Origin of the sequence: Mesorhizobium sanjuanii (assembly GCF_002529485.1) — a bacterium.
GTDB lineage: Bacteria > Pseudomonadota > Alphaproteobacteria > Rhizobiales > Rhizobiaceae > Mesorhizobium > Mesorhizobium sanjuanii.
On sequence record NZ_NWQG01000104.1, the window covers coordinates 1 to 57,671 of the forward strand.

54 protein-coding genes and 3 pseudogenes (1 of these 57 running past the window's edge) are annotated in these 57,671 nt (G+C 58.3%); 40 read left to right on the forward strand and 17 right to left on the reverse strand.

From position 1 onward, the window contains the following. The 6 genes and pseudogenes from CN311_RS16745 to CN311_RS16765 form a co-directional block, all read left to right on the forward strand. A partial coding sequence (locus CN311_RS16745) for a sensor histidine kinase (RefSeq protein WP_133117204.1) occupies positions 1-1,489 on the forward strand: 1,489 nt, incomplete at its 5' end. Continuing rightward, positions 1,486-2,853 carry a sigma-54-dependent transcriptional regulator gene (locus tag CN311_RS16750; protein ID WP_097574877.1) on the forward strand — a complete coding sequence of 456 codons (1,368 nt, stop codon included), beginning with the start codon at positions 1,486-1,488 and terminating at the stop codon, positions 2,851-2,853. The genes CN311_RS16745 and CN311_RS16750, both read left to right, overlap by 4 nt. Positions 2,854-2,919: 66 nt before the next feature. Then, positions 2,920-3,510 (forward strand): annotated as a pseudogene (locus tag CN311_RS16755) (IS3 family transposase). 370 nt (positions 3,511-3,880) lie between these two features. Then, a complete protein-coding gene (locus tag CN311_RS33765; RefSeq protein WP_342586674.1) occupies positions 3,881-4,003 on the forward strand; it encodes a hypothetical protein in 123 nt (40 codons plus the stop codon). Between the two features lie 71 nt (positions 4,004-4,074). Continuing rightward, positions 4,075-4,257: a hypothetical protein gene (locus tag CN311_RS33440; protein ID WP_280954041.1), complete on the forward strand. Its 183-nt coding sequence runs from the start codon at positions 4,075-4,077 to the stop codon at positions 4,255-4,257. A gap of 86 nt (positions 4,258-4,343) precedes the next feature. Then, on the forward strand, positions 4,344-5,510 hold the full coding sequence (locus tag CN311_RS16765; RefSeq protein WP_097574917.1) for an NAD(P)/FAD-dependent oxidoreductase: 1,167 nt from the start codon (positions 4,344-4,346) through the stop codon (positions 5,508-5,510). Positions 5,511-5,657: 147 nt separating this feature from the next. Here the strand turns inward: CN311_RS16765 and CN311_RS33445 are convergent. Next, positions 5,658-5,950 (reverse strand): annotated as a pseudogene (locus tag CN311_RS33445) (IS481 family transposase); the annotation flags it as partial. Positions 5,951-6,448: 498 nt separating this feature from the next. Here CN311_RS33445 and CN311_RS16785 point away from each other — a divergent pair. The 4 genes from CN311_RS16785 (at position 6,449) to CN311_RS32990 (ending at position 10,647) form a co-directional block, all read left to right on the forward strand. Beyond that, positions 6,449-7,438, forward strand: a complete 990-nt coding sequence (locus CN311_RS16785; protein WP_097574880.1) for a nodulation protein NodZ — start codon at positions 6,449-6,451, stop codon at positions 7,436-7,438. Between the two features lie 142 nt (positions 7,439-7,580). Continuing rightward, positions 7,581-8,681, forward strand: a complete 1,101-nt coding sequence (gmd, locus tag CN311_RS16790; protein WP_097574881.1) for a GDP-mannose 4,6-dehydratase — start codon at positions 7,581-7,583, stop codon at positions 8,679-8,681. A gap of 72 nt (positions 8,682-8,753) precedes the next feature. After that, entirely contained in the window at positions 8,754-9,722 is a 969-nt protein-coding gene (locus tag CN311_RS16795; RefSeq protein WP_097574882.1) for a GDP-L-fucose synthase family protein, read from the forward strand. A gap of 769 nt (positions 9,723-10,491) precedes the next feature. Further along, entirely contained in the window at positions 10,492-10,647 is a 156-nt protein-coding gene (locus tag CN311_RS32990) for a hypothetical protein (protein WP_208866517.1), read from the forward strand. A gap of 105 nt (positions 10,648-10,752) precedes the next feature. On the opposite strand, the gene CN311_RS16800 is transcribed toward CN311_RS32990, so the two are convergent. The 13 genes from CN311_RS16800 to CN311_RS32610 all read right to left on the reverse strand — a co-directional run bounded on the left by CN311_RS16800 (position 10,753) and on the right by CN311_RS32610 (position 22,265). Continuing rightward, positions 10,753-11,664, reverse strand: a complete 912-nt coding sequence (locus tag CN311_RS16800; RefSeq protein WP_097574883.1) for an SIR2 family NAD-dependent protein deacylase — start codon at positions 11,662-11,664, stop codon at positions 10,753-10,755. A 41-nt stretch (positions 11,665-11,705) separates the two neighbouring features. Further along, the gene (gene nifT / locus CN311_RS16805) at positions 11,706-11,918 is read right to left on the reverse strand and encodes a putative nitrogen fixation protein NifT (RefSeq protein WP_097574884.1); all 213 of its coding nucleotides are present in this window, start codon (positions 11,916-11,918) and stop codon (positions 11,706-11,708) included. After that, positions 11,915-12,241: a nitrogen fixation protein NifZ gene (locus tag CN311_RS16810; RefSeq protein WP_097574885.1), complete on the reverse strand. Its 327-nt coding sequence runs from the start codon at positions 12,239-12,241 to the stop codon at positions 11,915-11,917. The genes nifT and CN311_RS16810 overlap by 4 nt, the downstream gene beginning before the upstream one ends. A gap of 90 nt (positions 12,242-12,331) precedes the next feature. Next, positions 12,332-12,526 carry a 4Fe-4S dicluster domain-containing protein gene (locus tag CN311_RS16815; RefSeq protein WP_027056561.1) on the reverse strand — a complete coding sequence of 65 codons (195 nt, stop codon included), beginning with the start codon at positions 12,524-12,526 and terminating at the stop codon, positions 12,332-12,334. A gap of 32 nt (positions 12,527-12,558) precedes the next feature. Then, complete coding sequence (gene nifB / locus CN311_RS16820) at positions 12,559-14,040, reverse strand: nitrogenase cofactor biosynthesis protein NifB (RefSeq protein ID WP_097574886.1); 1,482 nt, start codon at positions 14,038-14,040, stop codon at positions 12,559-12,561. 250 nt (positions 14,041-14,290) lie between these two features. Next, a complete protein-coding gene (nifA, locus tag CN311_RS16825) occupies positions 14,291-16,051 on the reverse strand; it encodes a nif-specific transcriptional activator NifA (protein ID WP_097574887.1) in 1,761 nt (586 codons plus the stop codon). 158 nt (positions 16,052-16,209) lie between these two features. Then, on the reverse strand, positions 16,210-16,509 hold the full coding sequence (locus CN311_RS16830; RefSeq protein WP_006333856.1) for a ferredoxin family protein: 300 nt from the start codon (positions 16,507-16,509) through the stop codon (positions 16,210-16,212). 12 nt (positions 16,510-16,521) lie between these two features. Beyond that, a complete protein-coding gene (locus tag CN311_RS16835; RefSeq protein ID WP_097574888.1) occupies positions 16,522-17,829 on the reverse strand; it encodes an NAD(P)/FAD-dependent oxidoreductase in 1,308 nt (435 codons plus the stop codon). Positions 17,830-17,840: 11 nt separating this feature from the next. After that, entirely contained in the window at positions 17,841-18,947 is a 1,107-nt protein-coding gene (locus CN311_RS16840) for an electron transfer flavoprotein subunit alpha/FixB family protein (protein WP_097574918.1), read from the reverse strand. Between the two features lie 20 nt (positions 18,948-18,967). Continuing rightward, positions 18,968-19,819, reverse strand: a complete 852-nt coding sequence (locus tag CN311_RS16845; RefSeq protein WP_097574889.1) for an electron transfer flavoprotein subunit beta/FixA family protein — start codon at positions 19,817-19,819, stop codon at positions 18,968-18,970. Positions 19,820-20,005: 186 nt separating this feature from the next. Next, positions 20,006-20,389 (reverse strand): nitrogenase stabilizing/protective protein NifW, encoded by a 384-nt coding sequence (gene nifW, locus CN311_RS16850; RefSeq protein WP_027056555.1) that lies wholly within the window; start codon positions 20,387-20,389, stop codon positions 20,006-20,008. After that, complete coding sequence (gene nifS / locus CN311_RS16855) at positions 20,370-21,626, reverse strand: cysteine desulfurase NifS (RefSeq protein ID WP_097574890.1); 1,257 nt, start codon at positions 21,624-21,626, stop codon at positions 20,370-20,372. Before nifS ends, nifW begins: the two co-directional genes overlap by 20 nt. Before the next feature lie 486 nt (positions 21,627-22,112). Further along, positions 22,113-22,265: a hypothetical protein gene (locus CN311_RS32610; RefSeq protein WP_165779729.1), complete on the reverse strand. Its 153-nt coding sequence runs from the start codon at positions 22,263-22,265 to the stop codon at positions 22,113-22,115. 34 nt (positions 22,266-22,299) lie between these two features. Here CN311_RS32610 and CN311_RS16860 point away from each other — a divergent pair, with 34 nt between their 5' ends. Then, positions 22,300-24,195, forward strand: a complete 1,896-nt coding sequence (locus CN311_RS16860) for an ABC transporter ATP-binding protein (RefSeq protein WP_245440851.1) — start codon at positions 22,300-22,302, stop codon at positions 24,193-24,195. 499 nt (positions 24,196-24,694) lie between these two features. Here the strand turns inward: CN311_RS16860 and CN311_RS33660 are convergent, their stop codons facing one another. Then, a complete protein-coding gene (locus CN311_RS33660; RefSeq protein ID WP_280954039.1) occupies positions 24,695-24,823 on the reverse strand; it encodes a hypothetical protein in 129 nt (42 codons plus the stop codon). Between CN311_RS33660 and CN311_RS16865 the strand changes: the two genes are divergently transcribed. The 3 genes from CN311_RS16865 to CN311_RS16875 are packed head-to-tail and all read left to right on the forward strand — an operon-like array spanning position 24,822 to position 25,983. After that, positions 24,822-25,025, forward strand: a complete 204-nt coding sequence (locus CN311_RS16865; RefSeq protein WP_097574920.1) for a CCE_0567 family metalloprotein — start codon at positions 24,822-24,824, stop codon at positions 25,023-25,025. The genes CN311_RS33660 and CN311_RS16865 overlap by 2 nt on opposite strands. Beyond that, positions 25,022-25,339: a ferredoxin III, nif-specific gene (gene fdxB / locus CN311_RS16870; RefSeq protein ID WP_006333844.1), complete on the forward strand. Its 318-nt coding sequence runs from the start codon at positions 25,022-25,024 to the stop codon at positions 25,337-25,339. The genes CN311_RS16865 and fdxB overlap by 4 nt, the downstream gene beginning before the upstream one ends. Further along, complete coding sequence (locus tag CN311_RS16875; protein WP_097574891.1) at positions 25,336-25,983, forward strand: nitrogen fixation protein NifQ; 648 nt, start codon at positions 25,336-25,338, stop codon at positions 25,981-25,983. The genes fdxB and CN311_RS16875 overlap by 4 nt, the downstream gene beginning before the upstream one ends. On the opposite strand, the gene rpoN is transcribed toward CN311_RS16875, so the two are convergent. Both rpoN and CN311_RS16885 read right to left on the reverse strand, forming a co-directional pair. Beyond that, positions 25,980-27,434, reverse strand: a complete 1,455-nt coding sequence (rpoN, locus tag CN311_RS16880) for an RNA polymerase factor sigma-54 (protein ID WP_097574892.1) — start codon at positions 27,432-27,434, stop codon at positions 25,980-25,982. The genes CN311_RS16875 and rpoN overlap by 4 nt on opposite strands. Positions 27,435-27,508: 74 nt before the next feature. Next, complete coding sequence (locus CN311_RS16885) at positions 27,509-28,057, reverse strand: peroxiredoxin (protein ID WP_097574921.1); 549 nt, start codon at positions 28,055-28,057, stop codon at positions 27,509-27,511. Positions 28,058-29,528: 1,471 nt separating this feature from the next. Between CN311_RS16885 and CN311_RS16895 the strand changes: the two genes are divergently transcribed. The 26 genes and pseudogenes from CN311_RS16895 to CN311_RS17020 all read left to right on the forward strand — a co-directional run. Next, on the forward strand, positions 29,529-30,746 hold the full coding sequence (locus CN311_RS16895) for a cytochrome P450 (protein ID WP_097574893.1): 1,218 nt from the start codon (positions 29,529-29,531) through the stop codon (positions 30,744-30,746). 38 nt (positions 30,747-30,784) lie between these two features. Next, positions 30,785-31,030, forward strand: coding sequence for a ferredoxin (locus tag CN311_RS16900; RefSeq protein ID WP_027056547.1), 246 nt, complete (start codon positions 30,785-30,787; stop codon positions 31,028-31,030). Between the two features lie 211 nt (positions 31,031-31,241). Continuing rightward, positions 31,242-31,781 (forward strand): nuclear transport factor 2 family protein, encoded by a 540-nt coding sequence (locus CN311_RS16905; RefSeq protein ID WP_006333835.1) that lies wholly within the window; start codon positions 31,242-31,244, stop codon positions 31,779-31,781. Between the two features lie 183 nt (positions 31,782-31,964). Beyond that, positions 31,965-33,524 carry an SDR family oxidoreductase gene (locus CN311_RS16910; protein WP_097574894.1) on the forward strand — a complete coding sequence of 520 codons (1,560 nt, stop codon included), beginning with the start codon at positions 31,965-31,967 and terminating at the stop codon, positions 33,522-33,524. A 331-nt stretch (positions 33,525-33,855) separates the two neighbouring features. Beyond that, positions 33,856-34,911 carry an LLM class flavin-dependent oxidoreductase gene (locus tag CN311_RS16915; RefSeq protein ID WP_097574895.1) on the forward strand — a complete coding sequence of 352 codons (1,056 nt, stop codon included), beginning with the start codon at positions 33,856-33,858 and terminating at the stop codon, positions 34,909-34,911. 502 nt (positions 34,912-35,413) lie between these two features. After that, on the forward strand, positions 35,414-36,322 hold the full coding sequence (aepX, locus tag CN311_RS16920) for a phosphoenolpyruvate mutase (protein WP_027056544.1): 909 nt from the start codon (positions 35,414-35,416) through the stop codon (positions 36,320-36,322). Between the two features lie 45 nt (positions 36,323-36,367). Continuing rightward, complete coding sequence (locus CN311_RS16925; RefSeq protein WP_097574896.1) at positions 36,368-37,558, forward strand: aminotransferase class I/II-fold pyridoxal phosphate-dependent enzyme; 1,191 nt, start codon at positions 36,368-36,370, stop codon at positions 37,556-37,558. A gap of 30 nt (positions 37,559-37,588) precedes the next feature. Continuing rightward, a complete protein-coding gene (locus CN311_RS16930) occupies positions 37,589-38,407 on the forward strand; it encodes a phosphocholine cytidylyltransferase family protein (RefSeq protein ID WP_097574897.1) in 819 nt (272 codons plus the stop codon). Next, the gene (locus CN311_RS16935; RefSeq protein ID WP_097574898.1) at positions 38,404-39,006 is read left to right on the forward strand and encodes a CDP-alcohol phosphatidyltransferase family protein; all 603 of its coding nucleotides are present in this window, start codon (positions 38,404-38,406) and stop codon (positions 39,004-39,006) included. The genes CN311_RS16930 and CN311_RS16935 overlap by 4 nt, the downstream gene beginning before the upstream one ends. Before the next feature lie 12 nt (positions 39,007-39,018). Beyond that, the gene (locus CN311_RS16940) at positions 39,019-39,933 is read left to right on the forward strand and encodes a class I SAM-dependent methyltransferase (protein WP_097574899.1); all 915 of its coding nucleotides are present in this window, start codon (positions 39,019-39,021) and stop codon (positions 39,931-39,933) included. A 32-nt stretch (positions 39,934-39,965) separates the two neighbouring features. Next, complete coding sequence (asnB, locus tag CN311_RS16945) at positions 39,966-41,858, forward strand: asparagine synthase (glutamine-hydrolyzing) (RefSeq protein ID WP_097574900.1); 1,893 nt, start codon at positions 39,966-39,968, stop codon at positions 41,856-41,858. A gap of 129 nt (positions 41,859-41,987) precedes the next feature. Then, on the forward strand, positions 41,988-43,697 hold the full coding sequence (locus CN311_RS16950) for a pyridoxal phosphate-dependent aminotransferase (RefSeq protein WP_097574901.1): 1,710 nt from the start codon (positions 41,988-41,990) through the stop codon (positions 43,695-43,697). A 692-nt stretch (positions 43,698-44,389) separates the two neighbouring features. After that, positions 44,390-44,588 (forward strand): annotated as a pseudogene (nifH, locus tag CN311_RS16955) (nitrogenase reductase); the annotation flags it as partial. Positions 44,589-44,932: 344 nt separating this feature from the next. Continuing rightward, the gene (locus CN311_RS16960; RefSeq protein ID WP_097574902.1) at positions 44,933-45,709 is read left to right on the forward strand and encodes a class I SAM-dependent methyltransferase; all 777 of its coding nucleotides are present in this window, start codon (positions 44,933-44,935) and stop codon (positions 45,707-45,709) included. A gap of 250 nt (positions 45,710-45,959) precedes the next feature. After that, positions 45,960-46,661, forward strand: coding sequence for a phosphonate metabolism transcriptional regulator PhnF (gene phnF, locus CN311_RS16965; RefSeq protein WP_097574903.1), 702 nt, complete (start codon positions 45,960-45,962; stop codon positions 46,659-46,661). Between the two features lie 716 nt (positions 46,662-47,377). Next, positions 47,378-48,289, forward strand: coding sequence for an ABC transporter permease (locus tag CN311_RS16970; RefSeq protein WP_097574904.1), 912 nt, complete (start codon positions 47,378-47,380; stop codon positions 48,287-48,289). Positions 48,290-48,291: 2 nt separating this feature from the next. After that, positions 48,292-49,194, forward strand: coding sequence for an ABC transporter permease (locus CN311_RS16975; protein WP_097574905.1), 903 nt, complete (start codon positions 48,292-48,294; stop codon positions 49,192-49,194). A 70-nt stretch (positions 49,195-49,264) separates the two neighbouring features. After that, on the forward strand, positions 49,265-50,779 hold the full coding sequence (locus CN311_RS16980; protein WP_245440852.1) for an ABC transporter substrate-binding protein: 1,515 nt from the start codon (positions 49,265-49,267) through the stop codon (positions 50,777-50,779). 35 nt (positions 50,780-50,814) lie between these two features. Further along, positions 50,815-51,831, forward strand: coding sequence for an ABC transporter ATP-binding protein (locus CN311_RS16985; protein ID WP_097574906.1), 1,017 nt, complete (start codon positions 50,815-50,817; stop codon positions 51,829-51,831). Beyond that, entirely contained in the window at positions 51,828-52,856 is a 1,029-nt protein-coding gene (locus CN311_RS16990) for an ABC transporter ATP-binding protein (RefSeq protein ID WP_097574907.1), read from the forward strand. Before CN311_RS16985 ends, CN311_RS16990 begins: the two co-directional genes overlap by 4 nt. A 26-nt stretch (positions 52,857-52,882) precedes the next feature. After that, complete coding sequence (locus CN311_RS16995) at positions 52,883-54,112, forward strand: alkaline phosphatase family protein (protein ID WP_245440853.1); 1,230 nt, start codon at positions 52,883-52,885, stop codon at positions 54,110-54,112. A 68-nt stretch (positions 54,113-54,180) separates the two neighbouring features. Beyond that, on the forward strand, positions 54,181-54,882 hold the full coding sequence (phnF, locus tag CN311_RS17000) for a phosphonate metabolism transcriptional regulator PhnF (RefSeq protein WP_097574908.1): 702 nt from the start codon (positions 54,181-54,183) through the stop codon (positions 54,880-54,882). Positions 54,883-55,152: 270 nt separating this feature from the next. Next, positions 55,153-55,575, forward strand: coding sequence for a phosphonate C-P lyase system protein PhnG (gene phnG / locus CN311_RS17005; protein ID WP_097574909.1), 423 nt, complete (start codon positions 55,153-55,155; stop codon positions 55,573-55,575). Beyond that, entirely contained in the window at positions 55,572-56,177 is a 606-nt protein-coding gene (phnH, locus tag CN311_RS17010; RefSeq protein ID WP_097574910.1) for a phosphonate C-P lyase system protein PhnH, read from the forward strand. Before phnG ends, phnH begins: the two co-directional genes overlap by 4 nt. Then, complete coding sequence (locus CN311_RS17015) at positions 56,178-57,284, forward strand: carbon-phosphorus lyase complex subunit (RefSeq protein WP_097574911.1); 1,107 nt, start codon at positions 56,178-56,180, stop codon at positions 57,282-57,284. Continuing rightward, on the forward strand, positions 57,281-57,671 hold the beginning of the coding sequence (locus CN311_RS17020; RefSeq protein WP_097574912.1) for an alpha-D-ribose 1-methylphosphonate 5-phosphate C-P-lyase PhnJ. It continues 560 nt past the right edge of the window; 391 of the gene's 951 nt are visible here — the first part of the coding sequence; the start codon lies at positions 57,281-57,283; its stop codon lies beyond the right edge, outside the window. Before CN311_RS17015 ends, CN311_RS17020 begins: the two co-directional genes overlap by 4 nt.

Genomic DNA, 57,671 nt, shown 5'->3' on the forward strand with positions numbered 1-57,671 from the left:
CATAAATCCTGAGGGCGTAGCGGTCGCTGCGAGCAACGCCGGCGAGCCGACCAGTTTCGTCGGCAGCGATTACCGCTTTCGCCACTACTTCACCGAGGCGATGGCGGATGGCGCGGCTATGCAATATGCGCTCGGCACGGTTAGCGCACGGCCGGGGCTCTATCTGTCGAGCCGGGTCGATGGGCCGGAGGGGCCGCTCGGTGTGGTTGTGGTGAAGATGGAGCTCGATCGCGTCGAGTCGCGCTGGCTGGAGAGCGGCTTCGTGGTCTTCACGACCGATGAGCGAGGCGTGGTTCTTGCCACGAGCGTGCCCCAATGGCGTTTTGGCGCTCTCTCACCGCTTTCCGCAAAGGAGAAGCAAACCGCTCGCGATCGTCTGCAGCTACCGGGCGCGACTTTCGAGCCGGTGCCGCTTTCCCGCCGCGGCGACAACCTGGTCACCGCAACTCCTGAGAGTCGATCAGCCGGTTTCGTTGCGGTTTCGCAGGATCTCGGCAAAGCAGTTCCGGGCTGGCGCATGTCGTTGCTCATCCCCGCCGACACCGAGATCTCCTCGGCGGTCATGACAGCCCGCGTGACAACGCTGCTGGCCCTCGTTCTCGTTGGATTCGTCGCTTTCATCATTGTTCGACGGCGGCGGGCGGCCCGGCAGCGGCAAGAAGTGCTTGTGTTGCTGAATGCGGAACTGGAGCATCGCGTCGAACTGCGCACTGCGGAGCTCCAGCGCTCGAACGAAGCGCTCGCCGGTGAGATCGCCGAGCGAGAGAACGCTGAGGCAAGAGTGCGCCGCCTGCGCGACGAACTCGCCCAGGCGAACCGCTTGTCAATCCTGGGACAGATAACGGCCGGGGTCGCCCACGAGATCAACCAGCCGGTCGCCGCAATCCGCACCTATGCTGAAAATGCCGCGCGTCTTCTAGGGATCGGCCGGTCGCAAGACACCGCCGAGAATCTGACCTCGATCGTCGCCATGACCGGCAGGATCGGCACGATCACTGAAACGCTAAGGTCCTTTTCCCGCCGCGCCAGCGGATCGATGGGACCGATACTGGCGGACGACGCGATCGACGGCGCTCTGTCGCTTCTTTCAGGCCGAATTCGCGATTCCGGGGTGACGATTGAACGGAAGCGGATCGATCCGTCTCCAATTGTCATGGCAAGCCGCATGCGACTGGAGCAGATACTCGTCAACCTTCTCCAGAACGCGCTTGACGCTCTGAAGGATCAACCGGAGCCCCGCGTCGAGATAGCGCTCGCCGAAAACGGGGAAATGGTCGCTATTTCCCTTCGGGACAACGGCCCCGGCCTTGCCCCCGACATTCGCAGGAGCCTCTTCATGCCGTTCGTTACCAACAAGGAAAAGGGTCTCGGTCTTGGCCTGGTCATTTCGCAAGAGATCGCACGTGAGCTCGGCGGCTCGTTGCGGCATGATGATGCCGGCCACGGGAGAGGGACTTCCTTCACGGTCGAGCTGAGGCGAGCGGCATGAGTGCTGAATCAGGACCGGTCATTTTTATCGACGATGACGAGGATGTGCTTCGCGCAGCCACGCAGATGCTGAAGCTTGCCTCGTTCTCACCGAGCGTGTTCGGTTCGGCCGAGGCCGCGCTCGCCAGAATCGACGGGAACTTCGATGGCCCTGTCGTGAGTGACATCCGTATGCCCGGGCTGAACGGACTTCAGCTCTTCGAGCGAGTGAAGGCGATCGACCCGGAAATTCCGGTTGTCCTGATCACCGGGCATGCCGACGTCGAGCTGGCCGTTGGCGCCATCAAGGATGGCGCCTACGATTTCATCTCGAAGCCATATGCGAACGACCGGCTTCTCGTGACGCTGCATCGCGCTTCGGAAAAACGGCGCCTGGTCCTGGAAAACAGACGTCTTAGGGATGCGGTTGTCCGATCTGCGGGCGATATCCCGCTGATCGGGGAGGCACCGACCATGATTCGATTGCGCGAAACTCTCCGCCAGATCGCCGATACCGATGTGGATGTCCTTGTGGAAGGCGAGACGGGCACGGGCAAGGAGGTGGTCGCGGATCTGCTTCACCGCTGGAGCAGACGACGCACGAAGCCCTTCGTTGCCCTGAATTGTGGAGCGCTGCCCGAAAGCGTCATCGATAGCGAACTTTTCGGGCACGAGGCAGGCGCCTTTACTGGCGCGCAGAGGCGCAGGACCGGTCGCATCGAGCATTCGAACGGAGGGACGCTCTTCCTCGACGAAATCGAGTCGATGCCGCCAGCACTCCAGGTGAAGCTCCTGAGGGTGCTTGAGACCCGGCAGATCACGCCGCTCGGCACGAACGAAACCCGCAGCATCGACCTTCGTGTCGTGTCGGCTACGAAGGCCGATCTCGGCGATCCGGCCGCCCGCGGAGATTTCCGGGAAGACCTTTATTTCCGGCTGAATGTGGTGACGCTCCGCATCCCGCCGCTTCGCGAAAGGCGCGAAGACATCCCGATGCTCTTTGGGCATTTCCTGGAACGCGCCTCCAAACGCTTCAGCAGGCCAGTTCCGGACATAAGCGCTGGCGTGCGCGATCGCCTCGTGAGCCACAATTGGCCCGGCAATGTCCGTGAACTCGTGCATTTCGCCGATCGCGTTGCATTGGGACTTGAAGGGCTAGGCACGCCCATTGCATCAGGTCGAAAGGAACAAGCGGTATCAAGCCTCCCCTTGTCCGAGAAGGTCAGCCTTTATGAGGCGACTGTCATCCGCGATGCCTTGCAGGAATGCGGCGGCGACGTGAGGCGCACGATCGAAGTCCTGGGAGTTCCCCGCAAGACCTTCTACGACAAGCTGAAACGACATGGGATAGATGCGGCCGATTATCGAAAAACCGCCATTGGCTGAAGCCTTCTTGCTCGCATGTCGCGGAAAAGAAATTTCGCCATTCTCGTCCGACTCAAAGGATGCACTATGGGCCAGGTTCTGCATGGAGCGCCACAACGACAGAGGCGATCCGTCGAGCGATACAACATAGTGAAGCGAGCCTGAGGTCGCTTTCGAAGCGCTATGGCATCAACCCCAAGACGGTCGCGAAGTGGAGAAGCGGAATTCGACCGCCGATCTGTCCGCCGGCCCCAGGGAGTCGACAGTTCTGTCTGCCGAGGAAGAGGACCGTTGTTGTGGCCTTCCGCCGCAACAAGGCTGCTGCCGCTCGACGATTGCCTCTACGCGTTGCAGCCGACGTCCCGCATCTGACGCGCTCCCACCGCTGCCTGCAGGCAAGCATCGGCCGATTGCCAGATGTCGACGGCGACAGGCCGGCGAGAAGAGTCGAGAGAATGAACCGGACCATCAAGACGCAACCGTCAAGCGCTTCCACTACAACGATCGCGACCAACTGCGTCGGCATCTTGCCGACTTCGTCGCGGCCTACAATTTCGGCCGCAAGCTGAAGACCCTCAAGGGCCTCACGCCCTGCGAGTTCATCTGGAAGGCATGGGCTTCCCAGCCCGAGCGTTCACTTTCAATCCGCTCCAGCAAATGCCGGGACTAAACATTTAGCAAATGGCGGATGAGGTGCACGATGCAAGTTAGCACGTCGCCTGGGGAAAGGTGCGCCGATCGCCTCCCTCTTGGCCAACCAGTTCCAGCTTTCCGTCTTACCAGGCCCCCGCCAATCTCGTTGCGTTGTTGTTTAGCGTTGCAACAGATCCTTCAAAGAAATTCATGGAATCGTTGCGAGCGCAAATCGCTGTCAATGGTACGCTCATCACAACTTTCGAGATCAGTGGCGGCAGAAATCTGGTGTCGTTTTATGTTCCGCCGCCAAACAGCATTTGCGAAGAGCGCGAAATGACAAAGCCAGCAGGACGAGGGTACCAGCCATGCGCACATCGACTACACCCAAGTCGCCCGCGATACGATACTCGATATTGGCTACGACGATGCCATCGGCTTTGATGGTCGAAATTGCGCCGTCGTTCTGGCTCTCACCGGGCAGTCGCCCGACATCAGCCAGGGCGTTGATGAAGGACGATGGCAGGATCTCGAGTAAGGGCGGGATCAGGGCCTCATGTTTGTTTGGATTCGCATGTTTTCGATCTCCGACCGAAAGGCATCATCAAGATGCTTGATCTCTTACACCCGATATACCGCAAGACGGCGACATACGGATACTTCGGCCGTGAAGAGCCTGAGTTCACCTGGGAGAGGACGGACAGAGCCGACGACTTGCTGCGTGAGGCAGGACCGCAGCTGCGTGAGCGCCGCTGGATCAAGCGCATGCGGCAACCCTTTTCAACTCGCTAGGCCCGCGCCCGCCGCAGCACGCGCTTCGACATCATGCTGACGGCTGTGTGATCGACACGGGCGGTTACCGGAAAGGCGACAAAAAAGTGCGTTACGACATCGTTATCATCGGAGGAGCCATCGTCGGCTCCTCGACCGCCTACTATCTGCGCGAGGAAGGGTTTTCCGGCTCGATCGCGCTGATCGAGCGCGATCCGCAGTTCGCGCACGCGGCAACGACGTTGTCCTGCGCCTCCATTCGCCAGCAATTCTCGATCCCGCAGAACATCCGCCTGTCGCAGTTCACCATGAAACTGTTCCGGCGGCTGAAGGAAGAATTCGGCGCGGACGCCGACATCGGTTTTCGCGAGGGCGGCTTTCTCATTCTCGCTAGCGAGAACGGGCTGCCGATCCTGAATGCCAATCACGAAGCGCAGGTCGCCGAGGGGGCCGACATCGTGCTCGAGGACGCGGATCAGCTGACGCGCCGCTTCCCTTGGCTGTCGACCGAAGGTATATCCGCCGGCTCCTATGGCCGCAGCGGCGAAGGCTGGTTCGACGCGCATGCGATGCTGACGCTGTTCCGCAAGGCGCTGCGCGGCAAGAACGTGGACTTTATGACCGCCACGGTCATCGGCATCGAGCGGCAGGGCCACCGTGTCACCAGTGTCAGCCTCGACAATGGCGAGACGATCGAAGCCGGCACCGTCCTCAATGCCGCCGGGCCGAATGCCGGCAAGGTCGCCGCTCTCGCCGGGCTGGCGCTGCCGGTCGAGCCGCGCAAGCGCAATGTCTTCGTCTTCGAGGCGCGCGAAAAATATGCCGACATGCCGCTGCTGGTCGATCCCTCCGGCATCTATGTCAGGCCGGAAGGCTCGGTCTATCTCACCGGCGGCGCCGAGCCGGAAGAGGGCGACGGCCCGGCCGATCCCCAGGATTTCGAGGTCGACTGGCCGCTGTTCGAAGAGGTGATTTGGCCGGTGCTGGCGACCCGCATTCCGGCCTTCGAGGCCATCAAGGCGACCCGCGCCTGGGCCGGACACTACGATTACAACACGCTCGACCAGAACGCGGTGATCGGGCCGCACCCCAAGGTGAAAAATTTCCTCTTCGCCAACGGATTTTCAGGCCACGGTCTGCAGCAGGCCCCGGCGGTCGGCAAGGCGCTGGCCGAGCTTCTCGTGCATGGCGGCTACCGCACGGTCGATTGCTCCGCGTTTGGGTACATCCGTGTCGCCGAAGGGCGGGCGTTTAGGGAATTGAATGTGATCTAGCAACAACGGCGCCGCGACGGTCTCCTTTGGTGCCGGCGGGACAGAGGGGCGCGAAGGTTCGCGACAGGCGGTGCCGCGGTACAAAGGCCTTGATGTTTAGCTGGCCCTGTTCGGTTGGGACCTCCGCAATATAAATGCGGAAGAAGCCGATGCTTGCGCTGCAGACAGGATCGTCGGCTGCAAGGCGTAGAGGCAATCGTCCAGCGGCAGCAGCGTGTTGCGGCGGAAGGCCACAACAGCGGTCCCCCTTCTACGGCAGACAGAACCTTCGATCTCGGCTCCGTGGGGCCGGTGGGCAGATCGGCGGTCGAACTCCGCTCCTCCACTTCGCGACCGTCTTGGGGTTGATGGCATAGCGCTTCGAAAGCGACCTCAGGCTCGCTTATCGCTCGACGGATCGCCCCTTTCTTTGTGGCGCTCCCATGCAGAACCTGGCCCAGTCGAAGCTCAATCTTCTTGCCCGCACACAGAGGAGATCGTTGGGATCGTGGCCGCGGCCCGCGCTCATGGCCGGCTCACTTAGGTCGATGCTGCGTGCTGTCACCGTGAGGTTCCGCTGGGTTAGCGGTGCGTCGAGCACAGCGAGAGGGTTCACAGCCAACGCCCTGGAACCCATGTCACTAGCCATCCATGGCGTGGATGCGTTTCATCGAAACAGACGATTTTACCGATGTTGCGGCACGATGCATAGAAAGAATTCAAGAATGTAGCAGCCTTAAGGAAAGTGGTTGATGTTTGCGTTGGCTCCGAAGAGCATTTTCTGGTCTGCGCCGAAGACCAGCCCAGGCGCGTGTCCATCGCGGCCAGGCACTTCGGCGATAGACGCAAGCTACATCGCATTGGCGCTGCGCGACAAGCTTCCCCGAATTGCGCAGGCGCTTGCCTCGAAGGCAGCAGCAAAGCTGAGGCTTGTGGTGTTCTGGAGAGAGGCAATTTAGATGCTTGTTGATCGCTCAAGGAACGATCGGTTCGTTGTTTCTCGACGGCGCACGGGTCTCGGTGATTGCCTGTGGTCTCTCGCGTCGGCTTGGGACTACGCACATCGGACGGGACGAGCTTTAGCAATAGATTGGCGCGGCTCTTGTTACCTTGACAACCCGTTTGCGAATGCCTTTCCAGCTTTCTTCAAGCCAATTGAGGATATCGGTGGTGTACGGGTCATTTGCGATGACCAGATCAACCACGTCTCATTCCCTGGTCCCTTCTTCCCGTCGTGGTGGAACAAGCCATCCATCGACTGCGTGTACCGCCCGGATGAACAGATTTTCCAAGAACGTGACGAGCTTAACGATCTTTTCCAGGCCCAAGATGATTGTGAAGCCAACACGGTGGTGTGTGATGCTTGCTTGATGTGGCGCTGCGATGAAAAGGCCGAGCGAACCATATTTAGGAGCATCACACCGAGGGTCGAAATTGAGGATCGCATTGAAGCTCTCTACCAGGAACATTTTGACGGGCACAGCATAATTGGAGTCCATGTCCGCCACGGCAATGGCGAAGATATTATGGATCACGCACCTTTTTGGGCTGATCCGAAGGTTGCCTTAGAGCAGGTATGCACTGCCATTCGTATGGCCAAGGCGCAACCGCATTCAAGACCTGTAAAGGTGTTCTTGTGTACAGACAGCGCCAAGGTTGTTGATCGCCTGTCGGGCGTATTTCCCGAACTTTTCACCGTCCCAAAACGCTTCCAGGCGGATCAGGCCGGCCCCTTACACAGTGCAGCACTGGGCACCGACGGGGGGTTTTCCGCGCTCGTTGAGATGTATCTCCTCGGTCGATGCGACACTGTTATTCGCTTTCCTCCGACTAGCGCCTTCACCCGCTATGCCCGCCTCTTCGTGCCACGAATTGTCGAATTCGATTTGAATGACCCGCGTCGTTTGATCTTGATCGACAACTCTCTCGAACGTTCCCCGGCTCCATGAAAGGCTGGCATCCCGCTCGAACTCTCCCTTGCCTTCGCGGAGAGGCCCCCGTTCGCCCTGCCCAATGCGCCCCTTTCTCGCCACGCAATCCCGCCGCAGGCGAGCGTTTTCATGGGCGCGTCAAAATCAAAAGGATTCAAGCTTGTCAAAGAGAAAAGTCGCTTTAATCACCGGAGTCACGGGGCAAGACGGTTCCTACCTCGCAGAATTGCTTTTAGAAAAGGGCTATTCTGTGCATGGGATAAAGAGACGATCGTCTCTTTTTAATACGGGCCGTATAGACCATCTCTATCATGACCCTCATGAAGGTGGCGTTGATCTTACACTTCACCACGGGGACTTGACAGACTCGTCCAGCCTTACGCGCGTCATCCAACTGGTTCAGCCAGACGAAATTTACAATTTGGCAGCTCAGAGCCACGTTGCAGTCTCCTTTGAAGAACCAGAATACACCGCAAACTCCGATGCCTTGGGTGCGCTGCGTATTCTCGAGGCAATTCGGATCCTGGGGCTCGTCAAGCATACGCGCTACTACCAAGCCTCGACGTCTGAGCTCTACGGGCTGGTGCGGGAAACGCCACAGACCGAGACGACACCGTTCTACCCCCGATCACCCTACGCTGTTGCCAAATTGTATGCTCACTGGATCACCGTAAATTATCGAGAATCTTACAATTTGTATGCATGTAACGGCATTTTATTTAATCATGAGTCACCTGCGCGCGGAGAAACATTTGTAACTCGCAAAATCACGCGCGCCTTGACTCGGATTAAGCTTGGAATGCAGCGCACTCTATTCCTGGGCAACCTTAATGCGCGTCGCGATTGGGGGCACGCTCGAGACTACGTCCAGATGCAGTGGTTGATGCTGCAGCAGGAGCAACCTGAAGACTTTGTGATCGCTAGCGGTGAGCAACATTCGGTGCGCGAATTCGTCACCGTCGCGGCCGCTGAACTCGGCATCGATGTTCGTTGGATGGGGGAAGGGGTCGACGAAGAGGGGTACGATGCAAAGACGGGAGCTCTGATCGTAAAAGTAGATCCCCGTTATTTTCGTCCTGCAGAAGTCGAGACACTTCTCGGCGATGCCCGCAAGGCGAAAGAAAAACTTGGGTGGGAGCCCAAAATCTCCTTCATCGAATTGGTTAGGGAGATGGTTCGGGAAGATTTGCGCATGACAGAGCGTGACGCAGTGCTGATGAAGCAGGGTTATTATTCACACAGTCCACGAGAGTTATGCTGACAACCGCGGCGCCATGCTGGCTTATTGTCAGTGCTATGGTGGCCTTCTTAAGGAGCGCCCGGAGCGTTATCAATGGAAAACAAAAAGATGAAGAAAGTCTATGTAGCAGGCCATCGCGGCCTTGTCGGATCCGCCACAATGAGAGCCCTTGAGGCATTAGGATCCTATGAGATAATAACACGTACTCACGACGAACTGGATCTATTTGACCGGAGCGAGACGCGCAAGTTCTTCATGTCGCGGCGGCCTGACTACGTCGTTATGTGCGCCGCAAAGGTTGGTGGTATACTGGCGAACGCTAGCTCCCCTGTCGATTTCCTTCATAACAACTTAGCGATTCAACTCAGTGTTTTTGATGCCGCTTACGCGTCCGGCGTCGAACGGATGATTTTTCTTGGCTCCTCGTGTATCTATCCACGCGACTGTCCGCAGCCGATACGGGAGGAATACCTTCTAACCGGTCCGCTTGAAGCGACGAATCGTCCCTACGCTTTGGCAAAAATCGCTGGAGTCGAATCATGCTGGTCTTTCAACCGGCAGTACCAGACACGCTATCTCGCGTTGATGCCGACCAACTTATATGGTCCCGGCGATAATTATCACCCCGAAAATTCCCACGTTCTGCCTGCCCTGATACGCCGTTTTCATCAAGCTAAAATAAACGGCGACACCTCGGTGGAGATTTGGGGATCCGGAAAGCCTCGACGAGAGTTTATGTATTCGTCGGATGTAGGCGATGCCATTGCGTTCCTGCTTGGCCTGCCAGATTCGGATTTTGACGCCTTGACAGCCCCCGACACTGCGCCCCTGATTAATGTTGGCGTTGGTGAGGATGTCACAATTCGCGAGGTAGCGGAACTCGTCAAGGCGGCAGTCTGCTGGGAGGGCAATTTGGTATTCGACACGACGAAGCCAGACGGTACTCCGCGCAAGTTACTGGACGTAACGCGCTTGCGTAACCTTGGCTGGAAAGCCAAAACGTCTCTTGGTGCCGGGTTGCAAGCGACGTATGAGGATTTTCTTCGCCTTCATGCGGCTTGATGTGGATGGGCGCATCCTGGTTGGACTGCATGTCCGACGGGGTGCAAGCTTGTTCAGTCAGGCCAAACAGAAGAGAGGGACGCGTACATACCGAGGCGGCCGCAATATTGGCCTGTGCTAACGTTGCAGACCGGACCTCTCTGCGACCGACGACGCAGAGGATCACCCAGAAGCTTGCCCAAGCCAATGGGAAGGGGGAAGGCCGCATAACCGGCCGCACCTGGAACGGCTGTGCGTGAGCGCCGTCCTCAAGTCGCCAGTTGGAACTGCTCGACCTCGCGGGAGCCGCTGCTTACGAAGCCGGCATCGACACGAAAGCCAACCAGGCCCGCATCATGCCTCGAGGCAGGCCTTATCCAAGGCGGTGCATGCGGAAATGGCGGACGTCGACGTATGCTTTTCAACTAGCGCTTAGCCGTTGTCCCGCTGCGTGGTGGAGCTGGCGGCATTGGTCGCCGTGCTCTCCGGCATGGGCCGGGCTGATCGGATTGGTTCAGTCTGCACTCACTCGCCTCAAGGTCATGGCGCCACAAGCGCGGATTCGCGGCGCCGTGGTGCGGGCGTTTACAACTCATGCAGCAGCGGGTCTCGTTGATGGCGAAGAGGCCTGCCCTGAACCAATCGCTCGCGTCTGCAGCGCGCCAAGCTGTCGCGCAACGCGATCATCCTGACGCTCTGGGATGGCCGTGGCAGGTGACCGCCTATGCGGTGAGCACGCTTGGCCTTAGCTCGATTGGCATCGACCCCAACCGGCCCTGGTCATCGCGCCGTGCCACAGCTTTTACCGCCAAATGAAGCCGATCAGCTGCGACCGTTCGCCGCGACAACCCTGGCGCCAGACTATGCTCTGCTCGGCTGGTTCGAGCCCGTCGCCGCTGTGTTCATCCGCAGCATCGAATGCCATATCCGCTGCAGCCTCGAATGAAATAACCGTCGTAGCTTTTCAGAGCGCCTCTCGGAGTTGTTGAAAAGCCCGGAAGTCAATTGCCCGTTTTACCTTTTCGGCAATGTTGAGGCGTCTGAGAATGGCTCAAACGATACCCCGTTTGGCTTCATGCAATGTCTCGCCCAGTCCGACGAGACGGGCTGCGGCCTGACCCGTCGGCATGTCAATGACCGTGATTGCGCTTGCCGCAAGGAAACGACGCTCGTTCTTGGTCAGCGTCGCTGTATCGATTGCCGCAAAATGTGGGCCATTGGAGCGCTTCATGATCTGCCGGGCATAGGTGCGCAGCATCTGATCGTTGAAGCGGCAGCCGATGAAGAAAAGACCACGGCTAGCTCGCCGTTCCTTCACCAGGTCAGGGATCGGCGTCTGGATGTCGATTTCGCTCAGCACTTCAACGTAGTCGGAATCTGCGACGAGGAAGTTTGCGGCCGGCCTGGCACCGCCGTGAGGGGCGTAGAGAACCGTCTTCGCCGCTGGTGCGGATTCGAGTAATATCCCGGACAAATCGTAGGCTTTCGTCCAAATGTCACCGATCTCGTGCGCCCGTGTTACGCCCTGTATTTCGACGACGTCGGTTCGGCGGGTCTGTATTAGAGCCGCGCGCATGGCACCGTCGTACCAGCTGTCGACGATCACGGAGAGCGGCAGCGTTGCAAGCCAGGCATGCAAGATGGTCGGCACCACCGGGGGCGCGAATATTTCGGCCATCCAAAGTTGAAGCGTCCGGCGGTGCCGGCGCTGTTCGATATACTGCGCTACCGACCACATGTTGGTGCGAATCTTCGAAGGGGCTGGCGCGCGCTTGTTGAGCGCTGCGGCAACGGCTTCGGGGGTATGCGGTACGGGCGGTCCCGCGGAGCGGATCTCAAGCAGACCCGGGCCGAGATAGGGAATGACCTGATCGGCCGCGAGCCCTTTCTTCAAAAGGTCAAGCTGCCTTTCGGCAAAACTGTCCCGAATGACGACGAGATGGCCCGAGGTCATTGTGTTCATGCTCGTATCCCTTTGCCGCTCTCTTTGTGTAAACCCGAAGGTCAGTCCTCGTCGGAAATCTTCCTTGCTTCGACGGTAATCGGCAAAGGCGTATCCCGCGGAAGGTCGGGCAGGACTAACCGCCAGCCGTTCTTCAGCGTCACGGCCCCACCCCATAAGTGTTCGTTGTCGACCTTGATGATCGGCTCTTCGAGATCCTTTTTGGGAATATAGGCCGACAAGCCAGCACCGGTCCTGCGGATCATTACCCTCATCGGGCCGTTCCTTCGTCAAACCCAGCACCGATTTCGGCACTGCAACGAATCCCAGCCGTCTCAAGGCTCATGAGTTCACGCGCACGCATGCCGACGACGGTGCCGCGATCGATCCATTCGACCGCATAGATGTAGAACTGCTGGAGAAAGGTGCCGATGTCGCGCACATAGCCCTCGTCGCCTTTGCGCACCAGATTTTCACCGATCTCCTTGCCCGGATAGGTGCCGTCATTTTTTATGTGGCGTGTGGCGCGGACCCGCTCACCCGGCATGAATCGCGGCGGTGTACGGATTTCGATGTCCTGTTCGCGTCCGAGGCTCATGGCCGTTCCTTTCTCTCGGCTGCAGCTTTCCAACAGGAGGTCAATGGTCCTGCGGAGGCGCCTCGACCGTGTCGGTAGCCGAAATGGAGGTCAGGCGGGGACGCAAGTCTTCGACACCGGACATACCGAGGCGCATTGCTGCGTTTCGAAGGTCCCCTCGCATTCGGTGCACTTTATCGGATCGATCACGTAGGTCTCGCCCTTGAACTTGATCGCGCCCGAAGGGCATTCGAACTCACAGGCACCGCACTGGGTGCATTGGGAAGCGATGATCTTAAAGGCCATTTTCAACTCCGGTTCGGTTAGAATGAGGCGGCTCAGGCCGTCGCAGCCAGTGGCTCACTCCCAAACTCGGCGGCGTAAAGCGCGCCGATCGCGGTCTCGATGTAGTCATACCCGTAAGCATCCGTTGCTCGGATCCCACCTTCCTTGAGACGATCCTCGGGGCAATTTCCAATTCTCGCGCACAGCACGATGTCTACGCCTTCGAGCGTAGAGATGACGCCGTCGAGGCTCTTGTCCTCGGCCCGGCCCCCGAGGCAATACTGCTCGACCTTGCGATGACCGACGAAGCTGATCCCTTTCGGCGAGGCCTCATAAACCTGGAATTCCTTCGCATGGCCGAAATGTTCGTTGATGCGGCCGCCACCCTTGGTCGCCACCGCGACCAGAAGCGATTTGCCGGAGCCCGCGGTCTTGACCATCCCGAGCGCCTCGCTCTTGGCCGCCATGCGGTCGCCCCGCTCGCGCGCGACCACTGCCCGATATGTCTCGCGCTTGCTGGCGTCGTACGTGACCTTGTCGGGAAGCCGGTCGAGCGTGAATTCCTGGCCACGATCCTCGCCGAGCAGGCCGACAGCATCGGCCCGGCACTGCCGGCAGTGGCGCATCAACTTGGCGCCGCCTTCGAGACGATCCTGAAGGGCCTTCAGCTCCATTGCCTTGGGGCCGCGCTGCCCGCTCAGGCCGTAATGCGTACCGTGTGCCGGGTCGGAAATCAGCGGCATGACATTGTGCAGGAACGCGCCGCGCTCCTTGACCCATTTATTCACCTCGATCAGGTGCTCATCGTTTACGCCGGGAATCATCACCGAATTGATCTTGGTGAGGATGCCGCGCGCCGTCAGCATCTCCAGCCCCGACATCTGTCGTTCGTGCAGGATCGTGGCTGCCTCAACGCCGGTATAACGGCGGTTGTCATAGAAGATCCACGGATAGATCTTGGCACCGATCCGCGGGTCGACCATGTTGATGGTGATCGTCACGTGATCGACATTCATTTCGGCAAGCTCGGCGACGCGGTCTGGCAGCGCGAGCCCGTTGGTTGAGATGCACAGCTTGATGTCGGCGATTTCCTTGGCGACCCGTTCGAATGTCGCCTTTGTGTTCTTCCAGTCGTAACAGGCATCGCCCGGTCCGGCGATGCCAAGCACGGAAAGCTGCGGCACTTCGTTGGCAACCCCGATCACCTTGCGCAGCGCCTGGTCGGGCGTCAGCCTTTCCGAAACCACCCCAGGCCGGCTTTCGTTGGCGCAGTCATATTTGCGATTGCAGTAGTTGCATTGAATATTGCAGGCTGGGGCGACCGCCACATGCATGCGCGCGAAATAGTGGTGCGCTTCCTCTGAAAAGCAGGGATGATCCTTGATCTTCTCCCAGACAGCCGAGTCCATCTCGTGCGGCTTTGCGAAGGAGCCGCAGGATGAAGATGCGCAGGCACCGGATTTCGCTCTCGCCGGCAACTGATCGAAGACTGTCGTGCCGGAAAGGCTCTGTAGCGAAATCATCGGTGCGGACATCGAACGGCTCCGTGCGTGGTGTGAACATCGCACTTCAGAGCGCAAGAGATATGCCAACTCGAAAATCGGTCTTTATCCGTCATGTTGGCTTTTACGTAGGCCTTTTGTGTCCAATTGTGTCCGTTTCCTGCGACACGGTTTTGTCAGGTCGCCGACAACGGTCAAAAGCAACGCGAAAGGTACCGTCTTGTCTCAGTTACGCCCGGTGCGGGCAGCAACCGCGCCCCCAAATGTGGTGTCATCAATGGCGTTAGAACTTCTTCACTTCGATATGATGCCGGCGCAAAGCATAGCCGACCTGCCGCGGCGTGAGACCGAGGAAACGAGCCGCCTTGGCCTGGACCCAGCCGGCTTTCTCCATCGCATCGATCAGTCGGTCGCGTTCCGTCAGACGCTGGTTCATTGCTGGGCAAGCTGGATGGTTGGGATCGCAGGTCTCGCCGGGCGATGCCTCATTCTGGGAGGGGCCGACTCGCATGGCAGGCAGCGGCGATCCAACCGGCATCATATTGCCACGTGCGAACTCGTCGACGGCATAGGCTCCGTGCGAACGGCCGTCTCCTTTCCACAGAAGCGAAGACAGGCACTGGCTGTTCTGGCAGGCGAAATCCGACGCAGTTATTGTCATTGAACGCGCAAGTGTGGCCGTCCGTCGCACACAATTCTCCAACTCACGCACGTTGCCAGGGAAATAGCATTGCGAGATCAGGTCAAGCGCCGACGGCGTGAAGGCAAGATCGCGATGGTTCTCCTTGTTGAATCTATCGAGGAGAGCTTTGGCAAGGCGTGGAATATCGCCCGGCCGCTCTCTGAGGGGAGGCAAGACTATTGGCACCACATTGATGCGGTAATAAAGGTCGGCCCTGAACTCTCCATTCCGGACAGCCGTCTCGAGGTCCTTGTTGGTGGCGCATATGAGCCGCACGTCAACCTTTAGGGTCCTTGTGCCGCCCACTCGCTCCAGTTCTCCTTCCTGCAAGACGCGCAACAGCTTGGCTTGAAAGGCAGGCGAAATCTCGCCGATTTCATCAAGCAGCAGGGTTCCGCCATTCGCCAATTCGAACCGGCCGGCGCGCTGCAGGATAGCTCCGGTGAAGGCGCCCTTCTCGTGGCCAAAGAGCTCCGATTCCAAGACGCTTTCGGGCAGTGCGGCGCAGTTCAATTTGACGAAGGATTTCTCCCTCCGATGTGAAAGCCTATGGATGGCCTGTGCAAAGAACTCCTTGCCGGTACCGCTTTCGCCTCGCAGAAGCACGGTGGAATTGGTCCTGGCCACGACCGAGACGATCTCCAGCACTTGCTTGAGTGCGGGACTTTCTCCGATGATTCCGTCGACCTTGACATGCGGATGTCGGGCCGGATGGGTCCTGTCCTCGTCGAGCGATTGCTCTGGTCTCGATTGCTTCTCGATAAGTCGCTGACCAGCTGTGCTCAAAGTGCGATGCAGGCGAATGGTCCGGCCGACCAGATTGGCGACCATGGCCAGGAAACGTAAGTCCTCCTCGTAACGGAACTCGGTGGTACCGTTCCTGACCCGGTCGATCGACAGCGTCCCGAAGATCTTTTCCTCAGCCTTTAGCGGGACACCGATAAACGCAGTTGCGATCGTGCCGCTGGTCGATTGAGGATCAGCCTGAAACAGCTCCGACGTGCTTGTGTCTTGTATGACGATCGGCACTCCAGTAGCGACGATTTTGTCTATTACGGCCTGGGGTATGACACTGCCGATGGCTGACTGAGGCACAGCGCCGCCGGTAGTTGCGCTAATCTGCGGCTCTCCTTCAGCGTCCAGGACGACGATTGCGCCATGACGCATTTGCACAAACGAGGAGAGGATATTCGCGACATTGGCAAGCGTAATCTCCAGCCGGGTCGGGGCAGTCAGAATCTTCGATATCTCGTAGATTCCCCTGAGCAAGCTGTCCGCATTGCGCGCCGCTTCGACCGCAGGTTCAGGCGGGGTGTTCCGAGATACAATTTCACCGACCTGATCTGGAAGCATGTGAGCCATGCAAACACCTCAAGGGTTGTCCAAGGTGCTCCTCCCAACCCCTTTTTTGTATTTCGAGTTCCAGAAACATAGTATTTTCAGCTTTTCGGGCAATTTTGAACGATATTGGCGGTCTTGACCGCAATTGCGAGCCTCTCGTTTCTCGCTCTTTGCGGCAGTTATCCAAACTTGAAGAGAACGCCAAAGCCGCCGCGCGGGTAGTTCCATACGATCTCACCGCTGGCCTCGCACAGCACGCGACAGGTGCCGCATTCCATGCAGCCGTCGGAAGTCGTCTCCACCTGTCCCTTGTCGTTCAACTCATAGCACTTGGCCGGGCAGATGTGTGTCAGCGCGAGCAGGTTCGCGCTCGGCCTCTCGTGCGGTCGCACTTTGATATGCGGGCGGCCCGGATCGACCAGATAGCGATTCTGATAAAGCTTCTCCTCGACACGTAACTTCGTCACGGCCATCGTCATCCTGTTTCTCCTTCAGCGCCACGCGAGTGCCAGGCGGACCACATCGCTGATCAGCCCCCAGCGCGAACGCGCCTTGATGAAGGCAGCAGTGGTCGCCTTTTCCTTCTCGATTTTCGGGGTGCCGTCGACCCGCATGAAGTTCTGCGCGGCCTGCGACATCAACTGCGGGTAAGTCATGAAGAAATTGCGGGAATTGGTGTGTATCAGGGCCGGCATGTCCTTATATTTCATCAGGTCTTTGACTACGAAGGACTTGTCCAGCATGGTCTTGTAGAGGGCGAGGTTCCTCCTGATCATCGGCTGGTTGCGGCCCTTGATCTCAATGATTGCCTCGCCCGCGATGCGACCGGAAGTCATGGCGAGGTTCGAACCCTCGCGGTGAATAGCGTTGTTCAGTTGTGCGGCATCACCGACCGCCACCCAACCGTCGCCGAAGAGCTGCGGAATTGCCTTGTAGCCACCTTCGGGAATGAGATGCGCGGAATACTCCTTGACTTCCGAGCCCGCGATCAGCGGCCGGATCGAAGGATGGTTTTTGAAGGCGTCGAGGAGGACGTAAGGGCTCTCCATTGTCTGGGCGAAATCGGAGACGAGGCAGCCGATGCCGAGAGAGATCGACTCCTTGTTGGTGTAGAGGAAGGCCAGTCCGGCCATGCTGCGGGAAATCGTGCCCGCCGCTTCGATCACGCAGCCTTCGTCGCCCTGGAGGCCGAACCGCTGCTCAATGACCTCATCGGGTAGGAAATGCATTTCCTTGACAGCGAGCGCCACGCTTTCTGGCTTCGGCATCTTGCGCAGGCCGGCCCGTGTACCGAGCAGTCCGTTGACACCTTCTGCGAGCACGACGACGTCCGCGTAGATCGGCCCGCCAGCCCGGTCGGTGCGCACGCCGATCACCTTGCCGCTGGCACTGCGGACAAGTTCGGTCACCGTCGTCTCGCACAGCACCGTCGCGCCGGTCTGGCGCACCATGCGCGAAAACCACTTGTCGAATTGGGCGCGGATGATCGTGTAGCGATTGGGCTTCGCCTCGTTGAAATCGTCCGATCGATACTGCATCCCGGTGTGGGAGGTGTCGTCCATCACCCAGAATCGCTGCTCGACCAGATGCCGCTCGAGAGGCGCATCATTCCGAAAATCTGGAATGATTTGCTCCAACATGTCGGCGTACATGATGGCGCCCTGGACATTCTTGGAGCCCGGATACTCGCCGCGCTCCAACTGCAGCACCGACAGGCCCTGGCTTGCCATGGTGTAGGCGGCCGCGTTTCCGGACATACCGGCCCCGACGACGATGGCGTCGAATTCTTGCTCGATCATGGCCGTCTCCCTTAGCTCGCAAGCTTGTCGTGGCTGTGCGGCGACAGCCGCCGGGTGAAAGCTTCCGTCAATGCCGGCAGGAAACGGATTGCATCGGTGACGATGCCGAGGTGGGCAAAGTCGAAGATCGGGGCGTTCGGGTCGGTGTTGATGGCTACGATCAAATCAGCCCCCTCCACGCCAACCCGATGCTGAATGGCGCCGGAAATCCCGGCCGCTATGTAAAGCTTTGGCCGGATGGTCTTGCCCGTTTGGCCAACCTGCCGATCGGCCGGCATCCAGCCCTTCTGGACCAGCGGGCGCGAACAGCCATATTCGGCGCCGATTGCCCGCGCTAGATTCTTCACAAGCTGCAAATTCTCCGCTGAGCCGAGACCGAGGCCTCCGGCAACCACGATGTCGGCGTAGGCGAGATTTGCCTTTGCCGATTGGCGATCGAGGTTGAAGCCAAGGACTTTGGTGATGATCTCTTCCTCGGTCATTGACAGCTTGTGCCGGACGACACGCCCGACCGGCTTAGCCATCCGCGGTGGCATGGCCATAACCCTCGGTCGTACGGTGGCCATCTGCGGCCGGTAGTTGAGCGTATAGATCGTGCATAGCAAGGAACCGCCGAAAGTCGGACGGGTCGCGGCTAGCGAACCGTCGACATCTACATCGAGTTCGGTACAGTCGGCAGTGAGCCCTGTCAGCAAGGTCGTCGCTACTGAGCCAGCGAGATCCCTGCCGAGCGTGGTCGCACCGAGAAGCAGGATCTCCGGTTTGTGGGTATTGACCAGATCCGTCATCGCCTTGGTGAAAGGCTCGTTGCGATAGTCGGCAAGCAACGGTGCCTCGACGAGGTAGACAAGGTCGGCGCCGTAAGCGAAGGCCTCGGCAACGGCATGCTGCGTCGCGTCACCCGGCGGTCCAAGCACGATCCCCGCAAGCTGGATGCCTAGCTTGTCGGCGAGCTTGCGGCCTTCGCCAAGCAGTTCGAAGGACACGGGATGGACCTCGCCGCGTTCCAGTTCGATGAAAACCCAGACGTGCCGATAGTCCCTAAAGTGCTCAGGCAATTCCCTCTTGATGCCGGCACGGCCGGCGGAAGGAGGGGCTTCGCGGTTAGCGTTCGACATCATCTCTCCTTGCCGTCCCGTCACTGGCCGCCGTCGAAGGCGAGTTCGTGTTCCAGCGCTGGCTGGCGGGTAAAGATTGAGGCGATCAGTTCGTCAGCGAGGTCGTGCTGCGTCTTGTCGGTCATGTCGATCTGCGTCGCCTTTTCCGCCCGCGTGGTAGGGGCGAAAACGCGCTTGACGACCGTCGGCGAGCCGCGCAGGCCGCATTTGTTGAGGTCCTCAATGCCAGCTTCGGCCGCGCTCCATTTCACGATCTGGCCGCGCGCGGCGCGCATGGCGTCGTCGAGCGAGCCTCTGCGGATTTCGTTGGTGCCTTCCAGCATTGTGATGAGGCAAGGCAGCCTGCTTTTCAGCATCTGCGTACCGCCTTCCGAACGGCGCTTGACGGTGATCTCGCGCGCATCGACATCGATAGAGTCGATCTTCGCCACATAGGTGAACTGCAGGAGGCCGAGGCGCTTGGCGATGCCGGGCCCGACCTGGGCGGTATCGCCGTCAATCGTCTGCTTGCCGGCGAAGACGATGTCCGGCGCGCCGAAGGTCTCGCCAATTCTCACGATTGCCCGAGAAAGCGCGAAGGAGGTCGCCAGCGTGTCGGAGCCGGCAAAACAGCGGTCGGTCAAGAGTACCGCGCGGTCGGCGCCATAGGTGAGCGCCTTGCGCAGCGCATCTTCTGCCATCGGCGGACCCATCGTAAGCACGGTGACCTCGCCGCCATGGGCGTCGCGCAATCTCAGTGCCTCTTCGAGGGCGAACAGGTCGTAAGGGTTGATGATGGTCGGCACGCCCTGGCGCATGATCGTGTTCGTCACCGGGTGGACACGTATCTGCGCGGAGTCCGGCACCTGCTTGATACAGATTACAATGTGCATTGCGTCTTTCTCGGCTCCAATCCGCAAGCGGCCCTGGCGTTCATCTCCTTCGCAGCATCATTCGTGCCAACCGCTTTGCGTTGCTCTGTTTCCTTTTGACATGGGGTTGTCTTCTTCCGAAGGGTGCCGTCGTGATGACCGAGTTTGTCGGCTTTTCGACATTGTCGCGTCGCAATAGTGTCGCGTTCATTCTGTCCCGAACCGCCTCAGGATCGACTCGAACGGGACAAAGGTGTGGTCCCGAGTGGCCGGTTTGTCCGGATCGTGCTCTTTGAGCACCTTGAAGACCCGGTGGGTGAGTGGCGAGGATGTCGCGAAATCCTCATAGGCGCGTTCCAACGTCGCACGCGCCCGCGCGGCGATCACCCCGTCGGGAAGACCGGCGAAATCCTCTTCAGCGAGATATTGGCCCATGCGCTTCAGGATATGCAGCCGTGAGACATTGAGCACCTTCGGATCATAAGAGATGCCAAGGACTGCGAAGAACTCCTCCGCAGCCGACAGGCTCTTCAGCCGGGCGAGGATGTCGGTGACATCGATGGCGCGGCTTTCAGCGAAACAACTGCGCATTGCATTCTCCTGGGCCGGAAACGGTTGTCGGGTTTGCCTTGTCGCCCAGGCCTGGAATTGATTGAAGTCCTCTCGCCTGGCTGGCGAATGGGGAAAGCTCACGCAGCTTCTTAACGATCCCGGGCATGACCTCGAGCACCCGGTCGACGTCCTCCTCGCCGTTGTTGCGCGAAAAGGAGAAACGGATTGCGCCGTGTGCCGCGTTATTGGGGATATTCATCGCCACCAAGACGTGGCTCGGCTCCAGCGAGCCGCAGGCGCAAGCAGAGCCGGAGGAGCAGGCAATGCCCTCGCGATTGAGGAAATGCAGTATGCCCTCACCTTCGATATCTCCAAAGGCGATGTTTGCGGTATTCGGCAACCGCTTTAGCAAATCGCCGGCGACGAAGGCGTCTGGGATGCTTTGGAGAAGTTCCTTCTCCAGGCGGTCGCGCAACGCCTTTACCCGTGTGTTCGCGTCGTCCATGAATTTCAAGGCAAGATCGGCTGCCACGCCGAGACCGACGATGCCTGGCGTATTCTCCGTGCCGGCGCGGCGGTTGCCCTCCTGGCCTCCCCCCTTGATCAGCGGACAGAAGCGCACGCCGCGCTTTACATAAAGTGCGCCGACCCCTTTCGGTCCGTGTAATTTGTGACCGGAGAGAGACAGCATATCGATTGCCGTCGATTTCAAGTCGAGCGCAAGCTTGCCGACCGCTTGCACCGCGTCGGTATGAAAAAGGGCGCCGACTTCCTTGGCCAACTCAGCAAGCTCGACCACCGGGAAGATCGTTCCGGTCTCGTTGTTCGCCGACATGATCGAGACGATCGCCACGTGCGGGGTGAGGGCGGCCTTATAAGCGTCGAGGTCGAGCCGACCGTGGCGATCCACCGGGATCCTATGCACCTTGATGCCGCGCGTCTTCTCAAGGTGGGCGCAAAGCGTCAGCACGGCCGAATGCTCGACTGCGGAAGTCACGATCTCTGTGCGCTCAGGCATCACCTCGAGCGCCGAGAGGATCGCGGCGTTGTCGCTTTCCGTCCCGCCCGAGGTGAAGGTGATCTCGTCCTCGAACTCCGCTCCGATCAGCGTTTGCACCCGCAGGCGCGCCTTTCTCACCGCCGCCCCGGCGGAAGCGCCAAAATCGTGGCTCGACGAAGGGTTGCCGAATTGGTCGATAAAAAACGGCAGCATTGCTTGAACGACTTCAGGATCGACTCGTGTCGTTGCGTTGTTGTCCAGATAAACAGGTCTCATGGATGTGATCCTTCTCCTGAGCGCAATCACACAAGGCGCACGCCCGGTCTGTCATGATGATGATGATGGTTAGCCGAAGGAGTTGCCGCCGCCACATTCGGCCTGCGCGCTTCATGGCGCCGGCGCGGCAACCCGCCTCGACCTTGGTGCGCCAGCGTTGCGCCGGCCTCGGCCCCCGGCAAGCGCGGTTTTTAGGTCACGGCGTTTTCGGTGCGCTTGATCATGGACTGTCTCTCCTTCAGGCCGGACGCGTTCGCGAACAGCTACGCATGGATCGTGCCAAAGAAGGGAATCATTTCAAAACAACATGATGGCTCTAACACTGCTATGTCGCATTTCCGACATCGGCGGGAATTGTTCAACGCGGAACGCCGTTGAATCGGGCGGGCGTAGATTCCGCCTCGCGTGAGGAGCAGTCCTGTCGGGTTTGTCGAGTGCGCGACACGGCACTGTTACGCCCCCGTTGCCCTGCTGAGATCTCGTTTGTCATTGTAGAATATGCAGAAAATTCTTCTGAGCTTCTTTCTGAACCTTTGGCGCGGCTTTTGCGGTTCTCTCCTCGTAGGGCGCGTGCCCGCGGCCGATATTCATCTCGCGGGTGACATCGCGATCGATGGAACGAAGGAAAGAAAGCAACATGTCAGGTCCAGATCAGCCACCCGCATTCCGAGCGATGTTTTCGTCCTCACGCAGACCTTCCATTTCGGGTTTCTTGAGACCGAGCGGCCTGCTGCGCTCGTACAAAGCCACGCGGCGTTTTCACATCGATCTACGCGGCGCCGCCTTTCGCGACGTTTTCGCCTTCACCATGCGCCACTGGAGCAAGCAGCCGGTCCGGCTCGCGATCATTATGATCGCGGTGCTTGTCGCAACGCTCCTTGACGTTCTGACGCCGCTCTATTCCGGCCGGCTCGTAAACGCGGTCGCCCAAGGAGCGGCAGCCGACGCCGTCGTGTGGGATGCGGCTCTTGCGGCCTTTTCAATGTTGATTGCGCTCGCACTCGGCGCCGTCGTCATGCGCAACATCGCCTTCATTGCCGTCAATGACTTCATTCTGAAGATGATGTCGGACATCGCCAGCGACGCGTTCCATCGCGTCCAGCGCTTTTCGACCGATTGGCATGCGAAAACCTTCGCCGGCTCTACGGTGCGCAAGATCACGCGCGGCATGTGGGCGTTCTGCCTCCTTAACGACACGATCCTTCTTGCCTTGGTCCCGTCGCTCATCATGCTCGTAGGGTCGAGCGTTCTGCTCGGCTGGTATTGGCCGATGATGGGGCTGATCATCGCTTGCGGCTCGGTTGGCTATGTGGCGCTGATCATTGTCCTGTCGCTCGGCTATGTGGCGCCAGCCGCAAACCTCGCCAACAACTGGGATACGAGGCTTGGCGGCTCGCTTGCGGACGCGATCAGCTGTAACGCGGTGGTCAAAGGCTTCGGCGCCGAGGTGCGGGAAGATCATCGCTTCGCGAAAGTCATCTCCAAGTGGCGGCATCGGACCCTCCGGACCTGGGTGCGCGGGACGGTCAGTGCTGCATTCCAGGGGATCATGCTTCTTGCGCTGAGAGCGGCTTTGATCGGCTATGCCTTATTCTTGTGGTCGCGCGGCCAGGCTACCCCAGGTGACATCGCCTTGGTGCTCGGGTCTTTCACCGTCCTGTATGGCTACTTGCGTGATGTTTCCATACACGTGCGCAACATCCAGCGCTCTGTAAATGAGATGGAGGAACTGGTCCAAACCTACAGCCAGCCGCCCGACGTGGCCGATGTTCCGGGCGCCAAGCCGATCCGGATCACGAAGGGTCACATCGATTTTGAGAGCGTCCATTTCCACTACGGCAATCATTGGTCGCCCTTCTACAGCGACTTGTCGATTTCGATTGAGGCCGGCGCACGGGTCGGTCTGGTCGGTCCCTCTGGCTCCGGCAAGACCACCTTCGTCAAGCTCATCCAGCGGCTTTACGACCTGGATGCTGGACGAATCTTGATCGATGGGCAGGACATCTCGCGGGTGACGCAGGGCTCGCTGCGCTCCCAGATCGCGATCGTACAGCAGGAGCCCCTCCTGTTCCACCGCTCGCTGGCCGAGAACATAGCCTATGGGCGGCCGGGTGCTTCTCGGTCCGACGTCGAGCAGGCGGCGCGGCTCGCCAGCGCGCATGACTTCATTGCGCGCCTGCCGAACGGCTACGGTACGCTGGTCGGCGAACGCGGCGTGAAGCTCTCAGGCGGCGAGCGCCAGCGTGTGGCGATAGCGCGCGCCTTCCTCGCCGATGCCCCGATCCTCATTCTGGACGAGGCGACATCAAGCCTGGACTCGGAATCGGAGGTGCTGATCCAGAAGGCGATGGAGCGGCTCATGGTCGGGCGCACCACGCTCGTCATTGCGCACCGGCTCTCGACGGTGCGGGCACTCGACCGGCTGCTTGTCTTCGACCGTGGTTGCATCACCGAGCAGGGCGACCATGCCGCGCTGATCCGTCGCGACGGCATGTACCGCCGCCTGTTCGAGCGGCAGGCCTTGGAACTGACAAAGGGGTGGAATGAGACCAATGTGCAACACGGTTGAACGCGGCGTGAATTCAGCTTGCCTCCCCAGCAATCCTGTCGGGCCGTTCCTGAAAAGGCGGCCGCAACCTGTCGTCGGGCTTGTCCAATCCACGACACGCCTGGTGCCGGCCTGTCTTCCTGCCGCGCTCTTGAGCAAACCCATCAATGCGATGAAGACAACGTTTTATGAGCTGCGTCCTGCGTTCCCGGCACGGCGCTTGAGGCTTCCTCCTGAGGTGGCAGCCGCCGCGCGATCATTTAGATCCTGGTTGATGCGATCAATGGAGCGAAGGAAAGCAACGCGCCGGATCCACGCGAGATCCGCATTCTCTGGCATAGGGGCGTCGCCAAATCGACACCCTCACAATATGCGCTCACCGCCCGCGTCGACGTCGGGAACAAGATCTTGATTGTCGTCTGCGCTCAACCGCTCTTATGCCGAGCTCGAAGGATACGGACCTGCATCTCGCCGCGCGGGATTGCATAAGCTGGCTGCAGCGTCTCGCCTACGATCGGCATCACCGGTTCGGCTTCGAGACGTTCCGGAAACCCGCCGAGGCCGGCACGCCGGCGATGCGGTCGTGGCCATCGAAGCGCGTCCCGACATGGCGCGGGCGTAACGACCGGCTTGCGAGGAAGGGGATCATGTCAGACCTTGCGCTGTTGCAGAAGAAGGTCCGCAAGCTGCAGTCGCGCGCGGGAGCCGCCAAGATGGAATTGCACGACCTTGCCGAGGACCTTCCGGTCAACTGGACCGAGATCAAGGCGGTCGCCTGGAAAGCCTTCGAGGTTTTTTCCGAGTTGGATGCGGCAAAGGAAGAACTCGCGGCGTTGGAGAATTCACAATGACGGGCGCTTTCGTCACCCGCGACGGCTCTCCCTGGACGCCGCACTATCTGACGGCGATCGATGGCGCGACCTGCATCGGCTGCGGCCGCTGCTTCAAGGTCTGCTCGCGCGAGGTCATGCACCTTCATGGCGTCGATGACGCAGGCGAAATCCTCGGCATCTGCGCGGGCGAGGACGACGACTTCGACGGCGAGCTCAACCGCATGGTCATGATCGTCGACCATGCCGGCCGCTGCATCGGCTGCGGCGCCTGCGGCCGCGTCTGCCCGAAGAACTGCCAGACCCACCTTGCGGCCGACAAGCTTGCTGCATGAGCTGGGGACAAGACCAGCAGAACGGCGCCACATTCGCCCATCACCGTGGCTGTTTCAGCACCAGCCAATGGCCGCCGACAGACCAGGCGGCGGCGTTCGACCGGCATGTGCTTGCCTGTCTTTTCTACCTCGCGTTCGAGGAGGTCGAGGCCGGCAAGGCGACCGCGACCGAAGCAACCGGCCTTTCGCGTGCCGACCTGCGAGATGTCATGACACGCTATTTCCCGGCTGTTCCCGTCAACGCCTTCGCGCTGGAAAAGCTGACCGATCCCGAGCCGGATATGGAGGAAGGGCTTCTGCGCGGCTTGCTTATTGGGCATGCCAGGCCAGGCGATCCGGCGAGCACCCTCTTAGCCAAGATCATCGCCAGGCGCAGTTTGCGCAATGACCATCTGTGGCAGGACCTTGGCCTTTTCAATCGGGCCGAACTCAGCCGCTTAATGGCCAGGCATTTCCCGGCGCTGGCGGCCGGCAACACCAAAAACATGAAATGGAAGAAGTATTTCTATCGTAAGCTCTGCGAGGCTGAAGGCTTTTCGCTATGCACCGCGCCCAGTTGTCAGGAATGCGGCGATTTCGGAAGCTGTTTTGGCCCGGAGGAAGGCGAAAGCCACTTGGCACGGATCAAGAACGGGCTCGCTTAAGAGCCGCTTTCGTCGCCGCCGCCGCCCGGGCTTGATTGGCATCGAAGACGCACGCGCTTTTCCCGGCGACGTCGCGCGGAGGACGGGATGTTCAGCGCCTCACGATATTTCGCAACGGTGCGGCGAGCAATGTCGATCCCGGTTTCCTTGAGCCGGGTGGCGATGTCGTCGTCGGAAAGCACTTCGTTGGGCGATTCCACGGCAACCATCGCCTTGATTTGATGGCGGACAGCTTCGGCGGAGTACGCGTCGCCGCCTTCGGAGGAGCCGATCGCGACAGTGAAAAAATACTTCAGTTCGAACACGCCGCGCGGGGTCAGCATGTACTTGTTCGACGTTACCCGGCTTACCGTCGACTGGTGCACGTTGATCGCATCCGCGACAGTCCTGAGATTGAGAGGCCGCAGGTGGGCGACCCCATGTTCAAAAAAGGCGTCCTGCTGGCGGATGATTTCAGCCGCTACCTTGAGGATCGTCTTGGCGCGCTGATCAAGGCTGCGGATTAGCCAGTTCGCGTTTTGGAGGCATTCGTTGAGAAATGACTGATCTTTCGAATTTTGAGCGCTTAGGCGGGAGACCTGGGCAAAATAGTTTTGGTTCATCAGCAGCCTGGGCAGCGTGTCTGGATTGAGTTCGATTTGCCACCCACCTCCGGGAGAGGGCTGGACCAAGACGTCGGGAATGATCGATTCAGGCCCTCCGGACTGGAATCGGTTTCCGGGCTTGGGATCGAGCGCGCGGATTTCGTGCAACATGTCGAGAAGGTCGTCTTCATCGACACCGCAATGGCGTTTCAATGTTTGAAAATCGCGTCGCGCCAGCGCTTCAAGATTGGCGACCAGCGCTGCCATTGCCGGGTCGAACCTGTCTAGCTGCCGCAATTGTATCTCAAGGCATTCGCTGAGAGTTCGCGCAAAAATACCCGGTGGATCGAACTGCTGCAATGTTCCGAGAACCCGTTCCACCACAGCCTCCCGGACATTCAGGCTGCGGGCCAGTTCCGAAAGGTTCACCGGAAGGTATCCGGTGTCTTCCAGATGACCGGCAAGCTCGCCAGCTATTCGCCGCTCCAGCGGCGCGAATGCGCTGAGAGCGATCTGACGAGCGACATGGTCGTGCAATGTTTCGATGGACGTCCAGGAATCTTCGAACGCATGGTTTCCCCCCGGTTGGACATTGTTTTTGCCGCGGATTGATTTCCACTGCGAGGCCCGATCCGATATTCCGCCCGTGGTCGGCCCGATACGCGGGTTCCCGGCCGAAATCGACGGAATGTCCTTCGGCGCCCGGTTTGATGCCCGTTCCAGAAAGGGGTTCTTCTCGATTTCCTGCTCGACGAACTGATGCAGTTCGGGATGCGCCAGTTGCAACAGGCGAATGGATTCCATCATTTGCGGCGTCAAAACCAACGATTGCTTCTGACGCTGAAGCAGGCTTGCTGAGGACTCCATGGCTAGCGTGAAACTCCTACCGAGCGACCCTTCGCCTTGTGCAAGGGGACTTTCGAGACGTTGACTCGTCTAGATCATGCAGCCGTCACGGCTTTGGCGGCTCTCAGCGTTTCAAGGACGTTCTGCGGCGACGATACGCCATAGGGGTCGGCCTCGCAGTTGTCGCAGAAACCGTCCTCCTCGAACCACTGCTCCACCACGCCATTGTTGATCACGGCAGCGTAGCGCCAGGAGCGCATGCCGAAGCCGAGATTGTCCTTGGCAACCAGCATGCCCATCTTGCGGGTGAACTCGCCCGAGCCGTCTGGGATGAGCTGGACTTTCTTCAGCCCCAGGGCCTTGCCCCACGCATTCATGACGAACGCATCGTTGACGGAAACGCAGTAGATTGCGTCAATTCCCTCCTTCTCGAACTCGTCGTAGAGCATTTCGAAATCGGGCAACTGGAAGGTCGAGCAGGTCGGGGTGAAGGCACCGGGCAGCGAGAACAGGATGATGCGCTTGCCGCGGAAATAGTCGTCGGATGTCTTGTCTTCCCAGCGGTACGGGTTTGGCCCCTCGATGGAGTCATCGCGAACACGCGTGCGAAAGGTGACGAAAGGAACCTCTTTTTTGACGGTCATCAATGTGCTCCTGGAGGAAAACTGGTGCGCTGCTTTTTCGGTTGAAACTGACACGGCATCGACCGCGGCCGGCAATTCGGTCGAGCGCCGCGCGTTTTGCGTCGACCTTGGATCAGCCATGGCAAAACCGCTCGCGAGTACGGGCGTTCTCGATTTGTGGCGGCACGAGAACGGTTTCACTAGGCGCTTGTACGGGGCGTCGCGATGTCAGCAATGGTCTTACTCCTGGCCACCTTGTGATGGGTTCTGCCGAGTACGACGCAAGCGCCGTGCCATTTGATTTTCAGGCTGGGGGTCACACTGTTTTTTGCAGCGACACTCTTTGCCTTGAGCGGCCAAGACCGTGCCTTCGCCGACAGCGAGCGCGCCCATAATCATCTGATCGTGAGCTCTGGGCAGAGGGGATCCCGTTTATGCGTATCAAGCCGCGCCCCTCTTTGTCCGAAGCTGGACAAAAATGTCGGAAGTCGGACCGGAGGGTCGCCGGGTCGCCGGCGCTGCGAACACGTGGCTCGTATTCGAAGCGAAAATCTGGGCTCAAACTCGGAACGAGGGACAGGAGTCGATCGGGGTTAACCTGACGATCAGGATTGAGACGGCTGACAGGCCCACGCGCTTCGCCCTATCGACGCTCGCGAGACCGCTTCGAAATCGACAACCGGTACAAAAAAGCCAGCACGTCCATTAGCAAGCTGGCCATGTGATCTTTCTGAACCGCGCTTGCGTGAGGCGGGCACGGTCCCAAGGTGACGGAAAAAGCCGCCTTGTGCTCTCGTAGCATTTTGAAGCTGCCGCGACTTTGCTGTCGGGTTTGTCATGTCCGGGACACGGGCTCTGCTCCGCCAGGCTTGCGGCTGCGCATTCGTTCAAGCTGTTGAATGATATGTAGAAAATCTCCTGCAGGGCTCTTTTCGCGCCGTTGGCACGACTTTTGAAGCTCTCATGTGAGACGGCAGGAGATACCGACTGGCGTCCATTCGTGAGTGATATCGCGCTCAATGCAATGAAGGAAGACGACATGTCAGGTCAGCGTCAGTTCAGATTCTATCCGAAACGGGCATTGCCCGCGGAATGCAATATCGACCGGCGTGACTGGCGTCACCGTCACAACCGCCCGGCACCGGCCAATGGCCACCGATCGACCTGCAGATACGGTTCGACCAGAATGTGCTTGCTCCTGTCCTCTCGCCGGCGCTTGAGGAGACCGGCGAGCACTTCGGCGGCCAACCGGTCTTTCGCGTGCCGCGCTGCGGATATCCTCGAAGAGATGATCGACCCCGAACCGCTGTGGAGCAAGAGCTTCATTCCGGTTCGCCGTTCGAAGCTGGAAAACGCCGCGTCTCCGACGATTTCGCTCGTCGGCTCTTTGGCGGGCAGGCAGCGGTCTGGCCAAGAGGGCAACAAGCTTGCTGGATGGCCAAGATGCCATGGTGCGCGGCCTGGTTAGTGGTTAGACGGCAGGAGAAATGCAATGGCGATCAACCCGGTTCCAGATCATGTCCCGCCCGAAATGGTGAGAGACTTCAGCCTGTTCACATCGCCAGGCATGCCACCAACGCCCAACGGGGATCCACACGCAGCCGTCGCTTGCGCCCATGACGGGCCTCCGATCTTCTATTCCCCCTACAACACGCAAGATGGCCGGGGCACCTGGGTCATCACCCGCGCCGCAGACCAGCGTAAGGTGCTGCAGGACGCTGAAACTTTTTCCAGCCATCGCAGCATCTTCTCCTCCATACTGGGCGAAACCTGGCCGACGATCCCGCTTGAGCTCGATCCACCGGCCCATGGCGCATTTCGCTCACTGCTCAGTCCGCTGCTTTCGCCCAAGCGGGTGACGGCACTGGAACCGGCTGTCCGTGAGCGAGCGATAGCCCTGATCGACCGGATCACCGCATCGGCCACGAGCTGCGACGTCATGAAGGATTTTGCCTTTCCGTTCACTGTCAGCATCTTCCTTCGCTTTCTGGGGTTGCCGGATCAGGGACTCGATACATTTGTCGGCTGGGCGAAAGATCTGCTCCACGGCGACGATGTGGAACGACCTGTGGCTGCCCGCAAGATTGTGGCTTTCATCGATGAACTTGCAACCAATCGCCGCAAGGATCCGGTCGACGATCTCATGACCTTCATCGTGCAGGCACAGATCGAAGGCCGCCGGCTAACCGACGGGGAGATCCGTGGCATCGGCGTGCTCGTGTTCGTCGCGGGACTTGACACTGTCGCAGCAGCTATTGGCTTTGACCTGGCTTATCTAGCGCGCAACCTCAAGGATCAGGAACTGCTGCGCAGCGAACCGGACCGCATCCTGCTCGCAACCGAAGAGTTGCTGCGGGCCTATCCGCCCATTCAGTTGATCCGCGTGGCTACGAAAGATATCGACTTCGAAGGCGCGCCGATCCGAAAGGGGGACTATGTTTCGTGCGCCACGATGATTGCAAATCGCGACCCGGAGGAATTCGAATCCCCCAACACGTTCGATCTGGCGCGAGAGCACAACCGCCACGCCGCCTTTGGCTATGGTCCCCACCGTTGCCTTGGCTCACACCTTGCCCGGCGCGAGATTGTCATTGGCCTGGAGGAGTGGCTGGCGCGCATACCGACCTTCCGGATCAAGGAGGGTACAGCGCCCATCACCTGTGGCGGCCATGTGTTCGGGATCGAAAATCTGATCCTGGACTGGTCATGACCATCGCCGAGCCATGCCAAGACAATGGAGGCAGCGCTATGCGCATTATCGTCCACAATGCCAAATGCCAGGGTCACGCGCGATGCTGGGCGCAAGCGCCGGACATCTTCAAGCTTGATGACGATGGCTACATCCTGCCCGGTGACATTCAGGTTGCGGAGGGGGAGCAACTGCTTGCGTCACAAGGCGCGCGATCCTGCCCCGAACGTGCGCTGGAAGTCGATCGCACATCGGCAGCGCGGTTCGAACCAGCCGCCATGCAACCAAGAACTGGGGAAGCTTAGGTGGAATCGACGAGACGTGGCCCCACACCGCAAAGCAAGATGTCCGGCCGCTTCCCTGCCTACCTCCTCTCCGGCATCGAGACCTCAATGACACGCACGCGACACGTGAAGTTCGTCTCCGTTCTGGCTTCTTCAGTTGCCGATCGGTTCGACCTTGCACGCACCTAGAGGCACGAAACGCCTCTTCCAATCTCAAATTTGCGACAGAGCGATGGGCCAGGCAAAAATCACCGAACTGCGCGACCGCGAGGCGATCCGCGACTGCCTTTATCGGTACTGCCGCGGCATAGATCGCGCGGATGAGGCTGCGCTGCGCAGTGCATATTGGCCCGATGCGCATGACAATCACGGTGCCTATCGCGGCTCAGCCGAGGGCTTCTTTGAGTTTGCGCTTGGTCTCTTCAAAACCGGACCGCGCTTAATCCACCAGATCACGAACGTCTTGATCGAATTCATCGACCCGTCGGAGGCCGTGGTCGAAAGCTATTTCACCGCGCTGCAACGCGGACCAGACAATGACGGAGAAGCACGCCAGGTGCTTCTCTGCGGCCGTTACTGCGATCTTTTTCAGAAGAGGGAAGGGGCGTGGCGCATTGCCGAACGGACCGTCGTTTACGATTGGATCGAAGAGCAGACCCCACCAGCGGTCCCCGAGGCAGAACGGTTCGGCTTGCGGCAACCGATCGGAGCAGCGCATCCCAATGACCCGGTTTACGCGCTCAGGAAGCGCCGCAGCTCGTCATCAAAATGAAAATGCCATGCATGTCACCACAATGCTTTCCAAGGCTCCCAATTGCGGAGCCGCGTCGCGGGAGCGGTCGCGGAACGCAACGCGTCTACCCGGTATGGAAACTCGCCGTCACCAGGACGTCCGCGACCGGTCTTGCTGCTGACTCGCGTCGATATCTCTGACGCTGGCTGCGGAGAGGTTCATATGAAGCAGGCAGGACGGGTCGTCATCATAACGGGAGCGGCAGGCGGAATCGGCCGTGCGCTGGTCGAGATCGTTGCCGCCGACGGAGACATCGTCGTTGCGGTGGACCTTCCTGGCAGCGGCGTTCTTGAACTGGCCGGCGGTCTCGGCCATCCGCATCTGGGCCTCGAATGCGATGTCTCACGAGAAGAGGACATTGTCGCCCTATACGGCCGCATCGAAGCGCAGTTCGCGAAAATCGATGTTCTCGTCAACAACGCGGCGATAGGACCCGCCATGGCTGCGACTATCGACACCGGTTTCGAGGCCTTCCGACGCGTGCTGGCAACAAATCTGATCGGGCCTTTCATCATGGCCGGCGAAGCGGCGAGGCGCATGCAGCCCGGCGCTGCCATTGTCAACGTCGCTTCGCTGGCGGGCGTGCTCGGCAATCCCAAGCGCAACGCCTATGCCAGCTCGAAGGCAGGCTTGATCGCTCTCACGAGATCGCTTGCATGCGAGTGGGCCTCGCGCGGCATCCGCGTAACGGCGGTAGCGCCAGGATACGTGCGCACGCCGATGGTGGCGGAACTGGAACGTGCGGGCAAGATGGACCTCGCGGCCGTGCGCCGCCGCGTGCCCATGGGGCGAATGGCGCGCCCCGACGAGATCGCTCGGGCCGTGCGTTTTTTGGCCAGCGCACAGACGGGCTACATCACAGGATCGGTGCTGACGGTCGACGGCGGTTGGATGTCGTTCAACCAGCCGGGCGACGCGCACCCGCCGGTCGACGAGACGCCTCGAGCCGAACTCTTCCGGCCGGCCGAACGAACTAGCGCGCGCACAGTGGTCGTGACGGGCGGCGCGAACGGTATAGGCGCCGCCGTCGTTCGCCGCTTTGCCGCGAACTCCGACACAGTCGTGATTGCTGATAAAGATGGTGCTGGGGCGGCAGAACTCGCTGGTTTGCTGGGCGGCAGGCACGTGGCGAAATCCGTCGACTTGGCGGTCGAGAGCGAGGTGGTGGCCCTGTTCGAGGAAATACGGGGGCGCTTCGGTCGCATCGAGATCCTCGTCAACTGTGCTGCTATTGCCGATACGTTTGTGCGAGGGATCGAAATCCCGCGACAGATCGAGCGGGTACTGGACGTCAATCTCACCGGCACCTTCACCTGCGCGCGCGAGGCGATCAAGTCGATGGACGCCGGCGGCGTAATCCTCAATCTTGGATCGATCAATAGTTTCCTGCCCTTCGTGCCGCGCCATGCCTATGGGGCGTCCAGGGCGGGTATGAACATTCTGACCCGGTGCATGGCGGCCGAACTCGGGTCGGTCGGCATCCGAACGGCCACCGTCGCTCTTGGCTATATCCGTACGCCTGACATTGCTCAGCTGGTCGAGTCCGGCTGCATCAATTCCGTAGCGATCAAACGGCGCATCCCGATGGGGCGGATGGGAGAGCCCGAAGACGTCGCCGAGGCAGTGTTCTTTCTGGCCTCGCCTGATGCCTCATACGTAAACGGCTCGACCCTCTACGTGGACGGCGGCTTGACCTCGTTGGCTGACGCGCGAAACGCCTAGCCAACCGATCAAGAAAATCCAACGGAATGTTCGCCGGCGACGGGTTGCGGTTCGTCGAAGCCGACGAGGTTCGAGGATTGAGACTGCGGCTGCATGGCACGTGCTAAGCGCGGCTTGCCAAGTGATCGTCTTCATCGGTGACGGAAAACTCGTCATCAGGGTCGAATCACCAGCCAGGTTTTGGCGCTTGCCTGCGGCCGCCGAACGATAAGCGGCTTTGCGCAAGATCGTCGACTACGTCGCCGCCAGGCCGGATCGATACCGCGGCCCACCCGCAATCGGCACAAGTCGAAGGCTTGATTGGCCACTTTGTGTAAACGAGGGACAGGCCATGGAATTCGCGACGTTCATCTTGGCGGCCCAGCGAGGCTATCATCAATCGTGCGACAGCGTCATCGGTAACTCCATAGAACAGACAATCGCTTCGGAGCAGGCCGGCTTCAACACCGCTTGGTTCGCCGAGCACCACTTCAACAATTACAGCCTGGTTCCCTCGCCCTTGATGATGGTGGCGCACTGTGCTGGCCTTACGAGCACCATTCGCCTTGGCACCGGTGTGTGTGTGCTGCCGCTATATCAACCGCAGCGCCTGCTCTCCGAGATCGGCTTTGCCGATATCGTTTCGAATGGCCGCCTCGAACTCGGCGTCGGCTCGGGATACCAGCAGTTCGAGTTCGAGCGCTTCGGCGTCGATGTCGATCAGGCGCCGGCCGTGTTTGCGGAATACCTGGATATCCTTCTCAAGGGCCTTAACCAGAAGGTCTTCGAGCACAATGGCCAGTATGAGAAGATACCTTTAACGGCGATTTCGCTGCGCACCATCCAAAGGCCAGCCCCACCGATCTGGATCGCCTGCGGGTCCGCGCGAAGCATGTGCCGGGCCTATCGTGAGGGCCACAATCTTTTCGTCACGGCGTTCCACAACGGCTTGGAAAACTTGAGAACGCTGCGTGAGACCATCGAGGAAGCAGCGGCCTCGCGGGGTAAGGATGTCACCGCCGCCAAGATAGGGCTTCTGCGCTGCTGCTATGCCAGCGACGATCAGGCGGAGATCGACAGCTATCTCGACAACGCCCGCTTCCAGCGCCGGCTATCTGAAGCACTTCATCAGCGCCGCCAGCAGAGCCGGGACGGCTATCTGCTGCAGGAAACACCGACGCAGCAGGATCTATCGTTCGAGACCATGCGCCAGAACCTGCCGATCGGCAGCGTAAGTCGCGTCATCGATCGCCTGCTGGAAGAGATAAGTATCCTGAAGCCGGACCAGATCGCAATTCAGACCCAATTGGGAGATTTCGACCAAAAGACGATGCTACGCCAGATTGAGCTCTGGGGAGACAAGATCATTCCAGCGATCAACAAGTCGCTTGGTCAGGTCAAGGCTTGAAGTTCGGAACGGCCACTGGGGGAGCTGAAATCTCGCATGCCGATGCTCGACAATTCGTCCATGAGGCATGGATAAATAATCAAGCCGCCTGGCGATTGCCGGGATCGAAGACCAACGCCGTCCGTCACCTTGCCTGCACGGATCGCCGGTCTTCCGCTCTCTGGGCCATCTCGCTTGCGATCGTTGATCGGCAGCCTGACGGGACGGCCGCCACTGCGCAGACGAATAGCCACTCCCACGGCCCCTCTTGTGTCCGAAGTTGGACGAGGATGTCGGAAGCCCGACCAAGGGTCGAGAGGGGACCTGGCCCGCCGGTATGGAGAACTGGTGCGGCGCAGGTGGTTCGCCAATTCGGCACGCGCCTTGCTTCATTGATTCTGTATGGGTGCACGACAGTGGCAGATCGCCGATCGGTGGGCAGAGCGGTTCGCCTCTGAAAGTACTTCGTGCGGCAGCGATGACAGGCTTGTCGGCTGGACAGCGTCGGTGGAGGTGAGACCGCATGGTGGAGAGGCAGTCTGGTGCGCAGACGCGAGAGAGCTTGCGCCGAATGATCGCGTCCAGTGAACTCGCCTTCGCAATGGAGGCTCATGACGGCCTTTCGGCGGCGATTGCCGAGCGCGCTGGCTTCAAGGCGCTCTGGGCGTCCGGCCTCTCGATTTCATCCAGCCTCGGATATCGAGATGCTAACGAAGCTTCCTGGTCCCAAGTCGTCGATGTCGTTGAGCGAATCACCGACACGGTGGACATTCCCGTCCTCGTCGACGGGGACAGCGGGTTCGGGAACTTCAACAATGCCCGTATGGTCGCCCGCAAGCTGCGCCAACATGGTGCGAGCGGCATATGTCTTGAGGACACGGCGTTCCCGAAAATGAACTCGTTCGTCGGTGATCGGCACCCGTTGGCCGATATTCCCGAGTTCTGCGGCCGGCTTAAGGCAGTGAAGGACCAAGTGCCGGATGCGGAGTTCGTTCTGGTCGCGCGGATCGAGGCGCTCATCGCCGGCCACGGAGAGGATGAGGCGCTGGCGCGGGCGCAAGCATACGCTGAGGCGGGCGCCGATGCCATTCTAATTCATTCCCGCAAGTCCAACGCTGAGCAGATTTTCGCCTTCACGCGCGCTTGGCAGAACCGCCTTCCGGTCGTGATCGTGCCTACGAAATATTATCGCACGCCGGTCTCCGCGTATCGGGCGGCCGGAATCTCCACAGTCATCTGGGCGAACCATAACATGCGCGCGGCGATCTCGGCCATGCGCCAGGTCTGCGACCGCATCCTCCGCGAAGAAAGTATCGCCGGTATCGAGGACGAGGTGGCGACGCTCGACGAACTCTTCGATCTGCTCAATTACCAGGAACTCTCAGCGGCGGAAGAGAAATATCTGCCGCAGACGGCGACCGGCGTGCGGTAGCAGGCCCAGCCCGTCTCTTGAAAGCAAACGAAAACGGGAGCGCACATGCTTGCGCATCGGACAAACCTGTTCGGTACATCGGGTACCGCCGCGGCGCGCGCTGCCGCAAAAGCGGCGGCCGATGCCGGCAAGGAGATCATCGATCTGACCGCCGGCGAGATCTGGAGCGAGCTTGCTCCCACGATTCGCAACGGCGCGATCGACGCCATCAATAAGGGCGTCAATCGCTATACCGATACCGTTGGCATGGTGGAGCTGCGCGAGGCACTGGCGCGGAAGATCTCCCTCGATACCGGACAGATATGGAAGGCCGAGGAAGTTGCCGTGACGTCCGGAGCGAAGCAGGCCTTGTTCAATGCCGCAATGGTGCTGCTGAACCCGGGCGACGAGGTCATCATCCCGGCGCCTTACTGGACAACGTTTCCGGCCCAAGTGCTAATCGCCGGCGGCTCACCGATCTTCGTCGACACCAGATCCAACGGTTACGTCCCGCGCCCCGAGCACATCAAGGAGGCGGTCACCGAGCGCACGCGGGCCATCGTCATCAACACGCCCAGCAATCCGGCCGGTGCGGTCTACGATGTTGAGACACTGATGGCCATCGCTCAATTGGCGGTCAGCCGTAACCTGTGGATCATTTTCGACGAGTGCTATGGCGACTTCGTGCATGGGGATCATACCCACCATCCGATCGTCTCGGTCGCTCCCGAAATTCGAGCACGCGCGCTGATCGTCAACTCCTTCAGCAAATCGCTGGCATTGACCGGCTGGCGCATCGGTTATCTGGCGGGTCCAAAAGAGGTGATCAATGCCGTCAAGGCCCTGCAATCGCACACCACTTCGAATCCAAACGTAATTGCCCAGCACGCGGTGCTCGCCCATTTGCAAAGGGATGGATCGGACTATGAAGGCAAGCTGCGTTCACGCCTGACAAGCGCCAGACGGGTGGGTCTTGACGTGCTTGCTTCGTTGACGCGTGTCCCGGTCGCCAGGGCGCAAGGCGGCTTCTATTTCTATCTCGACCTTTCCCGTCTGCTGCGACCGGGATCGGAAGACGGCGCCTCAACGACAGCCGACGATATCGTGACGGCTCTGCTTGCCGAAGCTGGCGTCGCAGCTGTGTCGGGCATCGCGTTCGGCGACCCCGCCGGCCTGCGCCTGTCCTATGGAATTCCACCTGAAAAACTCGCGACCGGCCTGGCCCGGCTCGTCGAATTCCTCAACGCCTGGAAATGACACCGCAACACAACGAAAGAGGTGAATGAGATGCCTCCCGCTGCTCCCAGGAAAGCCGTCATTCTCGCTGCTGGCTTCGGCTCCCGCCTGCGTCCGCTGACCGATCTGTGTCCCAAGCCCCTCGTCGAAGTCAACGGCACACCGATACTTCACAATGCACTGTGGAACCTTCAGGCGGTGGGAGTCGAAGAGGTGACGATTGTTGTCGGCTATCGCAAGGATGCCATTCGCCATGCCTGTGGCAAACGCTTCGGCAGACTTGAAATCAACTATGTCGAGTCCTCGGTCTTCGACAAGACAGGGAGCGCCTACTCGCTCTGGCTAGCACGCGACACGCTTCTTTCCGGCGACTGTTATCTCCTCGAAGGTGACGTCTTCTTCGAAGAAGATGCGCTGCGCCACCTGATCAGGGTGGAGGCGGCCAATGCCGCCGCGGTCGCGCCGTTCGATCCATCCATGGAAGGGTCCGCGGCCGTCCTTTCCAGCAACGGCTTCATATCCGAAGTCCGGTTGAAGCAGACGGCAGCAAATCTGATATCAGGCACCCCGGTGCTCTTCAAGATGATGAACCTCATCCGGTTCTCTGGCGCCGAACTCCAAACGGCGATCGTCCCGGTCCTCCACGACCTGATCGGCTCGGGCGCAATCAAGGCCTATACGGAGGAGTTGCTCGCGCATCTCATCGAGCAGCGCGGGCTGCAACTCGCCGCGGCGCGATGTGACGATTTGCGATGGTACGAGATCGACAGTGAACAGGACCTGCGGGTGGCGGAAAGGATTTTCGCCCTCGAGCGACCTCACAGACACAGTGCCGGCGCGCCGGCCGCCGTTGCGGGGGTAGGAGGATGATCCGCTATCTGTTCGATGCTGCAAATGCCATTACGGCCCTTGGGCTGATCTTGGCCACCACGGCGATCTACTTTGCTTTGATCGGGCGCTTCGAGATTGGCATCTGTTTCGGCTTGTGGGCTCTTTTGGCGGATGATGCCGACGGCATGATCGCGAAGAGTTCCCCGAACCGGTCCGCTTTGATGGCACAGCTGGGTGGCACATTGGACGGGCTGCTTGATTTGGTCTACGCAGCCGTCTTTCCAGCGGTTCTCATTTTGTCCTTCAACGCGTTCTCCGTTCCCGCATTGTTGGCTGCCAATTGCCTCATCCTATCAGGGGCTCTGCGCCTCAGTTATTTTTCGACGTTCGGACTGGACGCTGACGGATTCGGCACAGGATTGCCGTTGAACAATAACCTCTTCGTGTTGGCATTGCTGTTCGTCGCCGACCGTCACTTGCCGGTGAAGGGCCTGGGCAACCTATTGATCGGTGCAGGGTTTGTGCTGTCGGTCCTGCATCTTTCAAACTTCAAATTTCCGGGTACCGGCAGTGCGTTGCGCTTGGGCAACCTTATACTTGCCGCAGCCGGATCTGTCGCCTTGCTCACAAAGCTATAGGGAAGAGAATACATGGAAAACTCTTTCGAGATCGAAACTCGCACCGTCTTTGATCGCTACCAGCGCCAGCAGGAGAATGACGACCACATATTCGACAGGTTGGTCTCTCTAATCGAGGAGGAATATTTCGGCCTGCCAACCGGTAGCTTCCGCGGCCTTGATGTCCTGGACGCGGGCTGCGGCTCCAACGCGAATGCGTCCTATGCGTTTCTCGACAAGGGGGCACGAAACGTTGTTTCGCTTGAATTGAGCAATGATTGGATGGATTGCGCGCGCAAACGGCTCAGCAGATTTGGGCCGCGCTCGGAACTGGTCGCTGGCAGTGTGCTCGATCTGCCGTTTGATGACTTCAGTTTTGATTTTGTCCATTGCGCAGGGGTTTTGCCGCACACCAGCAATCCGAAAAAAGGCTTTGAAGAGCTTGCCCGTGTAACCCGCCCCGGCGGCAGCTTCTTTTTGACGATTATGGGTACTGCCAACGGCGTCATTTACCGATGCATCAATCACTTGCGAGAACTCTACCAAAGCGACGAGCAATTCCGCAGTTCCATTGACAATCTGGATGCATCCACCGCACGCGAAGCCATCAACTGGCTGTTGAGAATAAAGGACGACGAAGAAAAGGAATATATCCCTGGCGAAAACGAATTCTTTCGGAGTCTTTTTGATGATGATTTGTTCGTGACGATCCGGGATCGTTTCCAGGCGCCGACCTATCACGAGTTCGCCTTCACCGAGGTGCAAATCCGAGGCTGGTATGGCGAGTGCGGCTTCGACAAGATCCGCAGGATCTCAAGATATACAAAAAATTTCCATAACCTTCGGCGCTTTCTCGCTCCGATGTACCGTCATTATGACCACCCGCTGGCCCGCTTCTGGTTCGGCGATGGCTGCATCCAGATGATCGGCGAAAAGCCGAGCGCGTAGTCGGCGTTATTCGTGCCAAGAGAGCGACCCCAATGTGCGGAATCTTTGGGATAGTCCTCAAAAACGAGGGAACACCCGTTTGTGCTGAGGCCGTTGAGCGTTGCGCTGACGCTCTCGCTCATCGCGGGCCTGATGCCAGCGGCCTATACATTGATCAATCGGTCGCATTCGCACATCGACGGCTATCGATTGTCGACGCTCATTCTCGAGCCAATCAGCCCTATCGCGATGACAATACCGGAGTGGTGGTAACGTACAATGGCGAGATATTCAACTATCGGGAAATTAAAGCTGAATTGAGGGACATGGGCTTTTCCTTTTCGACGGTGTCCGACACCGAGGTTCTAATTCTTAGCTATATTGCTTGGGGAAAGTCATTCCTAAATCGCCTTGACGGGATATTTGCCTTCGCGATTTTCGATCCCCGGAACTCGCTTGTTCTCATCGCCCGAGATCGTTTGGGGGTAAAACCCCTCTACTACACGATCTGCGATGTTGGGCTTCTGTTTGCGTCACAGCCGAACGCTCTCATTCGCTGGCCGGGCGTAATGCGCGGACCCGACATGATCGGCGCGCTCAGTTTTCTATCCTATCGCGCGGTTGTCGGCGCCAGGACGCTGTTTGCCGGGATTTCCAAGTTAGAGCCCGGACATCTCCTCGAAATAAGAAATGGGCGACACACATCCGAACGTTGGTGGAATCTGTCCGAGCGCATTTCGCGATGTAAGCCGGACTACTCCGACATACGCAGACTACTCGGAAGTGCCGTTCAGCGTCAGCTGGTGGCTGATGTACCTGTCGCCGCATTGTTGTCCGGTGGACTTGACTCGAGCATCCTGGCCTATGAGGCATCCGCTCGCTCACAAATTCGTCCGGTCTGCTATACCGGCAAGGTCGAGACCCCCGATTATGACGAAACGGCCTATGCGATGGAGGTCGCCGCTGAATTCGGGCTCACTCACCGGGTCGTCCCAATTGGAGAACCTTCCGATATCAACGCTGTAGCAGAGCTGGTGCGCTTGCGTGGACATCCGCTTGGAATGCACAACGAAACCGCCATGTTCACGCTCGCAAAGGCGATTTCGAAGGAGCACAAAGTCGTACTCACGGGCGAGGGTGCCGATGAGATTTTTGCTGGTTACAGCCAATTGTTCCGTACACCGTATGATTACAATCGAAGCAAAATCATCACCGCATTGCCACCTGCTCTTGCTCAGATCGCACGTCGACGCCTTGGACTCGGCGTCCATTGCAGTCAGCTGCAGTTCTTCCTGAAGCGCTATAGCTACTTCCCGGCTGACGAGATCCGTTCACTTGCTATCGATGGCCAGATGCGAACCGAGCACGAGATGGAGCTCTTCGATCATTTCTCGACTCAATTTGCGGAGGCGGGCGGAGATTTCTTTAGCAAGATCTCATATCTTCTCGTCTCTACACATTTGCCCGCGTTGCTGGAAATGGTTGACAACACCACAATGGCAGCCGGGCTTGAAGCTCGCGTCCCTTATGCCGATCATCAGCTCGTCACCGCCGCAATGGCAATGCCCGGCTCCCAGCGGTTGAGGTGGAGGTCTCCAATCGCCTCGGCCCAGGCTCTTTGGCATCCGGTTGCTTCTTTCAGCGAACGTCTCGACGTCTCAAAATACCCCTTGCGAAGGGAATACCGGAGCGTCTTGCCCAACTCTGTTCTATCTCGCAAAAAGATGGGGTTTCCGCTTCCACTGGGTCAGTGGGTCGTGGGCGAGGGAGCAACGGAATATCGAAGGCTGTTGTTTCACAAGGACTCTCCGCTGGGAGATCTGTTCGACCCTGCTGCTTTGCGGCGTTGGTTCGAGGCCGGACGACGAAATCCTTCAGATTCGTTTGGCCGGAAGTTCTGGCTGCTGGCCAACCTTGGGATATTCTTCAAAGAGGTATTCTCATGACGAATATCCGAGCTCCCTATAAGCTCCGGATGACGCCGATATGAACGCATACGGACATTTCGATCGCCTGTTCGTCGTTTTCATTTGGGGATGGAGAGGCTTCCATTCGTGTGAGAAAGGAGCCCCGAAATGGTAGGTACAACTCGTGCCGTTTTTATCCTCGATTTCAGGACGCCAAAAATACATCTGTGGAGCGGCAGTTACGATGCACCATTGGTACCGATCAGCGGTCAGCCGCTCTTGGACCGTCTCGTCAACGCCTGTTCCGAAAACGGCATTGAAGATGTCGCTCTCGTTGAAAATTTAAGCAGCGGCATATCCGAGAGGTTTTGCCTACAGGACAGCACAAATACCCTTTCGTGGCGCGATGCGCATCACAGCGACCTCATTGAGAGGCTACGGGATCATGAGGGTGACACTCTCCTAATATGGGGAACGCCGCTTTTCGACAGCGAGGTTCTTGACGGAATCGATACCGACAGCGGATTGCGCGCCTCTGCCTGGCGGCCCGACGCACCGACCGGGATTTATCGATTGAGTGCGGATGTTCTACGCAATTTTTTACCTGAAAGCCACGGCGCGGCATCTGACGTTCGAAGTCAGACCTTGAGCACGTTAGCCGTGGGTCTGTCCGGGCTGGAGATGGCGCTCCCTGCAGATGAGTTGAATGCTGGCTCCGAACTGCTCGATATTCGCGACGGTGTCGACGCATCCATAGCGGAATTTCGATGTGACAAGGAGAACTTGCTGCGGCGTCTGGAAACGAGCGTCGGAGGTTATTGGCGTAAGCCAATCGCCGAGCACATGCTTCTTTGCAATACCCGTTTCCCTCCGACGGCTTTTTACGACCGGCTGGCGACGAGGCTTGAAGGCGTGTTAACATGTTATCCTTCTCAGCAGATCGATATCGTTTCAGTTGTTGGCGCGATGACGTCGCAGCAGCCGGACTTTATTGCAGTCGGAAACGGGGTGACCGATCTCATCCAGGCGCTCTATTCAGTGCTGAACCCCACAATCGCGATTCCCACGCCCACGTTCGCCGGCTTTCAAACGCCACTCGATGAGGAACGAAAGAACAACTTCGTCCTCGCTCCGCCCTATTTCGATCTCGACGTTCGAGCTTTCTTGGAATTCGCAACGGCGACAGGCGCAGATACGGCAATCGTTGTAAATCCAAACAATCCGACCGGTCGACTTGTTGATTACGCTGACGTGGCATGGCTGGCCGAGGCTCTAGGGTCGCGTGGGCGGCGGCTGATCGTGGATGAATCGTTTATTGATTTTCCCGCCGACGGCCGATCAAACAGCGTTGAGAATCTGGTGCAGTCCTGTGGCAATCTGATCGTGGTGAAGAGCCTTGGAAAGGTCTTCGGACTCGGCGGAATCCGGCTCGCCTACCTCTTGGCCGGCGATCCCGCCCTGGTTGCGGCCGTGCGCCGGAAACTGCCTTTGTGGAACATCAACGGCATTGCGGAATACACACTGTTCCTGCTGCCCGAATTCGCAGAGGAACTGGAAGACAGTCTGAGACTGTTAAGAAAGGATAGAGAGCTGTTCATCCAGGAGCTGCAGACGGTACCGGGCCTCGACGTCGTTCCTTCGCAAACGAATTTCATCCTATGCCGGCTGCCTGAAAATTCGGTATCCGCCGCTGAGCTCAAGCGCCGCCTCGTTCTCTTTGAATCCGTCCTTGTAAGAGAATGCGGCTACCAAGCGATGGACGACGCAGATCGATATCTTCGCCTGACGGTTCGAAGTCGGGCGGAGAACGAAAGGCTGGCAAAAACCCTGCGTCGCACTTTAAGCCACTCATCTACCGTCTCTGAGACCAATGTCTGACGTGACATGTACGCTTCGAACTGACTGGTCCTTTTCAAATTCCGCGAGAGGAAAGCACGTTGTCTTATTTATAACCGTCATAAAAGGCTCGTCGAAATCATCAGGCCAATGGCGAAGTGTGCATCCGAGATTTGACGGCGCGATTCAATATTTCCGAAGGTAGGTCGTCCGCAACATTGGATACTTAGTAGACTACGTGCCCCATTAGTGGCAAAGCGTGCAGATGGAGGCCGCACAAGTAGGGTCGACGCTAGGCAAAAAGCATCTGCAAAAGTGGCAGATACGTGGTCGCGGTTAGCGCCGAACGCATGCTCGATGTGCGAACCTCTCGGATCAATCGCCGGCTGGAGCGATACGCAAGTTTGCGTAAACCGCCTTCCCTGCCGCGGTCTTCCGATCAAAATCGCCTCGTCTCGCCACCGAGGTCCCCTGACTTCCTTCCGGCCTCCGATGCCGTCGTCTACGCCATCCGACATAGCTTGTCGCCTTTTGTCGGATTCGCAACACAGCCTTAGCCGATCTCCTGTTTTGCTCAGGCTAAATCGATGAAAAGCAGCCACAAAGTTTCATTCGGCTCGATCGGCCAGAGTTGGCACGAGTTTTGAATTGCTGCGGTACAGGCAGCGAGAGCTGTCGACTAGCGTTCATGTCGCGGTCAGTCGTGATGGATGGAACGGAGGAAGTGAAGCAACATGTTAGGTCTGCGTCAGATCGCATTCTACGGCAGGGGGCATCGGCAGTTCACCGCCTCCCAAAAAAGCTCGCGGCCCTTGTCGACCTCGGGCAGAAGATCCGCATCGTCGGCTGTGACCCCGAAGCCGACAGCCGTCTGATAATGAACTCGAAAGCACGAAGGATACGGCCCTGCATCTCGCGGCAAAGTCATGCTCAAGCTCGGCTGTCCTCTCGCTGCCGAGCTTACCCTCTTCGAGTCAAGCTGTTGCTGACAAGAGCTTTCGAAATGACATGCATCAAAATTGTCCGCCGAAACGCCAAGCGAAATTCTACAAAACGGACTTTCCGCGGCACTTTATCATTGTTCGAGCTGAAGCCAGATTTTTGGATGAGGAATAGCTCACGAAAGCACCCATGGCCGGCAAAGATAACGCCCGTACTCGCGAGCCCGAGGCAGTGTGACCTGTGGCGACACGAAACCAGTACGCGCAACTCTGGCGGGCGATTACCGAAGGGCCTGTATCAACATACTGGCTGGACAGGTAATTGAGGAAGACGTCATGAAAGATCATGCGCAAGTGAAGGACGCTTACACCGCCTATGGTGAAATATGGGGCGATGTCTACGATGAATATGTGGAAGCGCTCAATGAGTCCGTCGAGAACGCGCGGGCAGTCAATTTTCTCACGCCCTTCGCAAGGAACGGAACCACGCTCGAACTGGGCGTAGGAAACGGCCACATCGCCTTGCCCCTTTCGGCGACGGGAGCTTCGGTTCACGGTCTCGACAACTCGCAAAGGATGCTTGCATCGCTTCGTGCCAAAGCCGGTGGCGATTTGGTCACAACGCACCTTGGCGACATGGCAGAGTTTGACCTGGGCACTCAATATGATCTCGTCTACTGCGTTAATAGCACTTTTTCACTTATGGTGACCGTCGGTCAACAAATTGGCTGCTTTGAATCGGTCGCGAAGTCGTTAAAGCCTGACGGTCGCTTTGTGGTGCACTTGTACTATCCAGATACTGAGAATTTTTCAGGCGCAGGCTTCTATGGTGACCAGCGAACGACCGTTATTCATATCGATGAACGGCGCGCGATGGTGCGATTTACCAGGCATGACCGACCTAGACAACTTTTTGTTTCTCAAGACCTTTGGATCACACCGGCCGGAAGCCGGACGATGCCGATTAAAATGCGATATGTTTATCCAACGGAACTCGACTTGCTCGCAAGGATCAGCGGACTTGAGCTTCTCGAGCGTTACGGAGACTGGCATAGGCGCCCGTTTGACAACGCATCTTGGCAGTACATGTCGGTATTTCGCAAAACACCATGAGAATTGTGTGTCGCCATCGAAAACGCCGTGGGCTCGCCGCGCAGCTTCGGTCGCGGCTGATGTTGGGCTGAACCCGATCGACGGGTTGCTTGCCGCTGGCGTCGCCCCGGTCGGTTATTATTCCATCGACCATATGGTTGCTTGCGATGTCTGGCGAGATGGTGCCCCAAAACAAAATCATCACGACGAAATCCGCCGAGCGCATGACGACACATGTGCCTAACGCAAGTCGGAAAGGAAGTCGTGAGGTATGAAGCGCTGGGAAGTGGTTCGATCTGCTATCCTCAGTGACATCGATGCTGGTGCGTTCGAGGATGGGCGCTTGCCTGGCGACTTCGTCTTGGCAGAACGATTTGGTGTAAATCGCCACACGGTGCGCAATGCGATCAAGGCCCTGGAATCTGAAGGCGCTTTGCGGGTTCAGCACGGTGTCGGGACTTTTGTTGCGGATGATTTCGTTTCACCTAGGCTGAACAGCGATCGCAGGTTCACTTACAAAGTCCTCGGTCAGAACAAATCGGTGAAGCGAGAGATACTGTCGGTCTACGAGACTTCCGTTGAACCCGATATCGCAAAGCGTCTGAGGATCGTTCCGTTAGCGTTGGTTACTGAGGTCAGGTGGGTTTCGTTCCTCAATGACTGGCCCTTGGCCACCGGATCGATGCACGTTCCAATCAGCCGAGCTCCGGGTCTTGCAGTTGCGTTCGAAGGAGTAAGCTCCTTCACTGTCGCCTTGAGGCGCTGCGGTATTCTGGAATACAAGCGGAAATGGACACGGATAACGGCACGAAGACCCACCCAGCAGGAGGCACAACACTTACGGATATCGTCGTCCAGCCCGGTACTGTTTGAGACCAATGTCGATGTAACCCCCGATGGGTTGCCGATCAAATATGAATTCAGCGTCATACGAAGCGACAGATATGAATATCTTATCGAAATCAATGATTAGCACGGAGAATTCGGCGCGAAACCGTGGCTAATTCGCTGATGCCCCCGCGGATTAGCCGGCCCGCTTTACAGGGGATGGTGTCACGATGAAGTTAGCGCCCGTGGGGAATTACGACAGAGCCAAAGGCGATCGGCGCGCGGCTTTATGGCCGCATACAAGAAGAAGCTCAAAGGGGACTCGCCAGGTTTGGTCGTGACGAGCGGTGCTCCATCGATCCGATGTGCTCCATGCGGCCCGGGCTCGCGCCGCTCCCGCCACGCGCTGCCAAGTGAAAGCTGGCTCGAATGCCACCGGTAGCGTCGTGCCATCGCGCTCACCCGTTGCCCGCCTCCACTCACACCGAGCTGCCGGACTTTCATTAAGGTGCGCGAATTCGAAGACGCGGCAGCCGGGTGGCTGGCAGTCGGCTTTTTTGTGACCGATAGAGTCAACGTTCGATCACCCGCAAACGACCCGCCGGCTGAGCAAATTCTGAGGGTTCGGTCTCATGACGCCAGCGATGGAGCAGGGCTAGCTGAAGCCGGAGGGACGCAAACAACGCTGGCTGCGTAACCGGCTCTGGCTGAGGCGGTACATCGACCAAAGCTCTCCCCGTTTGCAGGAAAACCAAATTCCTTGGTCCCATTGTCATCAAAGCGTTACACGAAGCTTCCTAAGATACCTAGACATCTGTACATCACTCATAGCCCTTCAGGCTGTTGCGTGGAGCAAGACCTGTGTTCTTCATTTCTAGAGCTTTGCGCAGCGCACTTACCTTATGGGCAATTCTTACCATCGTGTTTTTTGCGACACGGTTGACGGGAGATCCAACAGGCTTCCTGATGCCGCCAGAGATGCCCGAAGCACAACGAATTGAGCTTAGGGCAAAGCTTGGACTGAATGATGACATCGCAACACAATATCTAGGATATGGCGAAGCGCTCCTTCGGGGAGATTTTGGGCAAAGTTTCTTCTCCAAAAGACCAGTTGTCGAACTTTTTATGGAGCGGGTCCCCAACACTCTTCTTTTAACCGTTCCAGCGTTTGTGTTGTCTGTCGCCATCGGCTTGTGCGGCGGCCTATGGGCTGCGCTCCGTCACAATAGTCTCTTCGATCGTTCGCTCACGACTGCAACAGTTGTGATGCAGGCTATCCCAAATTTCGTGGTCGGCATCGCCACCATCTTAATCTTCAGCCTCTCCCTCAGGCTTCTGCCGAGTGGCGGCATGGGGACGTGGAAACATTTTATCCTGCCCGTGATCACGCTCGCTCTTGCGACGTGCGCGAACACAGCTCACCTCGTCCGAACCTGCATGCTTGAGGTCTTAGCACAGGATTACATGCGCTATGCCCGCAGCAAAGGATTGAGCCCAGCTGTCGTCGTGCTGAAGCACGGGCTGAGGAACGCAATACTCCCTGTCTTGACTATTATGGGTTTGCAATTCGGCGGCCTGGTTGCGGGCGCGGTCGTGACGGAGTCGGTCTTTGCCTGGCCTGGCGCAGGGCGTCTCGTGATCGATGCTGTCATGAAACGCGACTTCGCCCTGCTTCAATTCGGAATTCTGGTTTTCTCGGCAGCGATTATCTTCGCCAACCTTCTTGTCGATGTTGCCTACGGCCTGCTGGATCCCAGGATACGTGAGAGGTGATCATGAGCATTGATATCCGCGTGCCGGAACCAATTGTTGGCGAAACCGAAGACAAGCTTGTTCTGGCTCCGCCCCGGCGTGGCCGCCCGCCGGCAGCGAGGATCATTTCGCTCTCCATTCTGTTTCTAATGATCTTGTTGGCTTTAGCTGCTCCCGCAATCACTCCACACGATATCTCCGAGCAAAGCCTGTTGAGTCGTCTCCAGCCGCCTGTTTTCGCAGGCGGCACAGACGACCATCCGTTAGGAACTGATCATCTTGGGCGCGATGTTTTTTCTCGCCTCCTTTTCGCGACGCGCACCACGCTATTCATCGCTTTTGCCGGTGTCTTTATTGGCGTCGTCGCGGGCACGCTGGGCGGATTGATTTCCGGAACGTTAGGAGGATGGGCCGACCAATGCCTGTCGGCTGTGGTTGACGCGCAGGCCGCTGTGCCAACCACTTTGGTGGCTCTGACAGCAGTCGCATTAGCTGGTACGCATCCACTCGTTTTGGTGCTGATCATCGGCTTTTCGGACTACTATAGGTATGCCCGCATCGTCCGCGGCCAGGTCGTGGCCCTCCAAGGACGCAGTTTCATCGAAGCGGCTCGATGTTCAGGGGCGTCGCCTTGGCGTATCGCGATGCGTCACGTTCTTCCCAACACGTTCTCGCCCGTCGTCGTTCTGGCCAGCTTGAGCTTTGCCGAGATCGTCGTACTGGAGTCTTCACTTTCTTTCCTCGGCGTAGGTGTTCAGCCGCCAAATGTTTCCCTCGGATCGCTACTCGGCGAGGCCAGAAACTACCTGATCTCCACACCTTGGCTCGCGATATTCCCGTGTGTCGTGATCGTTATGATCACCGTCGCGGCAGCCACGATCGGTGATTGGCTGCGTGCCTCCCTCGATCCCCGGAGCCGCACGTAAGAGCCGCAGCTCCAATCCCATTTCCTGCAGGAAAGACTAGCCACCATCACCTTAATCTTGGAGACCCCATATGCGAAAACTACTCTTGGCCATCGCCATGCTGCTGCCGACCTTCGCTGTCGCGCAGGAGGATACGAGGCCGCCACTCACCGTTGGCGTCAACACGGTTCGCGCCAATTTCGATCCTGGGCTAGCTCTCGGGAATGTGGACATACCCATCACCTACAACATGTTTGATACGCTGGTCGCGAGGGACTTTTCCAAAAGCAAGGACCGGACGTCCTATCAACTCGTGCCCGGCTTGGCAGAGAGCTGGAAGCAGATCGATGACCGCACCATGGAGTTTTCACTCCGGCCCGATGTTCATTTCCACAATGGTCAGCCTCTCACCAGTGCTGATGTCAAATTCACGTTCGACCGCATCCTGGATCCGGCTTCCGATTATGTCGAAGCCAGGAATCTTCTCAAGGTTATCGAGCGAATCGACGCCGTCGATGACCTAACTGTGAGGATCACGACGAAGGCACCAAGCCCGATCCTGCTTCAGCTGCTGGCCTATCACACCAGCGAAATCGTGCCGAAGGCATATTTCGAGTCGGTCGGAGAAAGCGGTTTTGGGCAAAAGCCAGTGGGCACAGGTCCATTCGATTTCGTCAAGCTCCAGCCTGATGAAAGCATCGATCTCAAAGCAAATGACTCCTACTTCCGTGGACGCCCCACGATCTCCAGATTGACGTTCAGGTCCATACCAGAGGTGTCGGCAAGAATAACTGCACTTGCAAATGGTGAAGTCGACATTATCAACAGCATACCTCCGGATCAATTAAAAGCCGTGGAAAGTCTGGGTTGCTGCGAAGTTCGCAGTGTCTTGATGAACCACCACTTCATTCAATACAACACCTATAATCCGGTGATGGCCGATGTGAAGCTCCGACAGGCCCTCAATCTAGCGATCAATCGCCAGTTGCTCGTCGATGCCCTATGGGATGGCAAGGCCACGCTTCCGCATTCGGCGCAATACGAGGCATGGGGACCCGAGCTTTATGACCCCAATCGCCCGACTCCGCCGTTCGACCCGGATCGAGCTCGTCAGCTGCTTAAGGAATCATCGTACAAAGGGCAGCCGATCTTCTACGTGACGCACCCAGTGTACTACACCAATGGCGTCGCTGTTGCGGAAGCCGTCGTGCAGATGTGGAAGGCGATTGGCGTAAATGCCAGTGTCCGCGTCGATGAAGGATGGACCCAACTCACCAAGGACAATCCGGTACTTACCGCACGAAACAGCTCTGACTGGGTCGTGCCAACGGATCCTGCGGTCACCCTCTACATGACTTGGTCGAAGGACCTTTGGAAAGACGAGGCGCGCTTCGACGAACTGGCCGAGGAGGGCGAGACGACCCTCGACAGGGGACGTCGTCACGACATCTACCAGAAGATGATCGACCTTTTTGAGGAGGAAGCTCCGGGCACGTATTTGTACCGCGCACCGGAATTCTACGGGGTCCGATCAGGTATTGAGTGGCTCCCGAACACTGAATACACAACGGACTTTCGCCCCGACAACATTCACTTCACGAAGTGAAAAGCTAGACCTCCCGGCAACTAGGTAAGTCTAGGATGAAACAGAGCGAGCTTCTCCGTGTCGAAAATCTACGCACCTATTTCTACTCCCAAGGTCGCACTGTCAGAGCAGTCGAAGATGTGTCGTTCTCGGTTCAGCAAGGGAGTACTGTGTGCCTTGTCGGAGAATCCGGATCGGGCAAATCGGCAACTGCCTTTTCTATCCTGAACCTTATCCCAAAGTCGATGGGGCGCGTAGTTGCGGGGAAGGTCCTCTATGGAGGGGAGGACCTTCTCCGGGTTTCTCAACGACGTCAACGCACGATCTTGGGCAACGAAATTGCCATGATATTTCAAGAACCCGCGGCGGCGCTTAATCCCGTCTACACCATAGGCGAGCAGATCGCGGAGGTTCTTCGAACCCATAAACAGTGCAGTGCTCGTGAGGCGCGCCGGCAAGCAAAGGCAATGCTTGATCGCGTCGGTATTCCCGACGCTCAACGCCGCCTGGACGATTACCCGCACCAGCTGTCCGGTGGCATGCGACAAAGAGCAATGATCGCGATCGCACTCTCGTGTCGCCCTAAGTTACTCATCGCCGATGAACCGACCACAGCGCTCGACGCGACAGTTCAATCGCAAATTCTCGGCCTCCTTCACGAGTTGCAGGCGGACACCGGCATGGCACTGCTGTTCATCACGCATGACCTCAGCGTCGTCGCCGAGATCGCTGACCGGGTTCTGGTGATGTACGCCGGCCGAATTGTCGAAGAAGGCGATGTCATCCAGATATTCGACGATCCGTGGATGCCCTACACTCGCGGTCTACTAAAAGCCCGGCCGGGCCTCCACTCCGGAGACGGATCTTCCCGGCGGCTTTCTGCCGTGCCCGGCGATCCTCCGGACCTCGCAAACCTGTCAAGTGGCTGCTCCTTTCGCCCACGATGCTGCCATGCAGCCGCTGATTGCGCCTACCGCCCACCGGACCTCGAAACAGTCCGCGGGCACAGTGTGCGTTGCATGCATTGGCGTCAAATCGTGGAGGCCGCTGGGGAGCCGGAGGCTGTCCTATGAATGCTCATATTAGCGATATTGAAACGCCCGAAACCGGTGCAGTCCCGATCACCAATGGTGGCAAGCCCTTGCTTGAAGTTGACAGCCTTCGCGTCCATCTGCCACTCCGCAACATCTCACCGTTCAGGTTGAAACGATCCATAAAAGCCGTCGATGGAATATCGTTTTGCATTGCTCCTGGCGAAATCGTGGGCGTGGTCGGCGAATCCGGCTCAGGCAAGACGACATTAGGTCGGAGCTTGCTGCGGCTTGTCACGCCGAGTTCCGGTCGGATCCGATTTAAAGGGACCGATCTGACAGCTCTGTCGTCCAAAGAGATGTATTCTTTTCGGCGGCAAATGCAGATGGTGTTTCAGGACCCGTATAGCAGCCTCAACCCGCGCATGACTGTGGCGGAAATTGTGGGTGACCCGCTGTCAATCCACAAAGCTCATCTGACAACGCAGGCGCGGCTCAGTCGGATCGCCGAACTCTTATCTCAAGTCGGAATATCTCCTGCACACGGCACGCGTCACCCTCACGCTTTTAGTGGGGGGCAACGCCAAAGGATTGCCATCGCCAGGGCCCTGGCCACCGAGCCGGATTTCGTCGTCGCCGATGAGCCCGTATCGGCGCTCGATGTTTCAGTCCAGGCTCAGATCGTTAATCTACTTCTTGATCTGAAGGAAAGGCATGCTCTTACGATCCTGTTCATCTCGCATGATCTGCGAGTGGTAAGCCATATAGCAGATCGGGTAATCGTAATGTATCTCGGTAAGGTCGTGGAAATCGCACCGGCCGAAAAATTTCGAAATGCGCCCGCTCATCCTTATACCGAAGCCCTGGTTTCAGCGCTTCCCGTTCCCCATCCAAGTCTTCGCCGAGCACGGGTAGTTCTGAAAGGCGAAGTTCCGAGCGCTGTTACACCTCCATCAGGCTGCGTCTTTAGAACGAGGTGCTCAATTGCCAGCGCAGAATGTGCCAAGGTCACGCCAGATCTTCGGCAAGCCGGCGCAGGCCACTGGATAGCATGTATAAAACGTTAATCTCTCTTTGAGTGAGCTAGATTGCAATGACGCATCGAAAACTTCTTCTCATAATGATCGATGGCGTGAGCGCCGACTATTTCCAGGAACATGCCAACCGTCTGCCAAACTTATCGTCACTGGCAGCCGATGGATATCTCGTCCGCCGCATGCGCTCTGCGGTACCAGCGACCTCCATGCCGGGTCGGGCTTCGATACTCACAGGTGTCGGAGCCGAGATACATGGTATCTTTGGCAATCGCATCCTGAGTGACGGCGCCTTTGTTGCAGCTGAAGCAGAACACCTCCTCGTTCCGACGATTGCGACTCTTGCCTCGCGTGCCGGCCTCGACGTGGCTTGCATCGGGCACGCCCTCATTAAGCCGGAAGATACGTCCATCTATGTTCCACCTTGCTGGCTGCGTGGCCCGGGCTTCATCAAGATCCCCAGCGATGGGAGTACGCCGTCACTGCTGAAGATAAAGGATCCACGCGGCCGACTGGGGGCCATCCCGCTGCCCTCTTATGTACCTGAATTCAGCGGGCCGGACGGCGTATCCAGCATTACGAGGACGCTTATCGGTGACCAGCTTACGATCGCCGCGGCCGCCAGCCTGCTCGAGTCAGAAGAGGCACCTGATCTTCTCATTACGGAGATCAATGCCACGGACGCCTTCCAGCATGACTTCGGCTATGGGAGCGACGAAGCTCATTTCGCGATCGCTTTCGCGGATTCTCTCGTTGGTCGTTGTTTGGATAGTCTGCGCCGGGCAGGTCGGCGTGATGATTACACGATTGCGATCGTCAGCGATCATGGCCACCGTAACATCAAAACATCAATCTTGCCGGACCTGATCATTCCGGGAAAGGTGTGGCAGTCCGAAGGTGCGACGCTGCACGTTTTGGTTGAAAGCGATATGGACCGCCGAGAGGTAACCATGAAATTGCTCCGGTATGGCGCAGAGGTCTGGAATGGCGATCATCTGCCAATTGAACTCCGCAACAGAATTGCCACTTTCACGGCGCCGCCAGAATGTGATTTCGAAGAGACCCCGGCAGACCATCCGGCAGACCAACCGGTCGGCTGTCCGAAATACAAATCTACCCATGGTTTTCGACCTGGCTCTGCTGCGGATGATCGTGTTTGCATTATTTCCGGGCCGGCTGTTCCGAATGAGGTCGCGGAAGGGGCTGAAGCGACGCGCTTAACTCCAACGCTTTCATGCGTCCTTGGACTGCCCGGCGATACATTTTCCGATTGCCCGCTTTTCCGATAATACACAGTGAGCAGTTATACCGCTCCAGGAGACGATATTGATTCGAATCGAAAAGAAAATGGTGATCAATGAAGCGTTGGGAACTGGTTCGGTCCGCTCTACTCAATGATATTGATGCGGGAGCCTTCCAGGATGGCCGCCTGCCTGGCGATTTTGTCTTGGCAGACCGATTTGGCGTCAATCGGCATACCGTGCGCAATGCCATCAAGGCTTTGGAATCTGAAGGCGCCTTGCGAGTTCAGCATGGTGTCGGAACCTTTGTTGCTGATGATTTCGTTTCACACAAACTGAACAGCGATCCCAGGTTCACTTATAAGCTCCTTGGTCAGAACAAGTCCGTGAAGCGGGAGATACTGTCGATCAACGAAACTTCTGTCGAACCTGATATTGCAAGTCATTTGAACATCGCTCCCTCAGCACTGGTTACCGAGGTCAGGTCGACCTCGTTCATCAATGATTGGCCTTTGGCGACCGGAACGAGCTACTATCCGGCAGCGCGCGTTCCTGGCCTCGCCACCGCATTCGAGGGAATGAACTCTCCCACTGCCGCCTTGAAGCGCTGCGGCATCGCGGAATATAAGCGGAAATGGACACGGATCACGGCCCGAAGACCTAGCTCGCAAGAAGCGCAGCTCCTGCGAATATCTTCGTCCAGCCCGGTACTTTTTGAGACCAATGTCGACGTAACGCCGGATGGGTTACCGATCAAATACGCTTTCAGCGTCATACGAAGCGACCGGTACGAATATCTTATTGAAACGAACGAATAAGCACGAAGAGTCGCGTGTGAACACGGCGGCTTATTCGCCGAGACCACCTCTGGCGGATCAGGCGGCCCTCTGCCAGTCGGGATCGCAATAATACTTGATGGGCCGATGCCCTGTCATCAAATCGTTGCAAAAAGGAACTATCTCTATCCGAAGATACCTAGACATCTAGGCATCAATGTCCAACACCCTGATGAGCCCGGACCTGAGCCGGGCGTTTAATCGAAGCGGCGAACACCGGTGCGGATTGAAGTTGTAAAGCGGCAGCGATGGATGGCGGTTCTCGCGCGAGCCCGATGCGATGAACTTGAGCGGGCCTGGGACAACCTGGCCATCCAGCCGCAATTTGATTGGCTTCGCCGACCGGAAACCGGCCTCGTGCTTGTGCGTGGACGCGCCGGGGGTACGGGCGCCCTATTCAACCTTGGTGAGGTCACGATGACCCGATGTGCCGTTAGGTTGGCCGATGGCATGACGGGCTTCGCCTTCGTCCTCGGGCGCGACCAGCGTCATGCACAACTGGCGGCAGTTTTCGATGCGCTGTTGCAAGGAACAGATGACAGTGCGAGCGGCGTACTTCGGTTCGTTACCGAATTTGGAATCGCGCAATCCGCCCGCCGTGAGATCAAGAGCCGCAAAGCGGCTTCGACTAAGGTCCACTTTTTCGCAATGGCTCGAGGCATGAGTCCGGAATGATCAGCGTTTTGGATACTGCCGGGCTTGAGCCCGGATTCGCAAATCCTGTCTTCGATAGCCAGGACACATTCCGCCGTGTGTTAGATGCGTATGCATATGTCGGCAGGCCGCAAACGCTGGTCTCTGCCACTGCGGCAGTCGGTCCCCTTGATCCGGCGACCGCCGCCGTCTGCCTCACGCTTGCGGATTGCGAAACACCGGTCTGGCTCGATTCCCGGTCGAATCTACCTTCGGTTCGCAAGTACCTTGGGTTTCACTGCGGGGTGCCGTTTGTGGACAGCGTTGAAAGATCGACATTTGCCATTGTGGCGAATCCGATGACGATGCCGCGCTTGGCCGAGTTCAATCCCGGAACAGAATTGGAGCCTCAGGCCTCGACGACGATTGTTGTTCAGGTGCCATCTCTAAACGGCGGTCCGCCCGTTCGGTGGCGTGGGCCGGGCATCCAGCGCGAAGTTTCGGTGGACGTTGATGGGCTTGCATCCTGGTTTTGGGAGGACTGGAAGCTCAATCATGAGCTTTATCCGAGTGGAGTCGATGTTCTCTTTACGTCCGGAAATGCAATCATCGCTCTTCCTCGCAGCATCTCCGGGGAGATCTAGATGGCCTATGTTGCCGTAAAAGGTGGGGAGGAGGCTATCCTCAACTCACATGGTTTGGTTGCGGAGGATCGGCGGGGAGACCCAGCAGTTCCCGAACTCACGGTCCGGCAGATTGCCGAGCAGTTCGGTCTTGCTGTCGACCGAGTGATGTGTGAGGGCTCTGTCTACGATAGAGAGCTTGCGGCATTGGCATTGAAACAAGCCCAAGGCGACGCCGTTGAGGCGATCTTCCTTCTCCGGGCGTTTCGCACGACTCTACCGCGCTTGGCAGTGTCAAACGCGCTCGATACAGCCCGGATGGCCATTCAGCGACGTGTCTCAGCAACCTTCAAGGACATTCCCGGAGGGCAGATACTCGGTTCGACCTATGAGTACACACATAGGCTGCTTGATTTTGATCACCTCGATATTGTTGATTGCGACAAGCCGAAAGCGAAGGTCGCGGATGATCCGCTGGATCCAACTTTTCCGCGTGCCTTCGACAGCATTTCCGACGAAGACCTGATTGAAGCCGAGTTGCCGGAACCCGATCAGTCACCTGTTTTCGATCTCACCCGAGATCCTCTTGCCATGCCCGCCGGTCGCGATCAGCGCTTGCAAAATCTGGCCCGTGGCGATGAGGGATTTGTCGTGGGTTTGGCGTATTCAGCGCTGCGTGGCTATGGCGCTGCCCATCCCTACGTAGGGGAAACAAGGGTTGGGGACGTTACGATAGAAATCCTACCCGAGGAATTGGGCTTTTCTGTTTCTATTGGCGATATCATCGTCACGGAATGCCAGATGCTGGATTTCTTCGGGGGCTCGGAAGACGAGCCTGCGCGCTTCACCCGCGGATATGGTCTCTCATTTGGAAAGAGTGAGCGCAAGGCGATGGCAATGGCAATCGTTGACCGATCGTTGCGCTGTCGGGAATACGGCGAGGAAGCAAAATACCCTGTTCAGGATGAAGAGTTCGTTCTGTCCCATACCGACAATCTCGAGGCGGCCGGTTTCGTCTCGCATCTCACTTTGCCTCACTATGTCGATTTCCAGGGCGACCTGCAATTCATAAGACAGTTGCGGGAGGAGCATAACCGCCGCCTTTCAAGCAAGGAGGCCGCGGAATGACGGGACCTCATGGCAACGCAGCCGGCCGCAGCTTCCGCCAACCCTACAATTTTGCGTATCTGGACGAACAGTCCAAAAGGATGATCCGGCGATGCATTTTGAAGTCCATGGCCGTTCCAGGCCTTCAGGTTCCGTTTGGCAGCCGCGAAATGCCGCTGGCCTACGGGTGGGGGACCGGCGGCATTCAAGTCACAGCCAGTGTCATTGGACCAAACGACACGCTGAAGGTGATTGACCAGGGCGCGGACGACGCAACGAATGCTGTCTCCATCCGGCGATTTTTCAAGCGTGTGGCCGGCATCGCTACGACCGAAATAACCGAGGCTGCCACAATCATTCAAACACGTCATCGGGTGCCCGAAACGCCTCTCAAGGAGGGACAAATTA

Coding starts and splice junctions, on each gene's coding strand:
- CN311_RS16975 (WP_097574905.1), top strand. CDS start 48,292: ATGAGCATTGATATCCGCGTGCCGGAACCAATTGTTGGCGAAACCGAA.
- nifS (WP_097574890.1), bottom strand. CDS start 21,626: ATGAGACCTGTTTATCTGGACAACAACGCAACGACACGAGTCGATCCT.
- CN311_RS16990 (WP_097574907.1), top strand. CDS start 51,828: ATGAATGCTCATATTAGCGATATTGAAACGCCCGAAACCGGTGCAGTC.
- aepX (WP_027056544.1), top strand. CDS start 35,414: ATGGTGGAGAGGCAGTCTGGTGCGCAGACGCGAGAGAGCTTGCGCCGA.
- fdxB (WP_006333844.1), top strand. CDS start 25,022: ATGACGGGCGCTTTCGTCACCCGCGACGGCTCTCCCTGGACGCCGCAC.
- CN311_RS16810 (WP_097574885.1), bottom strand. CDS start 12,241: ATGAGCCTCGGACGCGAACAGGACATCGAAATCCGTACACCGCCGCGA.
- CN311_RS16800 (WP_097574883.1), bottom strand. CDS start 11,664: ATGAACACAATGACCTCGGGCCATCTCGTCGTCATTCGGGACAGTTTT.
- nifA (WP_097574887.1), bottom strand. CDS start 16,051: ATGGCTCACATGCTTCCAGATCAGGTCGGTGAAATTGTATCTCGGAAC.
- phnF (WP_097574903.1), top strand. CDS start 45,960: ATGAAGCGCTGGGAAGTGGTTCGATCTGCTATCCTCAGTGACATCGAT.
- asnB (WP_097574900.1), top strand. CDS start 39,966: ATGTGCGGAATCTTTGGGATAGTCCTCAAAAACGAGGGAACACCCGTT.
- CN311_RS16840 (WP_097574918.1), bottom strand. CDS start 18,947: ATGTCGAACGCTAACCGCGAAGCCCCTCCTTCCGCCGGCCGTGCCGGC.
- CN311_RS33440 (WP_280954041.1), top strand. CDS start 4,075: ATGCTTGATCTCTTACACCCGATATACCGCAAGACGGCGACATACGGA.
- CN311_RS16750 (WP_097574877.1), top strand. CDS start 1,486: ATGAGTGCTGAATCAGGACCGGTCATTTTTATCGACGATGACGAGGAT.
- CN311_RS16885 (WP_097574921.1), bottom strand. CDS start 28,057: ATGACCGTCAAAAAAGAGGTTCCTTTCGTCACCTTTCGCACGCGTGTT.
- CN311_RS16980 (WP_245440852.1), top strand. CDS start 49,265: ATGCGAAAACTACTCTTGGCCATCGCCATGCTGCTGCCGACCTTCGCT.
- nifB (WP_097574886.1), bottom strand. CDS start 14,040: ATGTCCGCACCGATGATTTCGCTACAGAGCCTTTCCGGCACGACAGTC.
- CN311_RS16910 (WP_097574894.1), top strand. CDS start 31,965: ATGAAGCAGGCAGGACGGGTCGTCATCATAACGGGAGCGGCAGGCGGA.
- CN311_RS16915 (WP_097574895.1), top strand. CDS start 33,856: ATGGAATTCGCGACGTTCATCTTGGCGGCCCAGCGAGGCTATCATCAA.
- CN311_RS16795 (WP_097574882.1), top strand. CDS start 8,754: ATGGAAAACAAAAAGATGAAGAAAGTCTATGTAGCAGGCCATCGCGGC.
- CN311_RS16960 (WP_097574902.1), top strand. CDS start 44,933: ATGAAAGATCATGCGCAAGTGAAGGACGCTTACACCGCCTATGGTGAA.
- rpoN (WP_097574892.1), bottom strand. CDS start 27,434: ATGGAGTCCTCAGCAAGCCTGCTTCAGCGTCAGAAGCAATCGTTGGTT.
- phnF (WP_097574908.1), top strand. CDS start 54,181: ATGAAGCGTTGGGAACTGGTTCGGTCCGCTCTACTCAATGATATTGAT.
- CN311_RS17015 (WP_097574911.1), top strand. CDS start 56,178: ATGGCCTATGTTGCCGTAAAAGGTGGGGAGGAGGCTATCCTCAACTCA.
- CN311_RS16785 (WP_097574880.1), top strand. CDS start 6,449: ATGCTTGTTGATCGCTCAAGGAACGATCGGTTCGTTGTTTCTCGACGG.
- CN311_RS16815 (WP_027056561.1), bottom strand. CDS start 12,526: ATGGCCTTTAAGATCATCGCTTCCCAATGCACCCAGTGCGGTGCCTGT.
- CN311_RS16905 (WP_006333835.1), top strand. CDS start 31,242: ATGGGCCAGGCAAAAATCACCGAACTGCGCGACCGCGAGGCGATCCGC.
- CN311_RS16950 (WP_097574901.1), top strand. CDS start 41,988: ATGGTAGGTACAACTCGTGCCGTTTTTATCCTCGATTTCAGGACGCCA.
- CN311_RS16925 (WP_097574896.1), top strand. CDS start 36,368: ATGCTTGCGCATCGGACAAACCTGTTCGGTACATCGGGTACCGCCGCG.
- phnH (WP_097574910.1), top strand. CDS start 55,572: ATGATCAGCGTTTTGGATACTGCCGGGCTTGAGCCCGGATTCGCAAAT.
- CN311_RS16985 (WP_097574906.1), top strand. CDS start 50,815: ATGAAACAGAGCGAGCTTCTCCGTGTCGAAAATCTACGCACCTATTTC.
- CN311_RS16835 (WP_097574888.1), bottom strand. CDS start 17,829: ATGATCGAGCAAGAATTCGACGCCATCGTCGTCGGGGCCGGTATGTCC.
- CN311_RS16860 (WP_245440851.1), top strand. CDS start 22,300: ATGTTTTCGTCCTCACGCAGACCTTCCATTTCGGGTTTCTTGAGACCG.
- CN311_RS16930 (WP_097574897.1), top strand. CDS start 37,589: ATGCCTCCCGCTGCTCCCAGGAAAGCCGTCATTCTCGCTGCTGGCTTC.
- CN311_RS16875 (WP_097574891.1), top strand. CDS start 25,336: ATGAGCTGGGGACAAGACCAGCAGAACGGCGCCACATTCGCCCATCAC.
- CN311_RS16900 (WP_027056547.1), top strand. CDS start 30,785: ATGCGCATTATCGTCCACAATGCCAAATGCCAGGGTCACGCGCGATGC.
- CN311_RS16995 (WP_245440853.1), top strand. CDS start 52,883: ATGACGCATCGAAAACTTCTTCTCATAATGATCGATGGCGTGAGCGCC.
- CN311_RS32610 (WP_165779729.1), bottom strand. CDS start 22,265: ATGTTGCTTTCTTTCCTTCGTTCCATCGATCGCGATGTCACCCGCGAG.
- CN311_RS33660 (WP_280954039.1), bottom strand. CDS start 24,823: ATGATCCCCTTCCTCGCAAGCCGGTCGTTACGCCCGCGCCATGTCGGG.
- CN311_RS16935 (WP_097574898.1), top strand. CDS start 38,404: ATGATCCGCTATCTGTTCGATGCTGCAAATGCCATTACGGCCCTTGGG.
- CN311_RS16830 (WP_006333856.1), bottom strand. CDS start 16,509: ATGACGATGGCCGTGACGAAGTTACGTGTCGAGGAGAAGCTTTATCAG.
- phnG (WP_097574909.1), top strand. CDS start 55,153: ATGGCGGTTCTCGCGCGAGCCCGATGCGATGAACTTGAGCGGGCCTGG.
- CN311_RS16940 (WP_097574899.1), top strand. CDS start 39,019: ATGGAAAACTCTTTCGAGATCGAAACTCGCACCGTCTTTGATCGCTAC.
- nifT (WP_097574884.1), bottom strand. CDS start 11,918: ATGAGGGTAATGATCCGCAGGACCGGTGCTGGCTTGTCGGCCTATATT.
- CN311_RS16845 (WP_097574889.1), bottom strand. CDS start 19,819: ATGCACATTGTAATCTGTATCAAGCAGGTGCCGGACTCCGCGCAGATA.
- nifW (WP_027056555.1), bottom strand. CDS start 20,389: ATGCGCAGTTGTTTCGCTGAAAGCCGCGCCATCGATGTCACCGACATC.
- CN311_RS16895 (WP_097574893.1), top strand. CDS start 29,529: ATGGCGATCAACCCGGTTCCAGATCATGTCCCGCCCGAAATGGTGAGA.
- CN311_RS16865 (WP_097574920.1), top strand. CDS start 24,822: ATGTCAGACCTTGCGCTGTTGCAGAAGAAGGTCCGCAAGCTGCAGTCG.